The sequence below is a fragment of the Tenacibaculum agarivorans genome (assembly GCF_001936575.1).
In the GTDB taxonomy this organism is placed as follows: Bacteria; Bacteroidota; Bacteroidia; order Flavobacteriales; family Flavobacteriaceae; genus Polaribacter; species Polaribacter agarivorans.
This window is the reverse complement of record NZ_MSMP01000018.1, coordinates 1-57671: the sequence shown is the minus strand read 5'-3', so window position 1 is coordinate 57671 and position 57671 is coordinate 1. Positions and strand designations below refer to the sequence as shown.

Genomic DNA, 57671 nt, shown 5'->3' with positions numbered 1-57671 from the left:
TTTCTTCCTATAGTAGCCATAGAACCTTTATCATTATAAACAAATGGTTCAATATCTTTATTTTTCAATTCCGCTAGAATATTTTTTGCTACTAATCTTCCTTGCTGAATAGCAGGTTGTGCCATCATTGGATGTCCCCTAGGGTAATCTACAGTATTCATACAGGCTACATCTCCAATTGCAAAAACATTAGTATGTGCCACTACTCTATTAAACTCATCAACCTTATATCGTTCAGCTCTTTCAATTACACATTCTGCTTCTAATCCATCTACTGTTGCTCCTTTTACTCCTGCTGCCCAAATCACAGTACTTGACCTAAAATGATCTTCTCCATTAGTCTTTACTACATTTCCATCATAATCGAGTACTCGCAAATTTTTCCAGACATCAACCCCTAGTCGTATTAAAAAATCCTCTGCTTTTTCAGAAGCTTGCGTGCTCATTCCTTTTAAAATACACTCTGAACTTTGAATAAGATTTATTTTCATTAACCTTATATCCAAATCAGGATAATCTTTAGGTAAAATTTCTTTTTTCATTTCCGCAAGAGCTCCTGCTAATTCAACTCCAGTAGGCCCTCCTCCAACAATAACAAAGTTCATTAACTTTTTTCTTTCTTCTAAATCAGAAGTTAATAATGCCTCTTCAAAATTTTCAAGAATTAAGCTTCTGATATTGAGCGACTGTGGAATGGATTTCATTTCCATTGTAAACTTCTCAATATTAGTATTTCCAAAGAAATTTGTAGTAGAACCTGTAGCTATCACCAGGTAATCATAATCCAACTTTCCTATAGAAGTATTAATCTCCTTATTTTCAGTATTGATTTGAACTACTTCTGCCAACCTGAAATAAAAGTTTTCAACATTATTAAATCGTTTTCGAAGTGGAAATGCAATACTATCTGGCTCTAGACCTCCAGTTGCAACTTGGTACAATAAAGGCTGAAAAGTGTGATAATTATGTTTATCGATAAGTACTACTTGAAGTTCTTGATTTTCTAATCCTCTAGCAGCAGCTAAACCCGCAAAACCCCCACCAATAATGACTACTCGTGGAAAACTGGTTTGAGGTATATTCATATGTTATATATTTTTAAGCAATAAATTAATTATGGAAAGCAAATTTAATTAAAACTTCCTTGGTTTTAAATAATTACGATTTCTTATTATTTTTCATTTTTTTTAACAACCTCTCAAAAATACTTAGATATTCGAAAAAAGAAATTTTTAATGTTTTTATTTGAAACAATATTTTATAGATTTGTTATAGTAACATTAATTACACCTCTTTTATATGTTTACTATTTTCAAAAAAAAGAAACAGAAACATTTCATCATTAACTGTAACACAGACAGCATTTTAGTAAATGGAACTGCGCTTACTTTCCCTACTCAATACCAAAATTTAGTTGAAGTTTTTGGTGAGCCAACTAGAACTATTAACTCAAGTAGTGAATATATTATTTGGGACGATTTTGGTATTTCTTGTAGCTTAAAAAGTGACGATCATATCGTATCTATTAATGTATATCAAAGTTCAAATACAAGTGAATATGTTCCTAAAAAACCATATACAGGAACTCTATTTTTTGAAGAAGAAGATATTACATTTAATGAATTTAGTAAAATAGGATTAGGTAAAGTTGCTATCCATAGATTAGGAAGCGAAAATGAAACTCGATTTGGTTTTAGTATTGGAATTAATAATGATTATAAAATCTAACCTTTATTCTTAAGCTTCAATAATTCTCTTTCTAAAAATAAAAGTTTGTTTTCTACTTCATCACCTACTTCAGGTAAACGTTTTATGAAAGCAAATTTTGCTAACCATAGCTCTTTTATAGATGTTTGAGGAAAAATTTTCTCTTCGATATTTTTATGTGCTGCTTTAAAAATCACTTTATCAGCGATAAAGTAAACCTTCCTTACTACAATTTCTTCTTTCAATACAGCTACAACAATTTCTCCATTCCCAAAATTCATCATTTCTTCTTTTGGGATAAATTGGCCAATAATTATATCTTTAGGATACAAACCTTTATCATGATCTGTCATTTCTAAATTAGTAACAGTAAACGCTCTTAATTGCTCATCAGTATCAATTGGTAAACTAATTATTGGTAAATCATTTATAAAAGACACGTTATCAAAATATTCACAATACCCCTTTATATTCTTTTCTGACACATAAGGGATGGATAATAAACTTTCTTTTTCATATTCATTGTCATCTAGAATTAAATCTTCTTTAAAACGTAACAATTCATTAACTGTTAAATCTGACGTTAGCAAACTATCTATGGTTATGCTAAAATAATTAGCAATCTTAATAATTGTCTCTATTTTAGGCTCGCTTCTTCCCTCTTCATAAGCCCCTAAAGTAGCTCTCTTTAAGTCAAATATTTCAGCAAATGATTTTTGACTCAAACCTTTAACTCCTCTTATTTTTTTAATGTTTCTACCAAAAAAAGACATGCTTTGCTAATTTTATTTGCAATTACTAAAATAATTCGTATCTTTACACTAACAATATTAGCTAATAAAAACGAATATTGCTAATTTTTCTAGAAAAAACTATATTAAACTATTAACTATTTTATTATGATTCTATTAACTTTACAACTCGTAACAGTATTAATTTCAAAAATACTAGGCTAACTAAAATCAACTATAAAACCAGAACTAATTGCTAATGAACATTCACTTTAACAAAACCAAAGATTTTTTATTACAACTTAACTTTACAATTCGTAAAGAGATTGAAACTGATGGGATTTTTGTTATTGAAAAAGAAAATTTTGGAATTAAAAATTTAATTATTGGCGTTGCTTATCCTATACTAGTTATGGAACAATTTATTTTTAAAGCAACCCAACCTAATGAAGCTATGTTTAAAGCATTACTTCAAAAAAATAGAGATATCATTCATGGGGCTTTTGTGCTTGATGAAACTGGTGAACGTGTCATTTTCAGAGACACATTACAATTGGAAAATTTAGATATTAATGAATTAGAAGCTAGTTTAAACTCTCTAAGCCTATTACTTAGTGAATACTCTGAGCAAATCATTAATTTCTCAAAATATTAGAAATTATGAACTTTTTTAAACGACTTTTTAAAATCGGTCAAGCAGAAGCAAATGCTGCCATAGATAATATGGAAGACCCGATTAAAATGACAGAACAAGGCATTCGTGATTTACGAATAGATCTTGAAAAATCATTAGAATCTTTAGCACAAGTTAAAGCTTTAGCTATTAGAGCTAAAAATGATATTGATGAATTCACAACCAAAGCTAATGACTATGAGCAAAAAGCAATGTTAGTACTCACTAAAGCCAAAAATGGTGAACTGGAATTTAATGAAGCTGATGAATTAGCTAAACAAGCTCTAATTAAAAAAGAAGAAATACATTTGCAAATACAACAGGCAAAAAATGAAGCAGATAATTTTGATAATTCTGTTGCCCAATTAGAAGGAAATGTTCAAGAAATTAAAAGCACAATTAATAAGTGGGAAAATGAATTAAAAACGTTAAAAGCCCGTGTGAAAGTTTCTAAAGCAACAAAAAACTTAAATAAACAAATGGCTGAAATGGATAGCTTAGGAACTGTTGCTATGTTAGAACGCATGAAAGAAAAAGTGCAACAAGAAGAAGCTCTAGCTGAAGCTTATGGAGATGTATCAAAATCATCTAAAACCATAGATCAGAAATTAAATGAAATTACAGATACCAAAAATAAAACGGCTGAAGATAATTTAGCACAACTAAAGAAACAATTAGGATTTGAAGACAAATAACAACAAGTACCTATTATGAGTTATGAATTACGATTTGTCTTTTTAATTTTTACTATTATTCAATCGTAATTCATAATTTAAAATTAATATAACAACTAGCTATGACACTAACCGATTTAGTTTTTTCATCAATAAATGCACCGCTCACAGTATTACTTATAGTATTAGCTGTATATAGAGTAGTAACGATGCTATTTGGGATGGATTTTGACTTTGATCTAGATTTTGATATCGATGTTGATGTAGACATGGACGTAGATGCTGATTTTGATGTTGATGGAGATTCTTCATTTGATGCCACAGGAATAGATGTTGAAGATATTTCTAATGTTGAATTGAAAAACGAAACTATAGTTGGTAAAAAAAAGAAAACATTGAAATGGTGGCAGGTATTTTTAATTTATTTCAATTTTTCTGAATTACCTTTCTTATTTACATTTACAGCTTGGATATTTTTCTGGTGGGCTATAACAGTAATAGGAACATTTTATACTCATAGCTATGAAAACTCATTCGGGTTACTAATTTTCTTTGCAGCTATTATACCGTCATTATTTATTAATAAAATATTTACAACACCATTTAAAGCTATATTTAAAAAACTAAATCGAAAAGGAGAAAGTGCTTTAGACTTAATCGGAAGAACAGGCACTTCTTTATCTAACATTTCAGGAGACAAACTAGGAAGTGTAAAATTATTTGTAGAAAATGATCCTATAAATATTTATGCAAAATCTTTGAATGGAGATCCAATTGCCTCAGGAAATGAAATACTAATCATTAAAGAATCAAAAGATAAAAAATTTTATTACATCAAAAATTATTAAATAAAAATCAACTATGAACACAAGCCTATTATTTTTTTCACAAATTGACGTTTCAAATATTGTATGGACAGTAGTCGGAGGAATAGTTTCTCTAATACTATTATTTGTCATATTTATTGCTCTATTTTATCGAAAAATTCCTCAAGGAGAAGCTTTAGTTAAAACCGGATTTGGAGGTACTGCTGTTGCTTTTGATAAGGGAATGTATGTTATTCCTGTTCTACATAAAGTAGAAATTATGGATATTTCTGTAAAGAAAATTGAAATCCAACGTTTACAAACTGATGGTTTAATCTGTAAAGATAATATGCGTGCGGATATTAAAGTTGCCTTCTTCGTACGTGTTAACAAATCTAAAGAAGCTATTATAGAAGTAGCACAAACCATTGGATGTGAAAGAGCTTCATATATTGAAACTTTAGAAGAATTATTTGAAGCAAAATTTTCTGAAGCTCTAAAAACAGTAGGAAAGAAATTCGATTTTGTTCAATTGTATGAATCTCGCAGTGAATTCAGAGATGAAATTATTAATGAAATCGGTAGAGACTTAAATGGATATACTTTAGAAGATTGTGCAATTGACTACTTAGAACAAACTTCAGTTCAACATCTAAAAGCAGATAATATTCTAGATGCAGAAGGTATTAAGAAAATTACTGAATTAACAGCTACGCAAAACATCAAATCTAATTTAATTAAGAGAGATGAAGAAAAAGTAATTCGTAAACAAGATGTTGAAGCTCGTGAAGCTATTTTAGAATTAGACAAACAATTAGCTGAAAAAGAAGAACAACAAAAACGTGAAATTGCAAATATTAAAGCTCGTGAGGAAGCAGAAACGTTAAAAGTTGCAGAAGAAGAGCGTTTAAAATCTGAAAGTGCAAGAATTGCAACCGAAGAGAAATTACAAGTAGCTGAAGAAAACAAACAACGTCAGGTTATTGTTGCTGAAAAGAATAAATTACGTACAGATGCTGTAGAAGCGGAAAGAGTAGAAAAAGACAGAATGTTAGAAGCTACAGAAAGAGAGCGTATTGTAACTTTAGCACAAATTGAAAAAGAGAAAGTTGTTGAAGTAGAAAAGAAAAACATTCAAGATGTGATTCGTGATCGCGTAATGTTAGAGAAAGGTGTGGTTGAAGAGCAAGAAAATATGAAAGATATTGAAGCTTTCAAAACTGCAGATCGTGAGAAACAAGTTAAAATTACAATTGCGGAAGCTGAAGCAGAAGAATCTTTAATCAAGAGAATTAAGCAAGCAGAAGCTGAGAAAGAAGCTGCTAAACAAAAAGCAGAAGAAATTAACATTGAAGCACAAGCTCAAAAAGAAGCTAGTGAAAAAGAAGCAGAAGCTCGTAAAACATTAGCAGAAGCAAAAGCGAAAGAAGAAGCTACAATTGGTATGTCTGAAGCACAAGTGATGCATGCTAAAGCAGATGCTAATGAGCGTCAAGGTTTAGTAGAAGCTAACATTATTGAAAAGAAAGCTAAAGCAGAAGCTTCTGGTATTTTAGCAAAAGCTGAGGCTATTAAAGAAGAAGGTTTAGCTGAAGCACAAGTAATTAAAGAAAAAGCAATTGCAGATGCTGCTGGGATCGAAGAAAAAGCTGAAGCAATGAAGAAATTAGATGGGGTTGGAAAAGAGCATGAAGAGTTCAAGTTACGTTTAGAGAAAGAATTACAAGTAGACTTAGCTCAAATTCAAATCCAAAAAGATATCGCAGATGCGCAAGCTCAAGTTATTGGTGATGCATTAAGAGCTGCAAATATTGATATTGTTGGTGGAGAAACGATGTTCTTCGATCAAATTATCGGACAGATTACTAAAGCTAAAGGAATCGATAGATTAGTGCAACACAGTGATAATATTCAAGATGTAAAAGATGCTATTTTAGGTAGCGATGATGTTAAAGGAAACTTACTAGAAAAAGTAAAGGATTTTGCTAATAAATATGGAATCTCTTCTGAAGACATCAAAAACTTAACTGTAGCTAATCTTTTACTAGATTTAAAAGACAGAGCTAACACATCAGATGAAGAAGGATTATTCAGTAATCTTTTCAACCTAGCTAAAGGATTAGGTTTATCAGATAAGAAATTGTCTTAATTTCAATGTATCAATTTGAAAATTTGATAATATAACAATAACTAATATGTCAGTTCGAGTGATTTTATAGAGTGATAACGAGATAAAATTGTATCGAGAACAATTCCGATAACGAAAACTTCTCGAAAAACTATCCTTTATTCCATTCAAATAATTTCGCTCGAAGTGACAATAAAGTTCAAAAAGTTATGAAAGTGTATTATGTTTATATTTTACAATGTTCTGATAAAACATACTATACTGGAATAACTTCAAATTTAGACAAAAGACTTTTAGAACATTCCAAAGGGTTGCATAAAGGTAGTTATACATATTTTAGAAGACCTATAGCGTTAGTTTTTTATTGTGAATTCACGAATATTGAAATAGCAATAGAAAAAGAAAAACAAATTAAAAAATGGTCAAAAGCTAAAAAAGAAGCTTTGATAAATAATCAATATGAATTACTTCCTAATTTAGCTAAGAAGAAATTTGATTAAAGTCTTAATGTCAGTTCGAGTGATTTTTTATGAAGTGATAACGGAGTAAAAATCGTATCGAGAATAATTCCTAAATAAAAACTTCTCGATACTAAATTATTCTCCTTTTCATTCGAATAATTTCACTCGAAGTGACAATAAAGTTCAAAATAAGAATGTCAGTTCAAGTGATTTTGCGAAGAGCGACGGAGTAAAAATCGTATCGAGAACAGTTTCAACAACAATAACTTCTCGATACAAAATTATGTTCCATTGCATTTCACGTAATTTCACTCGAAGAGACAACTAAGAATTGACACAAAAAAATACATGGAAAACCAAAACAATCAACAACTAGACGGAGGAACATATGAAATTATTCAAGGTAGATTGCAAAAACAAAAGCAAGAGCTACAAGAACGATTACATAAGCTAAATGATGCAAGGAAACATGTTTTTGGAAACATAGAAACCAAATTAATTGCTAACGATAGAATAAACACTGAAAATAATTGTATTGCCAGAGATATTGTTTCTTTTGGAAACACATCAATCTTTGGATATAACGTACATTTTGGACTACGTACAGATATCAAACTTTCAGATGTATTTAGTATTTACGAGTTTAAGGAAAATCATTTCCATATTCAATCTTTAGATTTAATCAATGATGATATTTTCATCAACGATTTTACTAACTTGTATAAATACTATAGAAATACGATTTTCTCAAAATTCGCTGTGATTGGAAACTACCTCCATATGGTTTTCCAATTAAGCGAAAATACAAGTGATATTAAAACCTTTAAATGGTTAATCAACGAGAATCAACTTCAGTACGTAGATAATCGTAGCGAACATGAATATAAATTCCCTAGGCAGCACGAATTTAAATGGCAAGAAGTAACTCGTGATATGCACCGATACGGAACGCATTCACATATTTCTATTCTTGACAAGGTTTTTGTAGAAACCATTGGGGGTGATTTAACTATAAAAATTGAAGACAATACAGACGACGGAAAAGGAATTCTTTCTGAGCCTGTTGAACATATAGATCAAACCTTGGACGATGGTCAATTTCGTTATGGTGATTTAGGAAACTTAATCACTTTAGAAATCAAACCTTTTCAGGAAGATCCGCGTTACTTCGTATATAATCATAAACTACAAGAAGTACAACGTATCGAAAGCATTAAAGATACAGCTGTTCAATTACCAGACGGACATGGTATTATTTTCCCTAACGGATATTATTTACAAACTGGAGAATATAAAATATTCGAAAGTGATGTAAAAGAGGTAAAATTTCAAAAGAAAGTAAGTTCACCAAACGGTGAAGATTTCTTGTATGTTTTTTACGCAACAATCCGTGGATTATACGTATTGATGTCGTATAACATTATTGAGCAAGAAGTTAAAACTCCAATTATTTGTAACGGATTTACCTTACTTGAAAACGGTGAATTATGTTATTTTAAAACTGAAAATGAACAAACCAAACATCATGTAGTTCAAATTTGGCAAACTCCGTATTTAAAAGGAGATTTTATGCCTTCGCAACATACAGATAGTTTACTGTTCAAAATTGGAAATAAAGATATTGTTCGTGCCATGGCTGAATGCCACGAATTAATCAACCTGTTAAATAAAGAAGATAATTATACTGGTTTATATAATGATATCGCTAAAATATCAAAAGATATTAACGATACGTATTATTGGTTACCAGAAGCAGATACCCATCAATTAAACGAGCCTATTCTTCAAATCAATGAAGCTGCAAATGCTGCCATTGAAGAATTTGAAAAAGTAGTTCAATTAAAAAAGCAAGCTGAAAAAGCTACTGCAGCAATCAATACAAAATCAGATGAACTTTTTAGTAAAATAAAGAGTACTTCATTTAAATCTATTGATGATTTTGTTGGATTGCTAAGTCAATTACGGACATTACGCGGTGAGGTTATTAGCTTACATGATGTTCGTTATATCCAAAAGGAAAATTTAGATGCTTTAGAAACACAAGTTGCTGAGCAAAACACCTTAATTTCTAAACGTTGTGTACAATTTTTATTGAACGATAAAGCATTAGCTCCGTATCATAAACGTGTAGCTAAAAAAGAAACTTCGTTACCCGAAATTAAGAAAGTAGTTGAAGCGAAAGCTTTAGAAAAAGAAGTCAATCAAATTACTGCTGATTTAGAAATGCTGATTGATATTGTTTCTAATCTTGAAATAGAAGATACTTCGCAATCCACAAAAATTATAGATAATATCTCTTTAATTTTTGCGACTCTTAATCAGTTAAAAGCAGGAATTAAAAACAGTATCAAAAGCTTAGGAAGTTCTGAAGCTAAAGCTGATTTTGTTGCACAGTTAAAATTAATTGATCAAAGTATTATCAATTATATAGACATGGCAACTACGCCAGAAAAATGTGATGAGTTTTTAACAAAAACTGCCATTCAGCTTGAAGAATTAGAAGGTAAGTTTGCCGATTTTGAAGAGTTTATTACACAGATTATAGAAAAACGTGAAGAAATTCATGCCGCTTTCGATACGCGTAAAAACAACCTTATTGAAAAACGTAACAAGAAAGCTGTGGCGTTACAAACTGCTTCTGAACGTATTTTAAAAGGTGTTGAGAAAAAAGCGCAAAGCTTCGATACCATTGAAGATATCAATGGATATTTTGCTGCAGATTTAATGATTAATAAAGTTAGAGACATTATTAATCAGCTACGTGAGTTAGACGACGCCGGAAAAGCAGAAGCTATCGAAACGAAATTAAAAGTTGCAAAAGAAGATGCACTTCGTAAACTTAAAGACAAACAAGAGTTATACGAAGATGGTGAAAACATCATCAAACTTGGTAAACATAAATTCGGAGTTAACAAACAAGTTTTAGATTTAACGATTGTATATAAAAACGAAGAATTATATTATCACTTAACAGGTACTGATTTTTACGATACTATTGAAAACGATATTTTAGTACAATCTAAAAAATATTGGAATCAAGAATTAGTTTCTGAAAACAACGAAATATATCGTGCCGCTTATTTAGCGTACAAGATTTTCAAAAACATTCCAGAAACTGAATTAATTACTAAAACACAAGAAGAATTATTAACTGTTGTTCAACAAGAAAGTAGTAATTTATATTCTGAAGGTTATGTAAAAGGAGTTCATGATACCGATGCTAGTCAAATTTTACACACATTAGTTCATAAACATCATGAATTAGGACTACTCACTTATTCTCCCAATACCAGAGCTTACGCACAATACTTTTGGAATTCTCTTTCTGAGGAAGCTCAGACTTTATTAAACACTAATATTAAAGCTTCTGGTGAAGTACTAAGTGTTTTTCCAAACAGTGACTCATTTGCTTTTATCATTGAAAATTTAAGTACTAAAATTACTGAATTTGCTCAGCAAAGTAAATTGTTTTCTGAATCAGAAAGTGAACCAATTGCTAATTATCTTTTTGAGGAATTGAAACAAAATAATTCGTTCCAAATCAGTACAGATGCGTTTGGTTTAAAAGATGAGTTTGTAAAAACCTTAAAGAAACAAGATGCTTATCATAAATTCAGAAACGGAATTGATAAATCAAATGAATACACCGATAAAATTCATTTAACAAAACAATGGGTAAGTTCGTTCTTGTCTTCAGCAGAAAGTTCGAAACAAAACTATATCAATGAAATTGTTGCTATTCTACTGTTTGAACACGAATCAACTTCTGAAGTTAAAGCAGTTCACCCGATAGAAGAAATAAAAGGTTTAAGAGGAGATCACAGTACAATTACTGAAGGAACTTTTGTTTTTAATTATCATGATTTCATTTCAAAATTAGCGCAATTTACTACTAAAGAAGTTCCGAATTTTATCAGATATAAAGAAGCCAAACAAGAAGTTACTGAGCAATTAAAAGAAGATTTAAAGTTAGAAGAATTTAAGCCAAGAGTATTATCATCTTTTGTAAGAAATAAATTAATTGATCAAGTATACTTCCCTTTAATTGGAGATAACTTAGCGAAACAATTAGGAACAGTTGGCGACAATAAACGTACCGATAGAATGGGTATGTTATTATTAATTTCTCCTCCTGGTTATGGTAAAACTACGTTAATGGAATACATATCGAATCGTTTAGGTTTAGTATTTATGAAAATTAACGGTCCAGCTATTGGACATGAGGTAACTTCTGTTGATCCAATGTCTGCTAACAATTCTGCATCTAGAGAAGAGTTAAAAAAATTGAATTTAGCTTTTGAAATGGGTGATAATGTGATGTTATATTTAGACGATATCCAACACTGTAATCCTGAGTTTTTACAGAAGTTTATTTCACTTTCTGATGGTACACGTAAAATTGAAGGAGTTTTTAACGGAAAATCAAAAACGTATGATTTACGTGGAAAGAAATTCTGTGTAATTATGGCTGGTAACCCATATACAGAAAGTGGAGATCGTTTTCAAATTCCTGATATGCTAGCCAACCGTGCTGATATTTACAATTTAGGAGATATTATTGGAGACACAGCGCATTTATTCAAACTGAGTTTAATAGAAAACTCATTAACATCAAATCCTGTTTTACACCAATTGAGTAGTAAATATTTCGAAGATGTGTATGCTTTGATTGATAAAGTGGAAAATAATACCGCTGATGTTGATTTAAAAGGAAATCATACCAAACAAGAAATTCAGGATTACACTTCTGTTTTAGAAAAAGTAATTACAGTTAGAGACACCATTTTAAAGGTGAATCAGGCATATATTCAATCGGCTGCCATGGAAGATCAGTACAGAACAGAACCTTCTTTTAAATTACAAGGTTCGTATCGTGATATGAACAAGTTGGTTGCCAAAGTAGTTCCAATTATGAACGATAGTGAGTTACAACGTTTGCTATTATCACATTATGAAAGTGAGTCACAAACCCTTACCTCTGCTGCAGAAGGAAACCTTTTAAAGTATAAAGAGTTGATTGATCAACTTTCTAATGAAGAATTAACAAGATGGACAAGCATTAAAGAAATCTTCTTAAAAAACAATAAGCTAAAAGGTTTCGGTGATAAAAATGAAATGGCTCAAATTTTAAGTCAGATGATGGCTTTCTCTGAGAATTTAGAGGGAATTAAGGAGGCTTTGCAGAAAGGATTAGAAAATAAATTATGATCATAGAAGATCCTAAAAAGCAATTGAAAATCAATTGCTTTTTTATACTTATTGCTCTAACAATAATTTATGATTATTCGGTAAAAGGAAAAACTTACTATGATAATGTTATAAGTAAGAAAATAGAAAAAGATATTGAGAATCCTTATGACAGGACTTACAACTCTAAAAATAATTCGAGATATTCTTATCAAATTATTATGAATAAATACTCGTTTTATTGCTCGAGAGGTTTCCTATATTCAATTAAAGAAGGAGGCCAAATAGCGTATATATTATCTCCGATTTTTAATGAAATCAATAATTACAAAGCTGTCAAAACTCAAAAAACAGAAAACAATACTTTTAGAAAACTATACGGTTTTAACATTCCTTTTATAATTTTAACAGTATTTATTCTAAGTTTTTGGTTTGAAAATTATATTTATGTATTAACGTTTATAGGAAGAGTTTTTATTCTTGTCGATCTGATTTATGTATTATTTTAAAAAAGTTTTACAAAAAGGATTTGCTAAAAATTAAAAACTGTTTAAAATAAAAAATTCTTTACATGTTGACAGGACAAAACATTTTTCGAAAACCAAATGAGATTGAACAAAAGGTTATTGATATTTGTAAAAAAAATACACGTTATTTTTATCGAGAAATATTCTTCATTTTTTTGATTTTAACCATCATTATTTGGTTTTTAACCGTATTGGCATTTTCCAAACAACTACTTCCTGGCTTTATCTTTATGGTTATAGCTTTCATGCTAACGTTTCTTGTAAAACGAATTCTAAAAGCTGTAAAACAGTGTAATGTAAATTGTTCTCACTTAATTTATTCAGATGAAGATGAATGGAAAATAGAACTCAAAAACAGTTCCTCAAGACATCCTCAATACATTTCTAAAGTAGGCGACAAACTAATTATTATGATTGTTCCAGGTATGTTTGATCCTCCAAATAATGGCTCATCTAAATATATTGCATTTGAATATGTACAATTATTTGATAGCCCTCCAGTTTTTGGTAATAATTTTATATTTACTTCTATAGAAGGAAACAACTTAAATCATAAAGATCTGTACTACATGGAAAACATTACACCTCCTAGTATCACTTCGATTTTTATTGTTTGTATTTTTGCTGTGCTACTTCTTATTTATTTTATCTCTGGCTTCACATTTACTTTTTGTGCTTATGTTTGCCTAGCTTTATTATATCCAGTTGTACGAATTATAAAGGCTTGGCTGAAAAACAAGAAACTAAGAAAAGATGTATTAAATAGAAATGTCATTGCGAAAAAGTACAATGAATGAAGCAATCTTTGTCTTAAAAACGAGATTTTCCTTTATTAGATTGACAGATTACTTCTTCAAATGACGTGATTAAAAATATATTCTTAAATAGAGTCAATTAACTTCCAAAAAGCGTCAATACCAATTTTCGACGCCCTCCATAATTTCTATGTTCACCTAAATAGATTCCTTGCCAAGTTCCTAAGTTTAATTTTCCATTGGTTATAGGAATTTGAACTTGACAACCTAACATCGAGCTTTTAATATGTGCGGGCATATCGTCTGCTCCCTCATCATCATGTTTATAATAAGGCATGTTTTCAGGAATCATTTTGTTAATATGTGTTTCGAAATCCATACGCACAGTTGGATCAGCATTTTCATTGATAGTTAAACTTGCCGAAGTATGCTTAATAAATACCTGTAACTGCCCTACTCTAACCTGTCTTAATTCAGGAATTTCTTCAACAATCATATCTGTTATTAAATGATAACCTCTCTCGAAAGCAGGTAAACTAATTTCTTTTTGGTAAAATTTCATCTTTAATCACTTCTTGACATCAATTATAATCAAAAAAAGAAGCTTTTAAAAATCTTAATAGATATGTTATTGTCATTCTATTTTGAAAATACTCCAAGAAACAATAATCACTTAAAATTTCATTCTATTGCACCCTAAAATCAAGGGTGCAAAACTTTATCATTTTTTATTTTGAGAGTAAGCTTTTTACTCTCAAAAAAAGTGAGAGTAAAAAAAAGTTTTAATTCTTAATATAGCTGAACTTTTAGCACTTCAACTTTCATAAAAAAAAGAACTTTACCTACTAATTTCAACCAAAATTTATGAAAAAACTAATTTTAAGCGTCACCATCGCGCTTGGACTACTAAAAAGTTATGGACAGGAATTACCACAGATAATTTCTCAAACACCAGAAGCTGCTACTTTAGGGAAATATGGAAATACCCCTGTAAGTAAATACACAGGAGTACCTAATATTTCAATCCCTTTATATACTATTAAGGAAGGAGATATAGAAGTACCAATTACTTTAAATTACCATGCTGGTGGTTTTAAAGTACAGGAAGACGCAACTTGGGTTGGTTTAGGCTGGTCACTAACCCCTGGGGGTATGATTTCTAGAGACCCTAGGGGAAATGCTGATCAGTTTAGCAACTTAACCTATTTTGAAATTTGGGGAGACAATAATAAGCTTCCAAATGATTTCATTTCTTCCAGTCCTAGTGCTGTATTTGAAAAATACGGAATTTCTCATGTTTTTAGACAAGGAAGTCATTATCCAATTCAAGATATGGAGCCTTATTTTCTTAAAGAATATCCTGTTAATGGGATACATCATAAAGATCTTTTTCAGGCTGATCATTTTAATTACAGCTTTCCAGGAGGGGCTGGTGAATTATACAATAGAAATAATAAAGAACTTGTTGATAGATCCATTAATCTTTTAAAAATCGAAAGAGTTGATAACAATGATGCCATTTTTAAAATTACAAATACAGATGGTGCAATTTATAATTACGGTAAAAATTCTGGAGTTTTAGCACATCAAGGTATAGATTTAAGCTCTTTTTATACTTATGCGGGAGGTGCCCCTTCTAGTAGTATTGTTGAAATGAATTATTATTTGACAAATATTACATCTCCTACAGGAAGGAAGGTAGATTTTTATTATGAAAACACAAATAATGGAGATCACATTATTTCTACAACTTCAGTAAAACAGATTGCCAGATACATTCCCGGAAATCCCTCTAACATTTTACCTCAAGATAGTAAATCAATACAAACGATAGAAACAAGCTCTTTAACTAGAAAATCAGTTTTAAGTAAAATTGAATTCTCACAAGGTTATGTTCTATTTCATGTCAATGACAACTTAAACCCTAGAGAAGATATTAAAGGTTCTGGAGCTAAAAAACTAGAAGCCATTGAAATTTATCAATATACCTCTGCATCAGACGCTAATTCTAATAGAAGCTCAAAACTAATTAAACGATTTGAATTCGAGTATTCCTATTTCACGGCATCTTCTAGTATAGGATACACACCTTCCCACCCTCTTTTTGATCAAACATTCAATACAAAAAGATTGCGATTAGATCGCATCAAAGAACTTGGTAATACTATAAATACAACTCCTAAAGTTCATGAGTTTGCTTATAATAATACCATGCTACCTCCTAAAACGTCATATAGCGTGGATAAATATGGTTATTATAATGGTAAAAGAAACTTCACATTTATTCCTCAACTTTTAATAACAGATAATAATGTAACCATTGATGATATTTTAAATAATAGAGATATATCTCCAAAAGATGTACTATATAACGGCGCAAATGTTACCCCTAACCCAAATGTTGTTAACGCATGCTTACTAGAAAAAATAACCTATCCCACAAAAGGGAGTACCAGTTTTCAATACGAGGCTAATGAGTATTTTGTTCCTTATACCTATAAAAGATTTGAAGAAAAAGTTGCTTCTAATTATAGTGGAGGCTATGAAAATTTAAAAATCGACCCAAAAAATATAACATTTACAATTGAAGAAGAAACTACTGTTATTATTGATTGGACGTTACTTAGTAGAAATAGTTCTTTTGGTCCTAATGATCTTTACGTAAAAATTACTGGAGATAATATTCATGGAGGTTATTTTAAGAAGTGGGATTTCTCAACAGGAGATGCATCAGGCAGCGATATTTGTGAGGTTATTATGCATAACGGACAAGTACAAGCTGAGCAACTCTGCACAAGAAATGTTAGTATCATACTACCTCCTGGTACTTACACTGTAGACACACATAATGATATAGAAAACATAGACGTACCCACTTCTGATGGAAATGTACTCAGTATAGCTGAGGCTGATATTTTATTCTATTATAAGGATTATACAGATACTTCAGAATATGGTCCAGGAGTCAGAATAGCAGAAATAACCGATAGAGATACTAATAATACTGTTATCTCTAAAAAACGATATGACTATACAAAGTTAAACAGTGAAGGAAAAATACAAACAAGTGGAAAACTATTACATAAACCCGTTTTTCATTATAAGGCAATAGAACTAGAAAACACCACACAAAATGATATTCCAATAATAAGAAGAAATGATTTTTTCTATAGGACTAATACTCCTAAAAGATCTTTTTCTACTTCTGCCAACGGAAAAATGTTAGGATATGATAAAGTGACAGAAATACAGATAGGAACACATGATAACATTAACGGAAAAATAGAATGCGAGTATCACAATATTATAGATGATATTCATATTGGAACTCCTGACTACGATGTGGAAAATTTTCCTAGTCTAAGTTCCCCTTTAAATGGAAAGCTAAAAAAAGAAGAAGTTTTTAAATCCAACGGGGATAACTTCAGCATTGTAAAAAGTACTGATTTTAGATATAAAATTCTTGATTCTGAAGTTTTATGGTATGGTATACCTATATCCTATGTAAATAAAACTCTTCCTGTTGGACCTTTACAAATTCAATATACATTATTAGGACATCATCTTTTTCCACAATGCTTATATCCTGAAATATCAACTTTTGTTACACTGGAAAACAAAATAGAGAAAATATTCAACAGTAATGATGAAAACCCAATAACATCAACTTCAAACTATGCATATGAAAACACACAATTGAGCACTGAAACTACTTCACATTCTAATGGAGATGTTCGAATTCAACACTATTTTTATCCGCTATCATTTTTTAAACCAAATTGGATACAATATGTAGATGAAATGGTCGATAAAAACATGGTAGCTAACCCTATAGCATCAACATCTGTATTAAATGGAAAACCAGTTGGTACGCAAACAACAGATTATAAAGTGTGGCATCAAGGAAGTTCTTCCAATAATAACACAATCATCATAGCACCAGAAAAAGTAAAAATAGACAAAGGAGCTCATCGCATAGATATAGAAACACGAGTTATATACCACAAATATGATCTAAACGGTAATCCTTTAGAAGTTTCTAAGCATGATGGAATGCATATTAGTTATATCTGGGGCTATAATCAACAATATCCTGTAGCAAAAATTGAAAATGCTACCAGAGCAGAAATAGAAGCATTATCAGGATTTGGAGCTGATTTTCATACAGGAGCATTTGCTCTTACAGAAACTCAAGAGCAAACATTGCGCACCAACTTACCTAACGCAATGATTACTACATTCACTTATGATCCTTTAATAGGAATTACCAGTATTACAGATCCAAGAGAATATACCACATACTATCAGTACGATGAATTTAATCGACTACAATCTATTAAAGATGCAAATGGAAATATTACGGAAGAATACAAATACAACTATAAAAACTAATACTGCTATGAAAAATTATATATTTTATATGTTAAGTATACTATTATTCTTAGTGTGTAATAGTACTTTTTCTCAAACAAAATCAATCATAGAAATTGAGAAAACAAAGGATAATACAATACAAATATCAGGTTCGAATGAGGTAGTTATTAATGAAAAAAACACATATGAGGTAATTAATATCCCTAAAGACAAAGAACTATTTATTCAATCTGCTGAATGGTTTGTTTCCAATGCCACAATAATAAGTCAAACTACAAAAAGCGTACAAATTAAATGGAATTCTATTGGCAAACAGACTATTCGATATGTTATCAATCATAGAAGTCAGGTATTTGAAATCACTTACGATGTATATGTTAGTACTCCAATTGCACCTCCCCCTTCTACTCCGAAAATCCCCTATATTTTAAGTCAAGACTGTAAAAGTACTACGTTAACAAAATCCCTCTCTCCTTTCAATACTACATGGTATTGGCAAGGAACTAATCCTAATGGCACTAGTACCTCTAATCAAAGCTTTAACTACAGAGTTACTCGTTCAGGCAGGTATTATCTTAGAGCTCAAAATGCAAGTGGTATATGGAGTAAAAATTCAAGCTATATTGATGTTACCATAGGTGCCAATAGAACTTGGTTTGCAGATATAGATGGAGACGGTTTAGGTGATCCAAATAATACGAAAATACATTGCGAACAACCTCTAGGTTATGTTGCTAACAATAGAGATCAGTGCCCTAATGAACATGGCAACGGATCTTCAACAGGATGTCCATGTGTAGAGTTAACTTGGTACGCAGATACTGATGGTGATGGCTTAGGCGATCCAAATAACACCAAACAAGCATGTAATCAACCATACAACTATGTAAGCAATAGTGATGACCAATGTCCTGATCAAAACGGTGATGGATCATTAACTGGATGTCCTTGTACCAAAAAAATCTGGTATGCTGATACTGATGATGATACTTTAGGAGATCCTAACAACACCAAAGAAGCATGTGAACAACCTTTAGGATATGTAGATAATGGCAACGATCAATGTCCTACAACTCACGGAGGAGTTTCAGCAACTGGTTGTCCTATACCTTTAGCATTAAGTAATGAAAATTATGTGTATACGATTACACCTCAAATTTCAACTTCAAGTATAACCAATCAAACAAAAGATAAAGATATCATTAGATCAATTACTTATTTTGATGGTTTAGGAAGAGCAAAACAAAACGTTGGTATTAAACAAAGCCCAACTGGAGACGATATCGTAACTCATACTGAATATGATGAGTTTGGAAGACAAACAAAAGAATATTTACCATACACTGCTATTGGAAATGCTTCTTTAAAATCAAATCCTGTTACAAACACGAATAATCATTATATCAATAATTATCAAACTGATATCAATATTAATTCACCTAATCCATATTCAGAAAAACATTTCGAAAACTCACCTTTAAACAGAGTGTTACAACAAGCAGCACCTGGACAAGATTGGCGCTTAGGTAGTGGACATGAAATCGAATTTGAATATCAAACAAATACAGCATCCGAAGTAAAACTATACCGTGTTACTACTCCCTTAAATGAAAGGGTTTATCAACCAACATTAGTAGACGCAGGAACATATCCAGCTGGAGAATTGTCTAAAACTATCACAAAGGATGAAAATCATGACGGTTCTAACACAAAATTACACACTACAGAAGAATTCAAAAATAAACAAGGGCAAGTGGTACTAAAACGTACTTATGCCTCAATAAACTCGGCAACAAGTGGTGTGAGTTCTGTCGAACCCCATGATACCTATTATGTTTATGATGATTTCGGAAATCTTACTTATGTATTACCTCCTAAAGTAGTTACTACCGATGGAATATCTAACAGTGAACTGAATGAGTTATGCTATCAGTATATATATGATTACAGAAACAGATTGGCTCGAAAGAAAATACCCGGTAAGGATTGGGAATATATTATTTACAATCGTTTAGATCAACCTATTATTACTCAAGATGGAAATTTAAGAGCAAATACCAGATGGTTATTTACCAAATATGATGATTTTGGACGAGTTATTTATACTGGAGAATGGTCTAATACGCAAAGTGTTACTGCAATTCAAGGTCATGCTAACAATCCTTTTTATAAGAATACTGAAGAAAGGTCAACAGCAAATACAATAGCTAATACACAACTGTATTATACGAATGTAGCCTTGCCACTTTCTGCAATTGAGCAAATTTTCACGATCAATTATTACGATACTTATGTGGATTTACCAGCTGACTTACAACCAACAGTAACAACAAGCTATGGACTACAATCTACAACAAAAACCAAAGGCTTAGCTACAGTATCTAAAACTAGAGTTTTAGAAACAGATGACTGGATTACTACTGTTACATATTATGATGAGAAAGGGCGCCCAATTTATATATATTCTAAAAATGAGTATTTAAACACTACAGATATTATTGAACATAAATTAGATTTTGTTGGGAAAATATTGGAAAAGAAAACAACACATCAAAAAGATGGACAAGCTGAAATTGTAACCCTTGATTTATTTACATATGATCATATAGGCAGACTATTAACGCAAAAACAACAGATCAATAATCAATCAGAAGAAACTATTGTAAGTAATGAGTATGATGACCTAGGACTATTAAAAAGTAAAAAAGTTGGGGGTAATCTTCAACAAGTAGATTATACATACAACATTAGAGGTTGGTTAACTAATATTAATGAAGATGCAGTAGATGACAACGATTTGTTCAACTTTAAGATTAGATATAACAACCCTACTACTGGGAAAGCTTTATATAATGGAAATATTTCTCAAACTAGCTGGAACACCGCTAGTATAAATACCACGAATAATCCTGTATTAAGTGAATACACATATACCTATGATGCACTCAATAGAATTACAGGAGCTACAGGTAAAGAAACTACTAATTATAACATACAGGGTATTACTTATGATAAGAATGGAAACATTTTAACACTTCAAAGAAATGGACATCTAAATAGTGATTCTAGTACTTTTGGTGTTATGGACAATCTAGTATACCATTATGATACAGGAAATAAACTAACCAAAGTTTTAGATCATGGAAATGATGATTTTGGGTTTAAGGACGGTATCAATAGCAACGAAGAATACACCTACGATGTAAACGGTAATATGAAAACCGACGGCAATAAAAATATCTCAAACATCATCTATAATCATTTGAATCTCCCCAAACAAGTGACTATTGGAGGTAAAAATATAGTGTATACTTATGATGCTTTAGGTGTAAAACAACGAAAAGAAGTAAACGGTGTTGTAACTGATTATGCAGGAAATTATATCTATGAAAATGAAAAATTACAATTCTTCAACCATGAAGAAGGGTATATAAAACCCAATGTTACATCAAACGGAGTTGAAATGGATTACATCTACCAATATAAAGATCATTTAGGGAATGTTCGTTTATCCTATACAGATCGTGATGGAGATTATCAAAATATAGTATCCTCTAGTTTTTCTAATCATATGGAAGGATGGTTAAAAGGAAATGTAGAAACTGAAATTAATAATGGAAGAGTTAAAGTTACTGTAAATAGACAATGGGAAGGCATACGTCATAACTTATCTGATATTGCCGTACAACCTGGAGACAAATTTACAGTTAGATGTACTTTTGACAAAGGAAATACAAATGCAAAAGTTCGATTCTATGTTAGAGAACGAGATAGCAATGGCAATCACATTTTATATACTGGATTAGATTATGATTTACAAACTGGATCGTATACTTTTCCATATACAGTACAAGCAGGACATAAAATTTCATTGCATATAGATAAAGACAATACCTATACAAATGAAACTACCCATTTTTATGTAGATGAAGTTACTTTTTCTAAAGGAAAGCTAACTATAATTGAAGAAAGTAATTATTATCCATTTGGTTTGAAACATAAAGGATATCATACGCTAGTATCACCTGCAGGAAATTCACTAGCTCAAAAGTTTGGATATAATGGAAAAGAATTAAACGAAGAGTTAGGAATTGAATGGCATGATTTCGGTGCTAGAAATTATGACGCTAGTTTAGGTAGATGGATGAATTTGGATCCATTAGCAGAAGAAATGACTACACATTCTCCATATAATTACGTTTTTAATAATCCTATGTATTTTATCGACCCAGATGGAATGGCCCCATGGGTACCAACTGTGAATGAAGATAGTTCAGTAACTTATACCGCTGAAGAAGGAGATAGTGCAAAAACCCTTGCCTCTCAATATGGATTAGAAATTGAAGATGCTGAAGCTATAACAGGAACTCGAAGTGACACGGAAATAAAATCAGGAACAAAAATATCTGGAGAAAAAGTAAAAAATGTTACAGGAAATGAAGTTTTAAAACTAGATTTAAACTCTAAAGAAGGTAAAAATTCTCAAAAAAGATTTGATCAATATTTATTTGCAAGAGATTATTCAAACTCAGAAGGAGCTTCTTCCTTCCTTTCTACAGATTATTTTTCAAATACTAAATATAAAAGTATAATTACTGGTAGAGCTATAATGGATATTGATGGAGAAAGCGTTGGAGTTCTATATAACATACCTTTATATAGGGCAGCAACTTTTGATGGTTCTAGTACTGCTACAATATTATCAAATTCCCCTATTAGAACCAAACCTACTTCTGGCATTTCATTCTCAAATCAAGCCAATGTAGAATTACCTTTATACCATCCTAATACAAGAGCACAAATGGGCAGTTATACTATTTTTATAAATGGAAAAAACTCAGATAAAGTAATGAAACGTTTGAATAAAAAGTTACCCCGTAGGTTAAAGAGAAAAGATTGACCTATTTAATTAACAGATCAACCATACAACACTGATTTACAAATAGTCTAAAGTTAAAACAAACAAAACTTAAGAAACCGCATTATTTTTAGAATAGTGTGGTTTTTTAATAACATCTTGTTAATTATTTCTAAAACTTTAAGCACTTATTAGTATAAGTAGCATTAATCAATATCTTCGTTACAAAACATTGCGGGGTGAATCTTAATTTTTTTAATGTACTTATCTTTTCAGGAATAGTTCAAGGAATTACTTTTGGATATCCTATTCTAACAGCATCCATTTACAAGAACGTTGCTAATAAATTTTTGGCATTAGCGGTTATAGCATTATCCTTAGGCAACTTGAATTTTTGGTTTTTAGATACTGGACTACTCAAAAAATATCCTGTCATAGATTGGTTTCTTGTAAAATGGCACCTTGTTTTCCCTGTATTCTTTTACTTCTATATTATCAGAAGTTTAGGTTTGAAAAATAATAAACTTATCTTGTTTTTCATTCCAAGTTTTATTTCTCTGGTAACACGATGTGTTAGCAAAACCTATTATTATATTTATGAACAATACTTATTTGATACTTCTATTTTTTATCTTTTAGAAGAATATATAGCACTTTTCTTCACGTTATTTTTAGGTATTAAAGCATATTCACATTTCAAAAAACTTAAAAAGGATACACAAGCAATGAATATAGAATGGTTCAGAGACCTATTTAAAGTGTCTTTAGGATTATATATGCTATGGTTCTTCTCTTTTACTCTTATGGTATTTGCTGGCACCGATGCAACATACTTATTTTACCCTCTATTATTACTAATTACACTCTTATTTTTTTGGATTGATTACAAAGGGCTTCATCTATTAAATATAGTTTCCGAAAAAGAAATATCAATACGAACCGATATTACTAAAGAAAAGATTTTCAATACAACTCCCAAAAACAAAACAGTATCAGAAAACAACCCAACTTACACTAAGTTAAAATCATTGGTAGAAACCAAAGAAGTATATAAAGACTCTAATATTAGTCTAGATAGTATTGCACTACTATTGGAAGTCTCTCCTAATTATTTATCGCAAGTAGTTAATAAAGTTACAGGACAAAACTTTTCTAGCTATATCAATACCTATCGTGTAGAAGAAATAAAAAAAACACTTGTAAACCCTGAATTTGATAAGTATAGTATACTTTCTATTGGTTTAGAAGTAGGCTTCAATTCTAAATCTGCATTTTACACTACGTTTAAAAAACAAACAGGAATGACTCCTAAGCAGTATAAAGATCAATATAGCACTAAAATTATCTCTGGTTAAGCGCTAACTTAATTTCTTTTAGTGTTGCATCCGAGTTTATCAATTCTGTTATAATCTCTTTTTGTAGTACTTCTACTTCTTCATCATAATATTGCATCCATTTGGTATTCTTAAACACCTCTTCTACCTCTTTTTTCTTTTTAAAAATAACAGTTACACTGAATAAAGGAATGGCTTCGTTTTCATCAGGTTGATACACTTCTACCCTTTTTGTTGAAAAATCGACTTTTAAACTAAATAATTTCTCATTTGAAGTCAAGCTATAAAAATCTGACCAATTTGCATAACCTACATAATAATTTTGATTTCTATACTTATCTATTCCGTTCAATTTCCATCTACAATTTGCTACTCTACCCCAATGATTTGAATATCGATACACTCCTTTCTCTGTATACACATAAGAACTTCCTGATTTGCTTTTAAAATGTACATCTTTCTCTTGTAAAACTTCAGGATCTTGATATTCAAATACGCAATATGTATGTTTAAAAAAATTGGTTTTATTGTATCGAAAGTTTTCCATCAACTAATATTTTCATTGAAATAACAAACCTAAAATATTTATTATTGTTAACGTGAATCTTACTTAAAGAAACTCCTGTCCCTTCGAGTAAAATTATTTATAATACAATGGAAAATAATTTTGTGCTTCGACTAAAGTTTATATTGAGCGATAGTCGAAATATTCAGTAGAGCTATCGAGAAGTATTTCACTAGTTCTCGATAAAATTTTACACCGTTAGCACTTTGTAAAATCACTCGAACTGACAAAAAAGTTTATCCAAGATTCACGTTATTGTTATAAAAAATCCGAAAAGACTTAACTCTTTCCGGACTTTGATATATTTTAAGATATTATATTAATTAAAATCCTATATACCTAACAGCATTAAACCCTGTTATATGTCTGTATTCATAAGTAAGATCTACAGAAGATAACTTTCCTGTATTAACATCTATCAACCCATAACCTAAACCTAACCCAACCATAATTTGATTAGAATTTGAGAAAAAAGTTAATTCCTTAAAATCAAATAACGACTGTGAAAATGTGTAAATATCTTTCACTTCTTCTCCTGTACTCAAGCTTACTTCAACTATTTTAGAAATCATCTTATTAGTTGCAGCGTCTAACTCTCTTTTAAGAGCAAAAAGTCTACCGTTATTTCCTAAAATGATTGACTCGTAATCTCCCGTATTAATTGTTCTTTTATCTTTTGTTACAATGTTATAAATGAATAATTTGTTAGGATCTCCTGAATAGAACGAAGTTCTTCTTCTAATCACCAATAATTTTTTATCATCAGAAAAAGTCAAGTTCTCTAACCCCGTTTTATTAAGATCTGGTGCACCAGGTACCTCTTTAAAGTTTTCTATGACTGACAAAACGTTACCTGATTTATCTATTTCAACTAAATCCGCAGAATTAATATTATTACGCATTCCGTATAACCTGCCATCAACAACCGTTAAATTATGTATACTTCCATTAAAATCACTTATTGTGGTTTCGTTATTATCTAAATTGAAGGTAATGACTTCCCCTGTACTTCGTTTTGTTAAGATCTCATTATTTAAATACACGATATCATAGTAAATTCTCGCCTGAATCTTTTCATAACCTCCTAATTCTCTTCCTATTTCACCAGTTTTAGGATTAGCTTCATATAACTTAGAGAAAATATTTGGAGAATTTGGATCTGTATTCCTTTTAAAAACAAGTAGTTTACCTTTAAGTTCATTTTTTGTTGAAATTGGATCACCTTCATTACTACAAGAAACTACTATAAAAGCTAATATTAGAATACTTATCTTTTTTATTGTTAAAATTTTATTTTTCATAATTTTTATAGAATTAAAAAAACGTAACCAAAAATATTTGGTTACGTTTTAAATTAAATTTGTTCAATGTTTTATTTAACTTCTTCGAAATCTACATCTTCAACATTATCACCGCTATCTGCTTGTGCATTTGCTCCAGCATCAGCTTGAGGTCCACCTGCACCACCAGCTTGTTGCTGTGCTGCATACATTTCCTCAGAAGCTACTTTCCACGCTTCATTAATTTTCTCCATTGCAGCATCTATTTGAGCTAAATCTTTACTCTCGTGAGCTTTCTTTAACTCCTCTAAAGCAGACTCAATTGGTGCTTTTTTATCAGCTGATAATTTATCACCAAATTCTTTTAATTGCTTTTCCGTTTGGAAAATCATAGAGTCAGCTCCATTGATTTTATCAATGCTTTCCTTAGCTTTTGCATCTGCTTCTGCGTTAGCTTCAGCATCCGCTTTCATCTTTTGGATTTCTTCTTCTGTTAATCCTGAAGAAGCTTCAATACGAATATCTTGTTTCTTACCAGTTGCTTTATCAGCAGCTGACACATTAATAATTCCGTTTGCATCAATATCAAATGTTACTTCGATTTGAGGTACACCTCTTGGCGCTGGAGGAATATCTGTTAATTGGAAACGTCCAATAGTTTTATTGTCAGCAGCCATAGCTCTCTCTCCTTGTAATACGTGAATATCTACAGAAGGTTGATTATCTGCAGCCGTAGAGAATACCTGTGACTTTTTAGTTGGAATAGTTGTATTCGCTTCGATTAACTTCGTGAATACATTACCCATAGTTTCAATTCCTAATGATAATGGAGTAACATCTAATAATAATACATCCTTTACATCTCCTGTTAATACTCCACCCTGGATAGCAGCTCCTAAAGAAACTACCTCATCAGGATTTACTCCTTTACTTGGTGCTTTTCCGAAGAATTTTTCAACCGCTTCTTGAATTGCAGGAATACGAGTAGAACCTCCTACTAAAATTACTTCGTCAATATCAGAAGTTGATAAATCAGCATTCTTTAATGCAGTTTGACATGGCTCTATAGTTCTCTTTACTAAATCATCAATTAACTGCTCAAACTTAGCTCTACTTAATGTACGCACTAAGTGTTTTGGTCCACTAGCCGTAGCTGTAATATAAGGTAAGTTAATTTCTGTAGAAGTAGTACTAGATAATTCTATTTTAGCTTTTTCAGAAGCTTCTTTTAAACGTTGTAAAGCCATTGGATCTTGACGTAAATCCATGTTTTCTTCTGCTTTAAACTCTTCTGCTAACCAATTAATGATTTTTTCATCTACATCATCTCCTCCTAAGTGTGTATCTCCATCAGTAGCTAACACTTCAAATACACCATCTCCTAATTCTAGAATAGAAACATCATGTGTACCTCCACCAAAGTCAAATACTACAATTTTCTTATCTGAATCTGCCTTATCTAATCCATAAGCTAAAGCTGCTGCAGTTGGTTCGTTAATGATACGACGAACTTTTAATCCTGCAATTTCTCCTGCTTCTTTAGTAGCTTGACGCTGAGCATCGTTAAAATATGCTGGCACAGTAATAACAGCTTCAGCAACATCTTGTCCTAAATAATCTTCAGCTGTTTTCTTCATTTTTTGTAACACCATTGCAGAAATTTCTTGTGGTGTATACAAACGATCATCAATTTTTACTCTAGGCGTATCGTTATCACCTTTCACTACTTCGTAAGGTACTCTGTCTGCTTCTCTTGAACTTTCAGAATATTTATTTCCCATGAAACGTTTGATAGAGTATACAGTTTTAGTTGGATTGGTAACTGCCTGACGTTTTGCAGGATCACCAACCTTGCGCTCTCCTCCTTCTACAAAAGCAACTACTGAAGGTGTAGTTCTTTTTCCTTCTGAATTAGGAATTACAACTGGCTCATTTCCTTCCATCACAGAAACACATGAGTTAGTAGTACCTAAATCTATTCCTATAATTTTACTCATAACTTTATTATCGATTTATTTTATTCAAAAATTTTACGTCTAGAAAATGTCAAAGGTTATGCCAACGAAAAATTTCTATTCTTTTGACAGAAAAAAAGAAAAAACAATGACAGTGTGACAGTAATTATGATGCTAAAGCCTGATAAGTCTGATAAACAGTCTTAACATTGGCATATGTATTTTGAAGTGCTACCTCTGTTTCTTCTTGATTTTTAAAAACAACTTGTTTGATACCTTCTTCTAAAAGTGGGGTTAATTCTCCTGTAAAACTGGTTTTCATTAAAAACCAATAAATTTTCTTTAATCGTAATGTTCCTTTATCATAAAACATATGATACGTATTCAATAAAAAACGATCTATAGTTACTTGTGAAATTCCACATTCTTCTTGTACTTCTCTGATTGCAGTTTCTTCAATAGCTTCATTATTTGCCTTTCTTCCTTTAGGTAAATCCCATTTTCTGGCTCTGTAAATGAATAAAATTTCTTTTTTATCATTTAGTACTAATCCTCCACCCGCTTCTTTAATATTATAAGTACTGCAAAATAATCCCCAATCTTTTTCCAATTCTTCACAAAACAAATAAACGCCCTTTAAATTACCCGCTTTTACCTTATTTATAACATGAGGTATACTTATATCTTTGAAATTTAACATTGGAAAGTCTTCTTCAAGTATTAATGAAGAAGTAAATATAATAGGTCTATCATTCACAAAAACTTTATACATTTGCGCTATGATTTTAAACAAAGATACTGCAAAAAAAACTGCCGAACTTCTTTTACAAGTTAAAGCAATAAAATTAAGTCCTAACGATCCTTTTACTTGGGCTTCGGGATGGAAATCTCCAATATATTGTGATAACAGAGTTACGTTATCCTACCCTGCTGTTAGACTTTATTTAAAAGAGCAAATAGCAAAACTTGTTGAAGATAAATATGGAAAACCAGATGTTATTGCTGGAGTAGCTACTGGTGCAATTGCAATTGGCGTATTAGTTGCACAAGAATTAGGTGTTCCGTTCGTTTATGTTAGACCAGAGCCTAAAAAACATGGTAGAAAAAACCAAATTGAAGGTTTCTTAGAAAGTGGTCAAAATGTTGTAGTAATTGAAGATCTTATAAGTACTGGAAAAAGTAGTTTAAATGCTATTAAGGCACTAAAAGAAGCAAATGCTACTGTAAAAGGTATGGTGGCTATCTTTTCGTATGGTTTTGCTATTGCCAATGATACTTTTAATGATTATGGTTTAGATTTCACAACACTGAGTAATTATGAAGTTTTATTAGAGCAAGCTTTAGAAAGTAATTACATCACACAAAAAGAATTACAAACACTAGAAAGTTGGAGATTAAATCCAAGTGAGTGGAAACAATAAATATTGATCATTTAAATATTACATACTAATGAACATTGATGGAAACGTTGTTACAGTAAAAAAGTCTCAGAAAGATTTATTTGAGTTTTTAACACAATTAGAAAACTTTGAGCAACTGATGCCTGAATCTAAGGAAAAATTTGAAGTTGATGGAGAGTCTTTTGTTTTTGGATTAAAAGGTATGCCTGAGATTCGATTAATAATGAAAGAAAAAACTGAATTTTCTAATGTAACTTTAGGGGCAGCAAGCAGCAAATTACCTTTTACATTAGCTGCTGATATTGAAGCTATTTCTGATACTGAAAGCAAAGCACAATTAAAATTTGAAAGCAGTTTTAACCCAATGATGGCTATGATGGTGAAAAAGCCATTAACTAATTTTATTGAAGCTTTAACAGAAAACTTAGCTAAGTTATAAGATTACAAGAATGAAACTTCTTTGAGTCCAAACTCTTTAATAGTTTCATCAGCTAATTCAATACGGAGATTACCGTTTATGGTATTTACTCCAAGTATTTTACCCATAAAAAGAACGTTCTCGGTATCCTTAAACATACTTGGTACGTTTTTTTTATGTAATATACTTTCGTACTCTTTTTGCAAAAGAACATACTTTTTTGACTCTAATAGCGCTATTTTATTTTTCAATTGCGCAATGATATGTGCTAAAACTTCATCTATTTCTACTTCTTTTCCTACACAATTTTTAATGGAAGATGCATTGGGTAGGTCTTCTGGAAACTTTTCTTGATTAACATTTACTCCGATACCTACTATCGATGCCATTATTTTGTTTCCTTTTAAAATATTTTCTACAAGAATGCCACAAATTTTCTTTTTATCTGACAGAATGTCGTTTGGCCATTTGATTTCCAAATTTGGCAATTTCAACGTTAATAAAGCCTCGTGTATTGCTATTGCTATTGCAAAATTTAAATATACTTGTTGATGGATAGGAAAGTCATCAAAAGTAATGTATACACTACATAAGAGGTTTTTATTAGCTTCAGAAACCCAAGTAGTATTCATTTGACCACGACCTGAAGTTTGCTTATTAGCAACAACAACTGTGTAGCTAGAAATAGTAGAATTTACTGACAATTCTTTCAAAAAAGAGTTAGTAGATTCGGTGGCATCAAGTTTGATTATATTCATACACGATTAATAATAGTGAACTCGTTTCAATATTACACAAATTAGTCACAAAAAAGTAATAACTTTGCTAAAAACTAAAATTATTTAATGACAAAAACTCAAGCAAGTACAGACCAGTTAATTGCAACAATTATCCAAGGAATAGATGATGTTAAAGGTGAAGATATTCAATTATTAGACTTAAGAGAGATTGATAATACTGTATGTGATTATTTTGTAATTTGCACAGGAAGTTCAAACACACAAGTTAATGCTATATCAGGTTCGGTTCAAAAAATAGTTAGTAAAGAACTTAAAGATAAACCTTTTAATGTTGAAGGACAAGGAAACTCAGAATGGGTTTTAATGGATTATGTTAACGTAGTTGTACATATTTTCCAAAAACATGTTCGAGATTATTATGACATTGAGAGTCTTTGGGGTGATGCTAAAATCACTGAAATAAACCCTGCATAACTTCTCTAATATTTTCATGTATACTTATGAGCGAAAAGAAAAAAAACACATCAAATTTTAACCTAGGCTCTTACTGGATTTATATTGTTCTAGTATTATTTTTTATTGGAATGACTTTGTTCAGTAATTCGGGTTCTTTATTATCTAGAAAAATCTCAAACAATGAATTCTCCGAAATTCTTAAAGATAACGACATAGATAAAATATTGATTATCAACAATCAATTAAAAGCTGAAATTTACATTAAAGAGGAAGCTACTTCTAAAGAGCGTTATAAAGAAATCATCAAGAGCCCTTTGTATCGAAAAGACAGACCAATATATGAATACAATATTGGTAACGAAGAGCACTTCTTAAAAAAACTAGATGAAGCTAAAAAGGAATATAACCTATCTTTAGATTATAAAAATGATCCTAGAACTAGCTTTTTCGATACACTTTTTAACTTCTTACCTTTCATTTTACTAATTGCCATCTGGTTATTTTTTATGAGAAGAATGTCAGGTGCTGGTGGTGCCGGTGGCGCTGGCGGGCAAATTTTCAATATTGGTAAATCTAAAGCCAAACTTTTTGATGAAAATACTAAAGTAAAAACAACATTTAAAAATGTTGCTGGTTTAGAAGGTGCTAAAGAAGAGGTTCAAGAAATTGTTGATTTCTTAAAAAACCCTGAAAAATATACTAAGTTAGGTGGTAAGATTCCTAAAGGAGCTTTATTAGTAGGACCTCCAGGTACTGGTAAAACTTTATTAGCTAAAGCTGTTGCTGGTGAAGCTGGCGTACCTTTTTTCTCTCTTTCAGGATCTGATTTTGTTGAAATGTTTGTAGGTGTAGGTGCTTCTCGTGTACGTGATTTATTTAAACAAGCAAAACAAAAATCACCATCTATTATATTTATAGATGAAATTGACGCTATAGGTCGTGCTCGTGGTAAAAACAGTATTACAGGTAGTAATGATGAGCGTGAAAATACATTAAACCAGTTATTAACTGAAATGGATGGTTTTGGTACTGATACTAATGTGATTGTATTAGCTGCAACTAACCGTGCAGAAATTTTAGACAAAGCTTTAATGCGTGCGGGTCGTTTTGATCGTCAGATTTATGTAGACTTACCAGATTTACATGAGCGTAGAGAAATTTTTGAAGTGCACATTAAATCTTTAAAACTTGCAGATGATGTTAAATTAGACTTCTTAGCACAGCAAACACCAGGTTTTTCTGGGGCTGATATTGCTAACCTTTGTAATGAAGCTGCATTAATTGCTGCAAGAAATGATAAAACGGCTATTCATCACCAAGACTTTATGGATGCTGTTGATAGAATTGTTGGTGGTTTAGAAAAGAAAAATAAAGTAATTACGCCTAAAGAAAAGAAAGTGATTGCTTATCACGAAGCAGGACATGCCACTGTAAGTTGGATGTTAAAACATGCTGCTCCTTTAGTTAAAGTAACTATAGTACCTAGAGGACAATCATTAGGTGCTGCTTGGTATTTACCTGAGGAAAGAAAAATTGTTCAAACAGAACAAATGCTTGACGAAATGTGTGCTACCATGGGAGGTAGAGCGGCTGAAAAATTAATTTTTGATAAAATCTCAACTGGCGCTCTTAGTGACCTAGAAAAAGTTACTAAACAAGCTAGAGCTATGGTAACGGTATATGGTTTGAATGAAGAAGTAGGAAATGTAACTTATTATGATTCTTCAGGAAATGACTCATTTGTGAAACCATATAGCGAAGAGACTGCTAAAACTATCGATGAAGAAATTTCTAAAATTATTGAAGGGCAATACAAAAGAGCTATCGAAATTTTAGGTCAGCATAAAGACAAGTTAGATATTTTAGCCGAAAAACTTCTTGAAAAAGAGGTGATTTTCAAAGATGATTTAGTTGAAATTTTTGGTAAAAGACCATTTGAAACTAAAGACACAGAACAAGCTAATAGTGAGGTAGAAACCCCTGAATTATAAAATTACTTTATAACTTTTACATGAATTTTTTCCGAAAGTTATTTAAGAACTATCAAGAATCGTCTAATGATAAACAGGTTAAAAAACAACCCGTTCACTTGTCACTAGACGATTCTTTTGTTCATCATTTCATAAATCAAGGAGGAAAGTTTTTATATAGTACTAAAATTGAAGAAGTAGTTCTTAACCTGAGAAATATAATTTCTGAAAATAATTGGAAAGAAATTACTTGTAGTGATATTGATCTATTAAAACTTATTTCTAGTGTTGATGTAAAGGCACATCAAAAGTTTGATAATAACATCCCTTTTTTTACTTCTTGTGAACATTTAATTGCTAATACTGGTGAAATATTATTTTCATCTAACCAACTTGGTGTTCAAAAACTCTCACAAATTACTGATAACTTTATAGTATATGCTACTACAAGTCAATTGGTAAAAAATATAGGGGAAGGATTAACAGGAATAAAAACGAACTTCAAAGGAAATATACCAAGTAATATTAGTTCTATTAAAAATTATGCTATTTCCAACTCAAAAGATAATATTCTAGAATTTAATAGTAATTCAAAAAACTTATACTTACTATTGTTTGAAGATTTATAATTATGAATAATTTTTTTACTAGAATTATTTCAGCGATCATATATGCAGCGCTTTTTATATTTTCAATACTATTTTCTAAAGAAAGTTATGTTGGATTATTGACTGTGTTTAGTGGAATTTGTATTTGGGAATTTTCTAGGATTGTACAATCAAAAACCGTTTTATTACTAATTCCTGTGCTCATAAGCACTATATTTCTATTCTTTTTTAAAGTTATAGATACTGATGTATTGTTCTACTTTCTCGTTTTTTGTATACTTCATTCCCTATATTTAATTATTGATTTATATTCAAAAAACTATATCGTAAGAAATACTATAGTAAAATTTTTTACTTCTTTTAGCTACATACTTTTACCCTTTCTTTTTCTAATTTTCCTTCCTTTCATTAAAGGAATATATGAGCCTAATGTAATTATTTATGTTATACTAATTATTTGGACAAATGATAGTTTTGCATATCTGGTTGGTAAGAATTATGGAAAACATAAGCTTTTCGAACGAATTTCTCCTAAGAAAACAATTGAAGGTTTTATAGGAGGGTTATTATTTTCTATAATGGTTGGTTTGCTTATTGGAAAGTATTCTAAGTTATTTACCATGTTGGATTGGGCCATAATAGCTACTTTAGTTTCTATATTTGGAACTTTCGGAGACTTAGTGGAAAGTAAGTTTAAAAGACAAGCAAATGTAAAAGATAGTGGAAAGATTATGCCAGGTCATGGAGGCCTTTTAGATCGGTTAGACAGCTTGTTTTTCCTTGCTCCATTCGTATATTTGTATATACATTACTGTATCTAGGATGGTTTCAAAGTTAGACATACTATTTAAAGAAGCTTTTTTACGCGCTACAAAGACTAAGCAAAAATTTGCTCCAGACGTGCAATTGCGCTTGTATGCATACTATAAACAAGCTACAAAAGGAGATAACTTTGCACTTTCAGTTGATGATAATTTAAAAAATGCTTTTAAATTTAATGCTTGGGTACAGTTAAAAGGTATGGATGAAAATGAGGCCAAAAAAAATTACATAAAATTGGTTAATTCAATTTTAACATAGAGTATGATTATCAATAAAAGGAATTAAACCGCATAAATAACAGTAATTTAACTATTTCTAATCTAAAACAACATACAATGAACAAATTTATGACCTTAGTAGGTGTTTTTGCTATTGCATTTCAACTTACATCGTGTAAATCTGAAGCTAAAAAAGAAGAAACTAAAGAAACTACTACCACTACATCACCTGTAGAAAAAACTGCGCCATATTCAATAAAAACTTCAAATAACAGCATTAATTTCACTGCTTATAAGACTACAGAAAAAGTACCTGTAAAAGGTGTTTTTAAAGAAATTGAAGTAACTAGTGGTGGTGAAGGAGAATCTGTAAAAGAAGCTATTAATGGTGCTGAATTTAAAATTCCAATCAGCAGTTTAGAAACTAAAGATAATGGAAGAAATTTAAAAATTAGAAAATTCTTCTTTGGTGTTATGGAAAACACTGTAGATTTAACAGGTAAATTAACTATTGAAAATGATAGTACTGGTGTAGCAGAATTTACTATGAATAGTGTTACAGAGAAGTTACCGTTTACTTATACTATACAAGATAAAGTATTTTCTATGTCTACTACTATGGATATAGATAAATGGAATGCTAAGAGTGCTATCGCTTCTTTAAATGAAGTATGTAAAGATTTACATAAAGGTGCCGATGGTGTTTCTAAAACATGGAGTGAAGTGGCGATTAACGTACAGTCTACTTTTAAATAAAAAGTCCATATCAAAAACATAAAAAAAACCTCAGAAATTTCTGAGGTTTTTTTTATGCCAATATTTTAGTGACTAAGTCTTTCTTTTTTTCTTCATCGTTTCCAAACAGCCATTGTAATACATTACATTGCCACATTTGATCTCTTTCTTCTTCTGAAATAATCTCTCTGTCTATAGCCAAATCTAGAATTTTACCAGGATAAGATGACTGTTTATCACTTTCCATTTCTCCTAATGGATAAGGATCATCTAAACCTATTAGCACTTGCTCTACTCCTTGATTTTTAATCAGTAGATCTAAAGACCCTGTATCATGTACTAAAGTATCAAAGAAAATATTTTTATGTCCTACTGCTTTACGAGGATGCTGTTTCCCTTCAAATAAATCTGGTCTACCATCAAAACCTTGGATACGTCTCCCTAAATTCATCTGTGCTAATTGCCCTCCATGAGCAAAACAAATTCTCATATTAGGGTACTTTTCATAATAGCCATTTAAGGTTAAAAAATGATAGGCATCTGCACATTGTGCCAACATCCAAATGAGATGAAAGCGCCAACTAGTATTTTCTAATTTGATAAATTTTTCACCATCATAAGGATGAACCTCTACTGCTAAGTTATATTTATCTGCCAACTCAAAAATAGGCTCATTTTCTTCATCAAAAATACAGCGCCACGTCCCAATAGTATCCATATAATGCGTTGGTAAACACAACAAATTCATTCCTAATTGCTCAACACATCTCTCTATTTCCCAGCACGCTCCTCTAACAAAACCAGGATGTACTACAAATCCACATGTAAATTTACTAGGATGATCTTGTTGAATACGCGCATTAAAATCGTTTTGAAAACGCAATGCTTGCTTCATTTCTTCCAATCGTAATCCATTTCCATAGAGTTGCGATAAATTCAAAACTACAGCATGATCTATTTTAAAATGCTCCATCCATGCCAGCTTTTCATTCAAAAAGAAACTTGAATCTGTTACAGGTCTTTTCCAATTTTTTTGAAGCATGAATTTTTTGTCTTTATCCACCCAAAAAATACCTTTATCTTTCATAAATTGTGGTATTTCTTCTGGATAAGGAAGTAAATGGGAATGTCCGTTTATTCTTAGTTTTCGTTTAGCTAACATCGATTTGTTTTAAAGTTTTGATAGTTTTTCAATAGTTTTTAGAATTAGCTAATCTTTTTAGGTGGTTCCATTACAGTTCCACAATTAGTACAGGTACATTTTTCTTTATCTGAATAATACTTATCAAATATTTTAGGCATATCTGTTTCAATATTATCTAATGCAAATTCTTCTCTATATAAAGGTGTCCCACAATTTTCGCAATACCACTCTAAAGCATCTAGCATGCCTTCAGAACGAGGATATTCTATCACTAAACCAACTGTATTTTCTTTACGTTGTGGTGAATGAGGTACTTTTGCTGGTAATAGGTATATATCTCCTTCGTTAATTTCAACATCTACCATTTCTCCTTTATCATCTATAATTTTAAGTACCATATCTCCTTCAACCTGATAAAAGAATTCAGGAGTTTCGTTATAGTGATAATCTTTTCTACTATTCGGACCACCAACTACCATAACAATATATTCTCCATTATCCCAAACTTGCTTATTCCCCACTGGTGGTTTTAATAAGTGACGATGTTCGTCTATCCATTTTTTAAAATTTAGAGGCTGTACTAAATTCATAAGGTTTTCAATTCATGTGTTAGACTCTAAAATTAAAGAAAAAGAATCAGGTAAAAAACAATTCTCCTTAAACTGTTTCTTCTTATTTTTTTTATAAAAAAAGTTGACTTAAACTAGACACAAAAATCATAAGCAACTAAAAAACAAAACTTTAAAACACACTTTGTATAGTTTTCAAAATAATCTTGTAGAACAAATAGGATTAATCTTCGTTAAATAAATCAAATTAACAATCTAAAAACCCTAAAATGATTTCAAACAAATTAACCTTGTTACTTTGTGTTGCTTTATTATTAGCAACACTCACATTACCTCTACTAAAAGTATTCAAAAAAAAGTTAACACGTTGTTTTTTGGCTACTCATATTCTATCCGATTTGATACGTACTGAACATCAATTCATTTTATCCAAGTAAAAAATAGTGTAAAAGAGGATTTTTCTTTCTTTTCAAAAAAATTAATTTCTTTTTTTAGGGATTCACAACTTACAGTGAAACTATTCTAAAAAAAACAAATCCTACTATATCTCCTAATTAAAAACAATTTTTATTATGAAAAACTTTAAATTATTTATCTTATTTACTTTATACTTTAGTATAAACATAACAGCACAAAATGATTGGGATAATATACCAATATCTGCCAATGCGGGTTCTGGTAACTCATGGGAATTAGTTGAATCGATGTCTGATGATTTTAATTATTCTAACTCATTTACAGCTGGAGAATACGCTAATCGATCAAATTTTGGTTCTAAAAATCAGTGGTATAATTTTTATCATAATCAATGGGATGGTCCTGGATATACTTACTGGGATACTTCTAATGTATCTGTAGATGGTAATAACCTAGTTATTACAGTAGGTCAGACACCCGAAACTGCTAAGGGTGGAACTTACGGTGTTGCTTCAGGGTGTGTAACATCTAACAATAAGGTTACTTATCCTGTATATGTAGAATCTTCAATTAGTGTAGCAAATATTTCATTAGCTTCATGTTTTTGGCTATTAAGTCCTGATGATACAGAAGAAATTGACATTATTGAAAACTATGGTGGTGTAGATTTTTTTAAAAACTATACACACATTAGCCACCATTCATTTGTTAGACAACCTTTTACAGATTATCAACCAAGAGATTGGAATAGCTGGTATCCAATTGATGAAATTACTCAAGCTGGTGGATGGGGAGAATACTGTTGGAATGGAGGTAATAGACGCTACATGAGAATGGGAGTAAATTGGATAGGTCCAAAGCATTGGGAATACTATATTGATGGAAACTTAGTACGTGTGATGTACTACAATGCTATGGCTACCAAAATAGGCGAAAAATGGGAATACACATATTACAATGCTGTAACACAAAATGCTAATGGTTACTATTTCCCAACGAATAGAAGTGATGGATATTCTGATGTTACTATTCATACTACCACTAATGAGTATAGTTTAAGTACACTTCAAGCAACTAGTAATGCTTCTAAAGGTTTTAGTGTAATTGATCCAGGATGGTTTCAAGGTGGAGATGATAATGATGTTGATGGAAATGGAATTACTATAGAACCAATAGGATTTACTAAGGAATTAGACATCATAATTAATATGGAATCACAAAGTTGGTTATTAAATGCTACACCTTCATCTGCTGATTTAAATGATCCTACAAAAAATAAAATGTTAGTTGATTGGGTAAGAGTATATAAACCTGTATCAAGTTCAGGAAATAACTCAACTGTTAGCTGTGAAGATTTACCAAGTTCAATTACTCCTCAAACAAGCTATACATTTCAAATTCCTTATGAAACTAATGCTACTCAAGATATTGTTATTGAATTTTGGGAATCAGGTGTTTGGAAAAAGAATGGTGTAACTACTGTAAACGCTGGATCTGGTACTGCCACTGTAAAACTAGATTTAAATGAAGCACCAGAGGCTGATGCTACTATTTTATTAAAGACGAGTATTAGAGCTGTTGGAGGCAACTATACTACCAATATTGATAGTTGTGAGATAACGCCTACGTTAATAACAGCTAGTGATAATTTCTACATAATCAACAAACAAACAGGTGGTAAAATAAGTTCAAATGGCACTGCTCTTTTTGCTAGTTTACAAATGGCAAACGCAACTGAAACTTCAAATACTGCAAAATGGGAAATGATTGATGCTGGAAATGGATATTTCTTCCTAAAAAATGTAGAAACTAGCTTGTTTTTCCGTCCATTCAATACCTCAAATGGAAGTATGATTCAACAAGTTCCTAGTACATACAAAGGAAATTATACTCAATGGAAAAAAGTACCTACTTCTGATGGTTATTTTTATTTGAAAAATAGACAAACTGGAATGTATTTTCGTCCTGCTGTAAATACTCTTCCAAGTAATTTAGTACAACGTCCCACTAATTGGTCTGGTAATTATACACAGTGGATATTCAAAGATGTAAATACCGGTACTACTTTTAGAGAAATAGAAACACCAAAAGAGACACTTAAACAACAAAAAATCTCATTATATCCTAATCCTTCAAATGGAATATTCACAATATCAGGATTAGATGGTAAAGAACAAGTATTCTGGATTACTAATCTTTTAGGCGCAACCGTAAAAGAAATTACGGTTCAAGTTCAAAATGGAAAAGCTGTATTAGATTTAAATTCTGTAGAATCTGGAGTATATTTTATTTCAACGAAAGATCAAAAAATATCACAGCAAGTGATTATCAATACCAAATAAAGTAATTATTAGAATTAATGATAAAACACCAAGGAGGATAAGATTCCTCTTGGTGTTTTTTGTAAAAAATAGAATAATCTAAATTTTAAATTATTTCAAACTTATTTTTCTCTACTCATAGTTTTAATGATTGAAATAATAATTCAAGTAAAAATGAAAGAAAATATTCATGCAAGGATTAAAGTAATATATTTACAATACATAAAGAAATGTCCGTATTAGATTTAAAATAATTTTTCAAATAACAATAAATCATTAGTACCAACCTAAAATGACATTAACTGAATTCATAGGAACGTATCAAACTTTAACAAAGGAGGAAAAAGATTTAATCAATAAAAATATTACTTTTCGTAAATTCAATGCTAAAGAATACTTTTTAGAAAGTGGAAATAGAAGTAATGAAATTGGATTTATCTTATCTGGAATCTTCAGGTATTTTTTCTATGATTCTAATGGAAAAGAGATAACTGCTCATTTTATGATCGAAAAAGAATTTGTTGGGAGTGCGACAAGTTTTTTTGAATACATGCCTAGTTCTGGTAGTTTACAAGCAATTACCGATTGTGAGATTATCGTTATATCTAGACAATCTTGGGAATTATTTTGTAGGGATATTAAAAACTGGGAAAATTCATTTCAAAAAATTCTCAATGAAGTACTGATTAAAAAAACAAACTTTCAAAGAGGATTATTAAATACTGATGCTAAAACTGCATACTTAAAATTTCTGAATACTTACCCTAATGTTGCTCAGAAAGCACCATTAAACTACATAGCCTCTTTTCTTGGAATCACACCTTTTTCTCTAAGTAGAATTAGAAAAGCAATTGCTTCCTTGTAATTTTCTTGCCATTTGGCAAGTGAATTATAGTTTTCATAATAGACCTTTGTATCATCTATTTATAATATTCCAAAAAATAATTAATATTAATTGAGAGTTATTTATAAGGCTAAACTTATGTATATAAAACTCCTAAAAAAGCACTCAAAATGATTCAAAAACAAACAGAAAAAAAGGTAGAAAACGAAATTAAATCATTTGTATACGCTTGGTACAGTCGCTTTGACAAAGGCACAAGTATGGAAGAATTAAAACCATTTTTACCAGATGATACTGTAGAATTTGTATACCCTACAGCAACATTAAACAGCGTTGGTGAACTTGTAAAATATGCAGAACAAACATTCTCTTATATTAAGGAAAGTACACATATAATTAATGAAATTTCAGTATATAAAATTGATGAAAATAATTTTGAGGTAATTTGTCCTCATACTTATCATGCGTTACAAGCAGATGGTAATATTATTCAAATGAATTTTATAGGGAGAATGCGATTAACCACTAATTTAAAAACAAAAAAAGACCCTAGTGGTAATTTAATAAAGGTAGTTGCTTATAAAGTAGTACTTCAAGATGCTCCAAAACCAAGTTCTATAGAAAATATTAAAGAAACTAAACAAGAAAAATTCTCATATACAGATGCAAAAGCATTTGTTCATAATTGGTTTGCTTTAATAGATGCTGGAGATGCTATTAATTTAATGGAATTAACCAGTAACGAACCATTAAATGTTAATATTTTAGGAAATAAAATCCAAAGTAAAGAAGGATTAGAAGCATTTTTAATTGCTCAAAAGGAAAGTCAAAATTATTCTGTTCATAGTCCTACAAACATCGTTGTAAAAAAATATAAAGAAGGATTTAAAGTCACTTTTATCTTAAACTTTGAAGGAGACATTAAAGATATAGGAAAAATGACTTTGAGTAATATTACCAATTGGATCCTAATTACTGAAGATGATAGATTAAAATTAAGCGAATACACCTTAGAAATTTTATAAATATTCCCCCAATGATAGGATGTAAATATAGTAGCGGTATAAGTGTATAACTTAAACCGCTATTACATCCAAAGGCATAAGTAAAATTTATTATTTTTTCTCCTTAACACTATTCCAGATATCTAAGTACATCTTCCATTGGTCATCTACTTTTTTCCATACAATTACATATTTGCCTTTCCATGAAGAAATCCGTCCGTCTTTATGCTTTGTTTTTCCTTCATAATAACCATAATCATAAGCTGTTTCATCAACTATTGTAATTTCTTCTTGGGTTATTTTATGAAAAACAGTAGCAATTCCTTCTGGTAATGTCCAATAGTTAATAATATCGTTGCCTGATAAAATCTTTGTTCTATTAGGAAAAATTTTAGCATCTTTTGTATAGCTATCAGCAATTTTTTGATAATTAGATGCAACAACAAACGAAGAGAACTGCCTCGTATTTTTTAGTATTTCATCAATATCCGTTTTTTTACCATTAAAGGTTTGTGATTGGCAAAAATTGATACTTAAGACCAATACTATTGTGATTTTTACTACCTTATTCATTATATACAATTCTACTTTCTAAAAAATATTTTGCTGACCACTTTCCATTGATTATCTATTTTAATAAGGTTCATATAATCTATAAAACTAAAATTTTCATAATCTATCTGTAGTTTAGCACTTGCTACGTCTCCTGTAATATTTATATATACAATATGTGTTTTTCTATTTTGTTTAGGTCCTGGTTTTATCACTTTTTTAAAGAAATCTAGAGCATTTACTTCAACATACTCCCCTTTTCTATTAAATTTCATTGTTGCATTTTCATGAAATGCTTTTTTTAATGTCTCATAATCATTATTCGTACCACCATCTAAATAAAAAGATACTGTTTCTTCTACCAATTGGTAATCTGATTTTTGTGCAAAAATTACATTTGAAGTACTTAATAATACCGTAATAACTACAATTAGTTTTTTCATTGTTTTGGTTTTAATTATTATTTTCTTAAAGTTTTTTAACCACAGCCTCAGCGACTGCCTTTGTAGATGAAGGATCTTGCCCTGTTATAAAATTTCCACTTTCTATATAAAAACTATCATTTCTTTGAGTTGAATACACAAAATCACCTCCATTATTTTTGATTTTACGCTCTATTGAAAATGGAAAAGTCTGATAATATTTTGCTGATGTATTTTCAAATAGATCTGGATATCCACTTATCTTTTTTCCTGCATATAATATATTACCGTGATTATCCTTTAAAGATGAGATTCCTGCTGTACCATGGCAAACTGCAGAAATAACTCCTCCTCTATTATAAATCTGTTTGGCAATTTTCTGAATTTTTTCATGATCAGCAATTCCGAACATTGCTGCTCCACCACCAGGATAATAAATCGCTTTATATTTTGATGCGGTTACTTGATCAGGTGAAAATGTATTTTTTAAAAGATTCATAAAATCTTCGTTGTACACATATTTCTTTTGAATGCTATCTGAAGTTTTTATATCCCCTATGAGGATTGCTCCTCCTTTAGGACTTACAAAATCGACTTGATAACCTTTTTTGACAAATACATCGTATGCATAAACGATCTCTCCAAAATGATTAGCTGTATTTATAGTTGTTGTACCATAGCTGTGCTGATTAGAAGTTATAAAAAGAACTTTTTCCTTTTGATTACAACTTGATAATAAAAGAACAGTAAATATGAATACTACAGTTTTATACATTTTCGTTTTTTCTCACAAATATGCACAGTAATAGTATTTAATGGGTTTTATCTTATAAATTAGAAGTTCGATTTTATAATTCCGAACTTAAACTAAACTCCTTTTTTGATATTCAGATGGAGTTATCCCTGTTATTTTTTTAAATGTAGTATAGAATGTAGATTTTGAATTAAACCCGCTCTCATAACCTATATTTTCTATAGAATAACCTTTCTGCGAGCATAATAATGTCTTCGCTTTTTCAATACGCAACTCATTAATATATGAAGAAAATGATTTCCCTAGATTATTATTCATAAACTGCGATAGTACATGAGAAGAAATTTGAAATTCTTTTGCCAATTTCGAAATTGTAATATCTGCATTTAGATACAATTCTTGGTTTTTGAATTCCTCTAATCCAAGGGTAATTTTATCAATCATTTCTTTAGCAATCCCTTTATCTTTATACTTAACTTTATCTTCAAAAAAGTTTTGCTGTTTTTGAATTTTAAAAAAGAAAGTTAAAAGGATTAAGTAAAACACAAAAGAAAATGACAATGCGCCAACAATATAAGAAGTGTACGAACTTATAAAATGTGCAAACCAAATTAAAGCCACTCCACAAAAAATACTGAGTTTCCAAATTTCTATACGTTGTACTTTTTCCCTTTTATTGAATAGCTTTTTAAATATTGGAAGCATTAAGCGAAATGATAAAGCTATGTATACCAACCATTGTATATAAATCCCGCTTACTACTATCCTCCATAAAGGTCTGTTTTCAAAGTATGGATAGAAAGTTCCTACAATCGTGATTCCAACAAAAAAAGGAAAAATATGTAGCCACCATTGTTTTGTTTGTTCTTTTGAAACAGACCTTAAATATAAATACAAAAAAGGACCAATAAGTATACATGCTGAAAGTCCTATTTGGATGAAAACACCTGATAATTCTGGATTAAAATAGAAGAAAACCGATTTGATAATTCGAATACTTAGCACTAATAATAATGCCGATAAAAAGTAATTGGAAAACTTTTTCTTATTGGCAATAAGAGTAAAATAAAATGCTAGAATAAAGGCATTAAAAGCACCTAAAGCACTAAAAAAGAAAATAAGTTGCTTATTAAAATCCACTTTTAAATCTTACAATGATTTTGTTCTACCTCCATCTACAGGTACATTAATTCCGTTAATAAAACTTGCCCTTTCACTTGCTAGAAAAACCACTGCGTTAGCTACCTCTTCAGGTTTTGCAAAACGTTTTGCAGGCGCAGCGTTTTTCATAGTTTGAATAACCTCATCAACAGATTTACCTGTTTTTTTAGCCTTATTATTAATGATTTCGTTTAAACGCTCTGTTGCTGTTGCTCCAGGTAATACATTATTTACCGTAATCCCAAATTGCCCCAACTCATTCGCCATGGTTTTTGACCAGTTAGCTACTGCTCCACGTATTGTATTTGAAACTCCCAACCCATCTAAAGGTTGTTTTACAGAAGTAGAAATAATATTAATAACCCTTCCATACCTTTCTTTTTTCATAAAAGGTGCTAGTGCTTGTACTAAAATATGATTACACTTTAAATGCTGTGTAAAAGCGCTATCAAACTCTTCTATAGCTGCATTGAAAATAGGTCCCCCTGCAGGTCCGCCTGTATTATTGATTAAAATATGGAAGTTTAACTGTGATGCTTCTATTTTTTCTTTTAGCTCTTGAGGATTTGAAAAATCTGCAATAATGTAACTATGATGTTGATCTTGATTTGGTAACTCCGTTAAAACTGCTTTTAGTTTTTCTTCATTACGAGCCACTAATGTTACATTCGCTCCTTCTTCTGCTAAAGCAATTGCAGATGCTTTTCCAATACCTTGTGTACTACCACACACTAGAGCATTTTTATTTTCAATATATAAATTCATTTATTTAAGTTGAAAACTATTTAGAATGTTATTACCTGTGGTTTCAAATTGTAAAAAAGTTTCAGGTAATGTTGTTAAAGTTAATATATATGCTTTTTCGTCTTTAAAATAATAATACTGCTTGAATTTTAGTGCTTGTTGAATATCTCCAGACCAAATTACTTCTTGACGATTTTTTGCTGCATTAAAAGAATTCTCTATAACTTTTCCATTAGGTATCATTCTTTTGATTTGACTCAAAGATAGCTCCACAAAAGATTCCATAGTAAAATCCTTCCCTTTTAAATTTTGAATTGTCAAGTTTACATTCTCATTAAATTTATCATCAGCATCTAATCCTGAAAAAAGAATAAAACTAGAATCCATTTGTCCTGTAGTATCCAGTTGCCATGATTTAGGATAAGAAATCTCATAGTTATTCTTTTCATATTTAATAAAATCATCTTGAGCATAACAAACCATTGTTACAACAAATAATAGTAATGTGAATTTAAATTTCATTCTTATACGTTTTTAATATTTAATACATACATTTTTAGGTTCTGTAAAGAAACGTAAGGCCTCAAAACCTCCTTCTCTACCTACTCCACTTGCTTTCACTCCGCCAAAAGGAGTTCTCAAATCTCGTAATAACCATGTATTTACCCAAATAATTCCTGCATGAATTTGCTTTGTCATTTTCATGGTTCTATTCAAATTGTTTGTCCAAAGTGTAGCTGATAACCCATAAGAAACATCATTTGCTAAAGCTATTGCTTCTTCTTCGGTTTCAAAAGGCATGATAGTAACAACAGGACCAAATATTTCTTCTTGATTTAGCTTACAAGAATTATTTTGAACTTCAATTATTGTAGGTTCTAAGTAATATCCCTCTTCGGAACCTTCAACAGTAACTTTTTTTCCTCCAAATAAAATTGTTCCTCCTTCTTCTTCTGTAATATCTATATATGATTTTACTTTTTCTAAATGCGATTTTGAAACTAAGGCTCCAATATTGGTATCAGCATCAAAAGGATTACCTACTTTTAATTGACTTACTTTTTGAATAAAATCTTTCTTGAACTGTTCATAAATGGTTTTTTCAATAAAAATTCTACTTCCACATAAACATATTTGTCCTTGATTAGCAAAAGAAGATTTTACTGTAGTTTCTAACATCAATTCGTAATCACAATCTGCAAAAATGATATTCGGATTCTTTCCTCCTAATTCCAATGATAGCTTTTTAAACATTGGAGCTGCAGTTCTAGCAATATGTGCTCCTGTTTTAGTTCCTCCAGTAAAAGAAATTGCTTTAATATTCGGATGTTCTACAATAGCTTGACCTGTAGTGTTTCCCAAGCCATGTACAATGTTTAAAACTCCTTTAGGTAAACCTGCTTCATTACAAATTTCTCCTAATAAATATGCAGTCATCGGAGTAACTTCACTTGGTTTAGCTACTACACAATTTCCTGCTGCTATAGCAGGTGCTATTTTCCAAGTGAATAAGTACAAAGGTAAATTCCAAGGAGAAATGCAACCTACCACCCCAATTGGATGTCGCAATGTAAAATTCATCGCATTGACACCAACAGTTTCATGGGCTTCCGAAGAGAATTGAGTAATTGCATTGGCAAAAAACTGAAAGTTTGCTGAAGCCCTTGGTATATCTATTGTTTTAGCTAAACTTAATGGCTTTCCATTATCTTTAGTTTCTGCTTCTGCTAATACTTCTAACTTTTTTGTAATGAGTTGTGCTATTTTAGATAGAATAGCACTTCGTTCTTCTAAAGTAGTATTTGACCAACTTGGAAAAGTAGCTTTAGCCGCTTGATATGCTTGTGCTACATCTTCTTGAGTTGAATTGGGTATTTGCCCATATATTTCACCTATTGAAGGATTATAATTATCAATATAATTTCCTAATGTTGGTTCTAAAAATGATCCATTTATGTAGTTCTTAATAATCATAATTTTAAAATCTTTTTACTCTTATAAAAAAATTAAAATTCATTTTTCCACTTTCTTGCGTATTTTCCTAATGCAAATTCTGACATTATAATTTTATTATAATTCAATTTTACTTTTTTCAATACTTTGTTTCTTTTAGAATCAATAACAATTAATGTTTTATTTTTCAATTCTATTCTAGTTAAATTATCTGGTGAATTGAAAACAATAATCTCTTTTGAATGAATATTTTCTTCAGACTTAGACAATTGTAAATCTTGATACATCTTTTGGTTTTTAATAGGATTTCCTTCTGCTAAAAAACTTCTTGAAGAATTACCCCACAAGAATGTCAATGGAATTATTTGAATACCGTTTGTTCCAAAATTAATATCATAAAACACCTTATTATGATTATTAATAGTTCCAGCCCAAGGCAATCCTGTTTCAGCAGAAACCTCATCCCCAAAACCATATCCTTCTAAATTTGATACTGTTTCTATTACTACTTTATTTTTAACCTCATTACTTACATAATCTGTTAATTTATTAGATAGCGACCCTTTCCAATCTAAAGCATAAATATTGACTTTTTCAGTAGCATTAAACCAGGTAGCTCCACCATGTACAATGGATTCAAAACCCCTTGTAATATAAAACTTAGAGTTTACAAATGATATTTTTTCAAAATCTACTTGTATAGCTTGTTCAAAAGTTGGGTTGTGATTTTCTATGAAACTTTGTATACTTTTTTTACTCCTGAAAAACTTTGGTTTAGATACAGAGCTAAATAATTTATATTCATCTGTTATCATTTCACTCATCTCTTCAGATTCATCATCCTCTTTTACCTCTATAACTTCAGTTGTACCATATAGAAAACCTCTTTTGGTAGGAATTAATAAATAACTTATAGACTGTATAGAAACTGAATCTTTATTTCTATATATTCCTATTGTTTGATAAGGGGTATATTTTTTATGTGCTTTCTTTTTAGACTCAGAATCATACATTACTGTATAAGAACCTTCACTAAATTCACTATGATCTGATTCTATACCTATTAACTGAATAAACTCTTGTGCTACAAAAGTTTTTACCGAAAAAAATAGGATGATTGTTAAAATATATCTCATGAAACAATTTCTTTTCTTTCTAACCATTGCAATGGTATTTCTTTATTACAAAATTCTAAATGAATGACTCTTCGATTAAATGCTGATACAGATCTTTGTGATGCATGTAATAATAACGGTTTCATTAACATTACTCCTCCTCTATCAACAGTACACAATACTTCCTTTTCTAATTTATTTTTGTTAAAAGTTTCATCTACTCTTATAATTCCTTTAGTATGGCTTTTGGGAATTACATGTAACGCTCCGTTGGTTTCATCCGTTTTATCTAAATGAATTCGAAATGTAATTGTGCTTTTTAGAATCTGTTCTGGAGGAATCACACCCAATTGTCCATTTTTAGTTGTCCAATTGGTAAATCCTTTTGCTTCTTTCTTTTCTTTTACACTGATACTTAAATCTTGATGATAATTCACAAACCAATTCGACATTTTAGGTTTATTGAAAAAAATAGCCTTAGATAAAAAATAACTTTTATCACAAATACTAGTGTATAAAGATTTGAAATTACTGTTATTACATATCAATTCTTGTAATTCGGGTATTTTAATTAACAATTGGCGAATAGCAAAACTTGAATCTGATTGATCAATTACATCACATATTTCTTGCAATTCTTTATTTGAAAAAAGACTTTTAGTAATAGAAAAACCTTTTTCTTCTAATTCAGTTATATGTGATTTAACTCCGATCATCTATTGTTTTTTATACGCAGTTACTTTAATCTCAACTACTAAATCTGGGTGTGGTAATTGATGAACTGCTACTGTAGTTCTCGTTGGTCCAGTTTCTTTATCAAAAAACTCTGCATATGCTTTATTATAACCTGCAAAATCATTCATATTCACCAAAAAAGTGGTTACATCTACTACGTCTTGTAAACTTGCGCCTACTGTTTGTAAATTTCTATCGATATTTTTTAAAACTTCTCTAGTTTGTACTTCACTATCTAATTTTTTGGTATTCATTTCGTCGATGAGTTCCACACCAGCTATAGTGTTATCTGGTCTTCTAGAACTAGTTCCTGAAACAAAAATAAAATCTCCTACTACTTTTACATGTGGATATGCGCCTCTTGGTGTTACTTTTTTTTCCATTATTTAGTTTCTCTATTATGATATTCTGAAAAGAAGTTAAGAACGGTATTCTAATTAATTTCTTTGGCTAATGCTAATAATTTTAATGTGGTTTTTAAATTTCTGGTGGTTGCTGTTACATTCAGTTTCTTTTCAAACAAATTGTTCGTTAATTTTGTTTTTCCATAACCTCCAACAGCATTAACATATACTATATCATCAATTATTTGATAAGTGTCTGCTTTTGCATCGATATCAAAACTTTTGATTTCTGGTGTTTCTGATAAAAATGTAAAGTATTGTTGTTTTTCTTCTACTGTTGTATACGGATTGTTTGCTATTGCTTTTTCCCATGCTGTAATTGTTCTCACTAAAACAGAAACATCATATCCAAAAGTGTCTGCTATTCCGACTTTAATTGTTTTTTCAATTTCTGAAGCTTCTTCAGAAGATTTTAAAACAATATTCCCACTTTGAATGTATGTCTTTACTTCATAATAATTTAACTTCTCTAGCATAGTTCTTAACTCCTGCATAGGAAGCTTATTTTTTCCTGAAACGTTTATTCCTCTTAGTATGGCTATGTATGTTTTCATTCTATATAAAATACTTTCTCTAGACCTCACAGGTTTTAAAAACCTGTGAGGTCTTTTTTAACACTATTCCAATATTAATTCTTTTAACTTTTCGTCAAAATCTAGCTTCTTTTTACACAAATGAAATATAAAATTTTCTCTATCATCAAATAAAGTAACTACTTCTTTTCTTTCTAACAATGTTTTTTTACTTGAAACTAAAGCTAAAAACGAAGAATGTTTATATTCATTAAGATCATTAACAAACTTATGATATATTGGATTTAAATTAATATATACAATAAGTTTTCTTAGATATTTTTCATCTTTAACTTTTATACGCTTAAATCTATCTGTAAATAGACTTCCTGTTCTGCCATACTTTTTATTAATAGACTTTGAATAAGAATTAAAAAAGTTAGAAAAAGATTTTGAAATAATCTTTTCATCTTCAATATTTTTCATTCTAACTAATAGATGGAAATGATTTTTTAAAAGACAATATGAATAAATTTCTGCTACAGGAACTATATATTTTTTCATTAAATTTAAAAAATATGAGTAGTTCATTTCATCTATAAAAATATTCTCACCGTTATTTCCTTTATTGTAAATATGGTAATACGTTTCTTTTTCTATTTTTTCGTATTTCATTTCCTTTCTCTTTAATCATAGTATTTATATTTATTCTCAATATACTAGACCTCACAGGTTTTTAAAACCTGTGAGGTCTTTTTTATTTCAAACCCGCAATTTTATCTTCTTCTAGAATCTCTTTTGTTTCTTGATTGACTTTTTTCAATATGATTTCTAATTCTTCCTCTGACATATTTTCTGAAGTTGAAACTTCGTCATCCGCTATTAAATTTAATAAGGCCTTATCTTGAGCTCTTCCTTTTTTCATTGCTTCGTTATACCCCATGTCTTCGTTAAAGGTTACCATCGAATATTTCGAATAATAAGATTTAGGGAACTGCTCTTCTAAGTCCATTTCTAACTTACGCTTTTGTTTAAATAATGGATTAGCCACATGATCTCTCATTTCATAATAATTATCTACGGCCAAATCTGCTATTGCGTCAGTATCTTTCTTACGTTCTTTTTGGTAGGTTTTGAATATTTTCTCCCAGTCACCTTCAAATCGTTCTAAAACACGATCAAAAACAGCAACATCTTCAAAAGAAGCATTCATTCCTTGTCCGTAAAATGGTACAATTGCATGTGCTGCATCTCCTAGTAACAATGTTTTGTTTTTATACATCCACGGTGAGCATTTTACTGTTCCTAATGCTCCTGTTGGATTATTAAAAAATTCATCTTTTATATTCGGAATTAGTGCTAATGCATCAGGAAATTGAGTTTCAAAAAACTCAGTTACTTCTTCTTCTGTAGTTAAGTTCTCGAAATTAAACTTTCCTTCTTCATAACTTAAAAATAGGGTTACTGTAAAGCTTCCATCTAAGTTTGGTAATGCTATTAACATATATTCTCCTCTTGGCCATATATGTAAATGATCTTTACTAATCTGGTGATTTCCTGATGTATCGGCAGGAATTTCTAATTCTTTATAACCATGGGTAAGGTAATCTTGACTATAACTGAATAAGAATTTACGCTCTAAGTAATAGCTTTTTCTAAGTATTGACCCTGCACCATCTGCTCCAAAAATGATATCTGGGTTTACGGAAAATTCTTCATCAGTTTCATAACTTTTGAAATGAGCAATGGTATTTTCGATATCTATACCTGTACATTTACTGTTAAAGTGAATATTTACATTTTCATGTTTCTCCGCTTCATTTAGTAATAAAGCATTTAAATCTTGTCGTGATACTGAATTGATATACTCACCTTCTCTTCCTGAATAGTTAGATGCAAACGTATTTCCTTCTATATCATGAATTAATCGACCATACATTGGAATACATAATTCTTTAGCTTGTTTTTCAACACCTGCTAAACGTAATGACTTTAAACCTCTGTCTGATAATGCTAAGTTGATTGATCTTCCTGCTGAAATATCTACTTTACGTAAATCTGGTCTACTTTCGTATACTTCTATTTTATAACCTCGTTGCGCTAAACGTAATGCAAGTAAACTTCCACATAAACCAGCTCCAACGATTACTATTTTGTCTTGCTTATTCATTTTTTAATCTAAAAAACATTATATGTTCAACATCATATTTACTATAGCTTCTACATGTATTTCAGTAGTATCCATAATTTTAATATGCTCAAAATCATCTTGATTTAGAATTAAAGGAATTTCTGTTCCTCCTAAAATTAAACCCTCTATGTCATATTTTTCACACAAATCATCAACAATATTTATTAACTTTTTTTTAGTGGTCTGTTTTATATTTCTAAACAATAATTCTTTCATGTATTTGTCATGAATATATTCCATTTGGTCCTGAGAAGGTGTAATTATTTCTATTCCATATTTTTCTCCTTTTTTCTGATAAAATCCGCTAGTCATTGTAGACATAGTTCCAAATAACCCAACTTTCTTTAAGTTATTATCTTTGGTTTTTTTACATGTTTCTTCTACAATACTTATCATAGGTACAGAAACTTCTTTTATCAATTCGTCATAAACTACATGTGGTGTGTTTGAAGCCATCGCTGAAAAATCTACCTTAGCTTCTTCTAGTACATTTATTTTTTGTTTTAAAAAAGTAATTAAATCTTTATACTTTTTCTCAGCTGCATAAGCAAGAACCACATTAGTATCGATACTTTTTATTAAAAAATCAGGATTAGTACCTGTTATTTCTTTGGCTTTTTTTATGATTTGTAAATAGTACTCAACTGTCGACTCTGGGCCAATACCTCCTAGTAATCCAAATTTTTTCATATTTCTTGTGATACTTTACTAATTTTTACAACAATCCTTTCAATATAGAAACCATTCTAAATACATCTTCAAACTTATTATACATTGGAACTGGAGCACATCGAATAACATCTGGTTCTCTCCAATCTGTAATAATGTGATGTTTTGTTAGCTCTTCATGTAAACTTTTATCTGCATGTTGCACTTGTATAGATAATTGACATCCTCTTTCTTTAGGATTTGAAGGTGTAATAATTTGAATTCTATCCGTATCAATTTGATTGATCAAATACTCAAAATATCCCGTCAATTTTTCTGACTTTTCTCTTAATGCATCCATCCCAACACTATCAAACAAATCTAAAGAAGAACGAATTGCTGCCATAGATAATATTGGTGGATTCGATAATTGCCAGCCTTCGGCTCCTTCCATAACATCAAATGGTTGACGCATGTTAAAACGAGTTTCTTTATTATGATTCCACCAACCTGCAAAACGAGGTAAATCTTTATTTTGGGCATGTTTTTCATGAACAAATAATCCTGATAAACTTCCTGGTCCAGAGTTTAAATATTTATACGTACACCAAGCAGCAAAATCTACTCCGCTATCATGCAAATTAGGTTGTATATTCCCTGCTCCATGCGCTAGATCAATTCCTACAACACAATTTTTAGCATGTCCTATTTCAGCAATACGTTTAATATCTAAGTACTGTCCTGTGTAATAGTTTACACCACCTATGAGTAGCAAAGCAATTTCATCTCCTTGCTTATCTATAATTTGTTCTAAATCTTCAATTCGTAATAATTCTTCACCAGTTCTAGGTTTCCATTCGATTACATCTTCTTCTGGATTAAAACCATGAAATTGTAATTGAGACTGTACTGCGTAACGATCTGAAGGAAAAGCATCACTTTCAATAACTATTTTAAACTTTTGTTGTGTAGGTTGATAAAATGAAACCATTAACAAATGTAAATTGGTTGTTAAGGTATTCATTACCACAACTTCAATTGGTTTAGCTCCGACTATTTTTGCCATTTTATCAGTCAAAAACTCATGATATGGTAACCAAGGTGTTTCTCCTTCAAAATGTCCCTCTACACCATATTTCGCCCAATCGTCTAATTCTTGTTGAATGTATTGTTGGGTTTGCTTGGGTTGTAAGCCTAATGAATTTCCTGTAAAATACAACCAATCATTACCTTCTGTATCTTTAGGAATATGAAATTGATTTCGTAAGTATGCTAATGGATCGTTTTTATCTAGTTGTTTTGCGTAATTCAGTGAATTCTCGTAGTTCATCAAAGAATGATTTTTACCAAAGATAAAAAATCAAATACTCTTATAAAATTTAAAATACCGGTTCTAATATCACTTATAACCTAAAAATAGTCTTTAATGCTTTTTATAACTGCACTAAAGCATTTTTATCTTAAACTGAAATAATCCGTTTGTACTTTTATGAAATAACTAACAAAACTGAGTCATGAAATCAATAAAACTAATCACTCTAATAGTATTTTTAATTGCACTTATATCGTGTGATAATACTGCAAAAAAGGACGACAAATCATATGCTCACGTAATTGATTTACCTGTAAGCTATGCATATCCAGCTGATTCAATCACCATCAATAAATGGATAGCTGCTAATGATTTTAATGCTATGTATAAACATAGTTGGGAAGTTTGGAAACATTTAACTACACCTGTTGATGGTAAAGTATTACGATATCAAACTTGGTTAAGTCCAGCTCAGATTCTAGATAAAATGAATAATCCGAGTAAAAATAGTGTTAGTGAAATTGAATTTAATAAACCTAAACAATTTGGACATGCCAAGTTACGACAAGCTGATTTTGATGATACTAATATTGTAGAAGTGGTAGCTTATAATAAAGCTGCTGAGAATTTCGCAATTGACAATAAAATTTTCTATTTATCAACATTACAATCAATGCAAAAAGGTGAATATAGTCAAATACCAGATTTTCCTAATGACGCTATTACTATAAAACCTGTGTATAAGATTATTACAGCTAATAACACAAATGAAAATGGAATTTTTACCATGTCTGCTTGGCATGGACCTGAATATAAAAACAGTGGTTATCCTGAAAAAGAATGGAAATCTTGTATTCATATAGATACAAAGAAGTCGGGAAATAATGTTAACGGTCGTATTGATTATGACTGTAATACGATTACGAGTGATAATACATTCTACTTAAACGATTTTATCAATTTTAAAATATCTGCACATCAATCTAAAGAGTATAATGATGAAATTGCTGGCGGATTAAAATCTGATTTAAAAAACAAAATTATTACTAAAACAGACTACGAATACCAATTAAAGAATTTAAAAACTGCTGAAGGAGATACAGCTATTTTAGTGGGTATGCATGTGGGAACTAAAGAAATTAAGCGTTGGGTATGGCAAACATTCTGGTGGTCTCCAACTCCTTTAACTCCATCTATTCCAAGTTCTGACGATATTGCTTCTGCTAAAAATGGAATTGGTTTACAAGGTGCTGCCAGTCATTATGCTATGGATATTGCTTATTCTATGATAATTCCTGCGCAACCTTATATTGGTGGGAAAAATGAAGGTGAATTAGTTGTAGGATTTAATCCTTATTTAGAGTCTGGATTTGGAACTGACGTTTTTGATAGTAAAACGAGTTATGTTATGAATAGTGGTACAAAAATACAAACAGACTTAGGTACTATGTCCAACTGTATGAGTTGCCATATGTCTGCAGCAGTTAAAACTAGTGCAAAAGGACCTGGTTATGGCTCTCCTGATTACGTTGGTGATCGTTACTTAAGTTATAAAGATTCTATATTCAAAAATCGATTAATGTTAGATTTTGCATGGTCTATTCAATCAAATATCGATTCTTTAAAATAAAAAAGTTTAACCAAACTTTACGTTTAGATTACTACTAGAAAAGTCTTGTTTTTAACAAGGCTTTTCTTTGTTTAAAAGAAAGAATTTTTCATTTGTTAACTATTAATTTTCTTTTACTTTTGGCATCTCAAAAATTGTAATCGAAATTTAAATATATATAACCTATGAAAAAAATCAATCTTTTAATTCTAGTTACATTATTCTCTTTTTTGAGTTGTACTAATGAGGACAATCCTGAAACTTTGTCTAATCAAGAAGAAAGTATTGATGTTCAAGATTTACAATACTATAAAGGTATTCCTGTAGCGCATAGATTTGATGTTTCTGTTGAAGAATTAACAGGCGCAAATTTAAGTAAAGGGAATACTAGAAGTAAAAATCTAACAGTCAATCGCGTTAACTTCGATAATTATAGTTTAGAACAGATTGTGGCTGCCGTAGAAATGGAATTAGATAAATTCCCTTACATCAGAGAAGAGAGTTTACCTGAAGAAAAAATTCAACTTTTACAACGAGATTTCCCAACACTTTCTCAAAAAGAAATTCAGGAAAAAATGCCAATAATTGAAGAATACTATCATCAAAACTTAGATTATTTAGCATATGACAATTTGAAAAAAAACAAAGTATCTATTTTATCTAGAACTAATGATAGTTATACTGAGATTAGTTGTATAAAAAAAGCTTTTAAAAATTATGGTGGATCTTTTGGTTCTTATGCATTATCGGCATATGCTTTCTATAAAGCTTCTACTACAGCTAGAGATGCTGCTCCTATTGCTTTTCCAGGTGTTAGTACTGATACCAAACAAGATGCTTATCGACATATTCTTTGGAGCTCTTTATTATGTAGATATTATTACACAATTTCTTCTAAAGCTCCTAAATTAAGATTTGCTAAAGCTATTGGAGATGTTAACGAAGAGTGTGGAAATAATAATGCTGATGCTCGTGAAATGGATTATCATAATAATGCTATTGGTAGAAAAATTTATGACCAAAATGCTCCTTATAAAAAGTTTTTTGGCTTTACAGTGGGAGTCAGAACTCCTAGTGTTAGTAACTTAAAGAGTAAGGCCAAGACTGAAGTTGATAATGCTATTTTAATACAAGGAAATAGCATAAATGAAAAAGCGCAAACAATTAAAGCAGGTCAATTTAATTGTACTACCAGATACATTAGAAAAACTAGATTTATTTGTGAAGATACTTCAACTGGCGAATTGATAACGGATGCTCCTTCATTTGGTGTTGATCAAATAGATCAGATCGATTACAATCAAGAGGAATGTTGGGAAGTTTATTATGAAACATACAAGACTTGTAATGGAGATAAAGCAGTATATTTAAGATAAAATGTTTGTATATGAAACGCATTTATTTCTTGATTTTATCTATACTATTCACTAGTTGTATAGCTGATATAGATGAAGGTGAAAATGGTATATATCTAGATCTTTACAATTATACCAATGAAAGTTATGATGAAGTAGTTTTTCATATTGGAGCTATTGTAGATAACACTACTTTTATTACCACAGATTCTATTATAGGTAAGTTTCCTATAATCCCTTTTAAAGATGCTTTAGAAGAAAATATTAGAAAGGATCTGAATGGTGATTCGTATTCTATAACTCCAATTGATGAAAGTGAAGAATATTGGAGATTTGGATGGAATCCTGATTACGATAAAATACGAGAACTATCTAATGAATATACATTTAAAATAGTATTGTATAATAAGGGTATTATTGTTAGAGAAGCTACTTTTTTAAATCAGAGAAAAAGTTTCGATAATTTCATAATGGGAAGTACTCCTGAAATTTTAATCAAATCAGATTCTTTATTTTTTCAAGA

At 30.5% G+C, this 57671-nt stretch carries 51 protein-coding genes (1 of these 51 running past the window's edge); 26 read left to right on the top strand and 25 right to left on the bottom strand.

The annotated features are described in order from the left end of the window. Positions 1-1085, bottom strand: the 5' portion of a protein-coding gene (locus BVC87_RS14260) for an NAD(P)/FAD-dependent oxidoreductase (protein WP_075343069.1). Its footprint begins 217 nt before the window's first position; only the first 1085 of its 1302 coding nucleotides appear in the window; the start codon lies at positions 1083-1085; the stop codon falls past the left edge of the window. Between the two features lie 214 nt (positions 1086-1299). On the opposite strand from BVC87_RS14260, the gene BVC87_RS14255 reads away from it, so the two are divergent. Then, positions 1300-1728 carry a DUF7738 domain-containing protein gene (locus tag BVC87_RS14255; protein WP_075343068.1) on the top strand — a complete coding sequence of 143 codons (429 nt, stop codon included), beginning with the start codon at positions 1300-1302 and terminating at the stop codon, positions 1726-1728. Here BVC87_RS14255 and BVC87_RS14250 read toward each other — a convergent pair. Continuing rightward, positions 1725-2480, bottom strand: coding sequence for a helix-turn-helix domain-containing protein (locus BVC87_RS14250; protein WP_075343067.1), 756 nt, complete (start codon positions 2478-2480; stop codon positions 1725-1727). The genes BVC87_RS14255 and BVC87_RS14250 overlap by 4 nt on opposite strands. 217 nt (positions 2481-2697) lie before the next feature. Here BVC87_RS14250 and BVC87_RS14245 point away from each other — a divergent pair, with 217 nt between their 5' ends. The 8 genes from BVC87_RS14245 (at position 2698) to BVC87_RS14210 (ending at position 13691) form a co-directional block, all read left to right on the top strand. Further along, complete coding sequence (locus BVC87_RS14245; RefSeq protein WP_075343066.1) at positions 2698-3093, top strand: type III secretion system chaperone family protein; 396 nt, start codon at positions 2698-2700, stop codon at positions 3091-3093. Between the two features lie 5 nt (positions 3094-3098). Then, on the top strand, positions 3099-3806 hold the full coding sequence (locus BVC87_RS14240) for a PspA/IM30 family protein (RefSeq protein WP_075343065.1): 708 nt from the start codon (positions 3099-3101) through the stop codon (positions 3804-3806). A 101-nt stretch (positions 3807-3907) separates the two neighbouring features. Beyond that, a complete protein-coding gene (locus BVC87_RS14235) occupies positions 3908-4633 on the top strand; it encodes an OB-fold-containig protein (RefSeq protein WP_075343064.1) in 726 nt (241 codons plus the stop codon). Between the two features lie 13 nt (positions 4634-4646). Then, the gene (locus BVC87_RS14230; protein ID WP_075343063.1) at positions 4647-6740 is read left to right on the top strand and encodes a flotillin family protein; all 2094 of its coding nucleotides are present in this window, start codon (positions 4647-4649) and stop codon (positions 6738-6740) included. A 188-nt stretch (positions 6741-6928) separates the two neighbouring features. Further along, complete coding sequence (locus tag BVC87_RS14225) at positions 6929-7219, top strand: GIY-YIG nuclease family protein (RefSeq protein ID WP_075343062.1); 291 nt, start codon at positions 6929-6931, stop codon at positions 7217-7219. 309 nt (positions 7220-7528) lie between these two features. Continuing rightward, on the top strand, positions 7529-12388 hold the full coding sequence (locus tag BVC87_RS14220) for a DNA repair ATPase (RefSeq protein ID WP_075343061.1): 4860 nt from the start codon (positions 7529-7531) through the stop codon (positions 12386-12388). After that, positions 12385-12876: a hypothetical protein gene (locus tag BVC87_RS14215; RefSeq protein ID WP_075343060.1), complete on the top strand. Its 492-nt coding sequence runs from the start codon at positions 12385-12387 to the stop codon at positions 12874-12876. The genes BVC87_RS14220 and BVC87_RS14215 overlap by 4 nt, the downstream gene beginning before the upstream one ends. 62 nt (positions 12877-12938) lie before the next feature. Beyond that, positions 12939-13691 carry a hypothetical protein gene (locus tag BVC87_RS14210; RefSeq protein ID WP_075343059.1) on the top strand — a complete coding sequence of 251 codons (753 nt, stop codon included), beginning with the start codon at positions 12939-12941 and terminating at the stop codon, positions 13689-13691. A gap of 97 nt (positions 13692-13788) precedes the next feature. Here BVC87_RS14210 and BVC87_RS14205 read toward each other — a convergent pair whose 3' ends face one another. After that, complete coding sequence (locus BVC87_RS14205; RefSeq protein WP_075343058.1) at positions 13789-14211, bottom strand: secondary thiamine-phosphate synthase enzyme YjbQ; 423 nt, start codon at positions 14209-14211, stop codon at positions 13789-13791. A 302-nt stretch (positions 14212-14513) separates the two neighbouring features. Here BVC87_RS14205 and BVC87_RS14200 point away from each other — a divergent pair, with 302 nt between their 5' ends. The 3 genes from BVC87_RS14200 (at position 14514) to BVC87_RS14190 (ending at position 24236) form a co-directional block, all read left to right on the top strand. Further along, entirely contained in the window at positions 14514-18041 is a 3528-nt protein-coding gene (locus BVC87_RS14200) for an RHS repeat domain-containing protein (protein ID WP_075343057.1), read from the top strand. 7 nt (positions 18042-18048) lie between these two features. Continuing rightward, positions 18049-22923, top strand: coding sequence for a DUF6443 domain-containing protein (locus BVC87_RS23800; protein WP_234974672.1), 4875 nt, complete (start codon positions 18049-18051; stop codon positions 22921-22923). Positions 22924-23120: 197 nt separating this feature from the next. Next, positions 23121-24236, top strand: coding sequence for a helix-turn-helix domain-containing protein (locus tag BVC87_RS14190; protein ID WP_075343055.1), 1116 nt, complete (start codon positions 23121-23123; stop codon positions 24234-24236). On the opposite strand, the gene BVC87_RS14185 is transcribed toward BVC87_RS14190, so the two are convergent. From BVC87_RS14185 to BVC87_RS14170, 4 genes are all read right to left on the bottom strand, one after another. After that, the gene (locus BVC87_RS14185; protein ID WP_075343054.1) at positions 24223-24762 is read right to left on the bottom strand and encodes a hypothetical protein; all 540 of its coding nucleotides are present in this window, start codon (positions 24760-24762) and stop codon (positions 24223-24225) included. The two genes, BVC87_RS14190 and BVC87_RS14185, sit on opposite strands and share 14 nt — an antisense overlap. Before the next feature lie 341 nt (positions 24763-25103). Then, complete coding sequence (locus tag BVC87_RS14180; protein ID WP_075343053.1) at positions 25104-26081, bottom strand: hypothetical protein; 978 nt, start codon at positions 26079-26081, stop codon at positions 25104-25106. 71 nt (positions 26082-26152) lie between these two features. Then, positions 26153-28057, bottom strand: coding sequence for a molecular chaperone DnaK (gene dnaK, locus BVC87_RS14175; RefSeq protein WP_075343052.1), 1905 nt, complete (start codon positions 28055-28057; stop codon positions 26153-26155). A gap of 124 nt (positions 28058-28181) precedes the next feature. Then, the gene (locus tag BVC87_RS14170; protein WP_075343105.1) at positions 28182-28787 is read right to left on the bottom strand and encodes an NUDIX hydrolase; all 606 of its coding nucleotides are present in this window, start codon (positions 28785-28787) and stop codon (positions 28182-28184) included. A 7-nt stretch (positions 28788-28794) separates the two neighbouring features. Between BVC87_RS14170 and pyrE the strand changes: the two genes are divergently transcribed. Both pyrE and BVC87_RS14160 read left to right on the top strand, forming a co-directional pair. Further along, positions 28795-29436, top strand: a complete 642-nt coding sequence (pyrE, locus tag BVC87_RS14165; RefSeq protein WP_075343051.1) for an orotate phosphoribosyltransferase — start codon at positions 28795-28797, stop codon at positions 29434-29436. 28 nt (positions 29437-29464) lie between these two features. Further along, complete coding sequence (locus BVC87_RS14160; protein ID WP_075343050.1) at positions 29465-29854, top strand: orotate phosphoribosyltransferase; 390 nt, start codon at positions 29465-29467, stop codon at positions 29852-29854. Between the two features lie 2 nt (positions 29855-29856). On the opposite strand, the gene BVC87_RS14155 is transcribed toward BVC87_RS14160, so the two are convergent. Continuing rightward, on the bottom strand, positions 29857-30591 hold the full coding sequence (locus tag BVC87_RS14155) for a biotin--[acetyl-CoA-carboxylase] ligase (RefSeq protein ID WP_075343049.1): 735 nt from the start codon (positions 30589-30591) through the stop codon (positions 29857-29859). Between the two features lie 87 nt (positions 30592-30678). Here BVC87_RS14155 and rsfS point away from each other — a divergent pair, with 87 nt between their 5' ends. The 6 genes from rsfS (at position 30679) to BVC87_RS14125 (ending at position 35403) form a co-directional block, all read left to right on the top strand. Beyond that, positions 30679-31047: a ribosome silencing factor gene (gene rsfS / locus BVC87_RS14150; RefSeq protein ID WP_075343048.1), complete on the top strand. Its 369-nt coding sequence runs from the start codon at positions 30679-30681 to the stop codon at positions 31045-31047. 26 nt (positions 31048-31073) lie between these two features. After that, on the top strand, positions 31074-33020 hold the full coding sequence (gene ftsH / locus BVC87_RS14145) for an ATP-dependent zinc metalloprotease FtsH (protein ID WP_075343047.1): 1947 nt from the start codon (positions 31074-31076) through the stop codon (positions 33018-33020). A gap of 20 nt (positions 33021-33040) precedes the next feature. After that, on the top strand, positions 33041-33628 hold the full coding sequence (locus BVC87_RS14140; protein ID WP_075343046.1) for an LUD domain-containing protein: 588 nt from the start codon (positions 33041-33043) through the stop codon (positions 33626-33628). A gap of 2 nt (positions 33629-33630) precedes the next feature. Next, complete coding sequence (locus BVC87_RS14135; RefSeq protein ID WP_075343045.1) at positions 33631-34428, top strand: phosphatidate cytidylyltransferase; 798 nt, start codon at positions 33631-33633, stop codon at positions 34426-34428. A gap of 1 nt (position 34429) precedes the next feature. Continuing rightward, a complete protein-coding gene (locus tag BVC87_RS14130; protein WP_075343044.1) occupies positions 34430-34687 on the top strand; it encodes an acyl-CoA-binding protein in 258 nt (85 codons plus the stop codon). Between the two features lie 77 nt (positions 34688-34764). Beyond that, a complete protein-coding gene (locus BVC87_RS14125; RefSeq protein ID WP_075343043.1) occupies positions 34765-35403 on the top strand; it encodes a YceI family protein in 639 nt (212 codons plus the stop codon). A gap of 52 nt (positions 35404-35455) precedes the next feature. On the opposite strand, the gene BVC87_RS14120 is transcribed toward BVC87_RS14125, so the two are convergent. Together BVC87_RS14120 and BVC87_RS14115 are read right to left on the bottom strand one after the other, a co-directional pair. Continuing rightward, complete coding sequence (locus BVC87_RS14120) at positions 35456-36544, bottom strand: amidohydrolase family protein (RefSeq protein WP_075343042.1); 1089 nt, start codon at positions 36542-36544, stop codon at positions 35456-35458. A 44-nt stretch (positions 36545-36588) separates the two neighbouring features. After that, entirely contained in the window at positions 36589-37116 is a 528-nt protein-coding gene (locus BVC87_RS14115) for a 3-hydroxyanthranilate 3,4-dioxygenase (protein WP_075343041.1), read from the bottom strand. Between the two features lie 551 nt (positions 37117-37667). On the opposite strand from BVC87_RS14115, the gene BVC87_RS14110 reads away from it, so the two are divergent. The 3 genes from BVC87_RS14110 to BVC87_RS14100 all read left to right on the top strand — a co-directional run bounded on the left by BVC87_RS14110 (position 37668) and on the right by BVC87_RS14100 (position 41702). After that, positions 37668-39854, top strand: a complete 2187-nt coding sequence (locus tag BVC87_RS14110) for a T9SS type A sorting domain-containing protein (RefSeq protein WP_075343040.1) — start codon at positions 37668-37670, stop codon at positions 39852-39854. Between the two features lie 271 nt (positions 39855-40125). Then, positions 40126-40698: a Crp/Fnr family transcriptional regulator gene (locus BVC87_RS14105; RefSeq protein ID WP_075343039.1), complete on the top strand. Its 573-nt coding sequence runs from the start codon at positions 40126-40128 to the stop codon at positions 40696-40698. A 149-nt stretch (positions 40699-40847) separates the two neighbouring features. Continuing rightward, positions 40848-41702 (top strand): hypothetical protein, encoded by an 855-nt coding sequence (locus BVC87_RS14100; protein ID WP_075343038.1) that lies wholly within the window; start codon positions 40848-40850, stop codon positions 41700-41702. Between the two features lie 90 nt (positions 41703-41792). On the opposite strand, the gene BVC87_RS14095 is transcribed toward BVC87_RS14100, so the two are convergent. The 15 genes from BVC87_RS14095 to kynU form a co-directional block, all read right to left on the bottom strand. Next, complete coding sequence (locus BVC87_RS14095; protein WP_075343037.1) at positions 41793-42254, bottom strand: YybH family protein; 462 nt, start codon at positions 42252-42254, stop codon at positions 41793-41795. A gap of 11 nt (positions 42255-42265) precedes the next feature. After that, on the bottom strand, positions 42266-42676 hold the full coding sequence (locus BVC87_RS14090; protein WP_075343036.1) for a nuclear transport factor 2 family protein: 411 nt from the start codon (positions 42674-42676) through the stop codon (positions 42266-42268). A 25-nt stretch (positions 42677-42701) separates the two neighbouring features. Further along, positions 42702-43430: a type 1 glutamine amidotransferase domain-containing protein gene (locus BVC87_RS14085; protein WP_075343035.1), complete on the bottom strand. Its 729-nt coding sequence runs from the start codon at positions 43428-43430 to the stop codon at positions 42702-42704. A gap of 87 nt (positions 43431-43517) precedes the next feature. Next, on the bottom strand, positions 43518-44549 hold the full coding sequence (locus BVC87_RS14080) for a helix-turn-helix domain-containing protein (RefSeq protein ID WP_075343034.1): 1032 nt from the start codon (positions 44547-44549) through the stop codon (positions 43518-43520). Between the two features lie 9 nt (positions 44550-44558). After that, positions 44559-45335 carry an SDR family oxidoreductase gene (locus tag BVC87_RS14075; protein WP_075343033.1) on the bottom strand — a complete coding sequence of 259 codons (777 nt, stop codon included), beginning with the start codon at positions 45333-45335 and terminating at the stop codon, positions 44559-44561. Then, positions 45336-45836, bottom strand: a complete 501-nt coding sequence (locus tag BVC87_RS14070) for a hypothetical protein (RefSeq protein WP_143569788.1) — start codon at positions 45834-45836, stop codon at positions 45336-45338. Between the two features lie 12 nt (positions 45837-45848). Further along, complete coding sequence (locus BVC87_RS14065; RefSeq protein ID WP_075343031.1) at positions 45849-47288, bottom strand: aldehyde dehydrogenase; 1440 nt, start codon at positions 47286-47288, stop codon at positions 45849-45851. A 32-nt stretch (positions 47289-47320) separates the two neighbouring features. Then, positions 47321-48403 carry a hypothetical protein gene (locus BVC87_RS14060; protein ID WP_143569787.1) on the bottom strand — a complete coding sequence of 361 codons (1083 nt, stop codon included), beginning with the start codon at positions 48401-48403 and terminating at the stop codon, positions 47321-47323. After that, a complete protein-coding gene (locus tag BVC87_RS14055) occupies positions 48400-49098 on the bottom strand; it encodes a phytanoyl-CoA dioxygenase family protein (protein ID WP_075343029.1) in 699 nt (232 codons plus the stop codon). Before BVC87_RS14055 ends, BVC87_RS14060 begins: the two co-directional genes overlap by 4 nt. Then, positions 49099-49500 carry a RidA family protein gene (locus tag BVC87_RS14050; RefSeq protein ID WP_200799196.1) on the bottom strand — a complete coding sequence of 134 codons (402 nt, stop codon included), beginning with the start codon at positions 49498-49500 and terminating at the stop codon, positions 49099-49101. It abuts the gene before it with no gap. A gap of 50 nt (positions 49501-49550) precedes the next feature. Then, positions 49551-50075 carry a DUF1697 domain-containing protein gene (locus tag BVC87_RS14045; RefSeq protein WP_075343027.1) on the bottom strand — a complete coding sequence of 175 codons (525 nt, stop codon included), beginning with the start codon at positions 50073-50075 and terminating at the stop codon, positions 49551-49553. A 63-nt stretch (positions 50076-50138) separates the two neighbouring features. After that, a complete protein-coding gene (locus BVC87_RS14040; RefSeq protein ID WP_075343026.1) occupies positions 50139-50708 on the bottom strand; it encodes a transposase in 570 nt (189 codons plus the stop codon). Positions 50709-50790: 82 nt separating this feature from the next. Further along, a complete protein-coding gene (locus tag BVC87_RS14035) occupies positions 50791-52203 on the bottom strand; it encodes an FAD-dependent oxidoreductase (RefSeq protein WP_075343025.1) in 1413 nt (470 codons plus the stop codon). Between the two features lie 18 nt (positions 52204-52221). Continuing rightward, positions 52222-52914, bottom strand: a complete 693-nt coding sequence (locus tag BVC87_RS14030; protein WP_075343024.1) for an aspartate/glutamate racemase family protein — start codon at positions 52912-52914, stop codon at positions 52222-52224. Between the two features lie 25 nt (positions 52915-52939). After that, complete coding sequence (kynU, locus tag BVC87_RS14025) at positions 52940-54202, bottom strand: kynureninase (protein WP_075343023.1); 1263 nt, start codon at positions 54200-54202, stop codon at positions 52940-52942. A 184-nt stretch (positions 54203-54386) separates the two neighbouring features. On the opposite strand from kynU, the gene BVC87_RS14020 reads away from it, so the two are divergent. The 3 genes from BVC87_RS14020 to BVC87_RS14010 form a co-directional block, all read left to right on the top strand. Further along, positions 54387-55814 (top strand): hypothetical protein, encoded by a 1428-nt coding sequence (locus BVC87_RS14020; RefSeq protein ID WP_075343022.1) that lies wholly within the window; start codon positions 54387-54389, stop codon positions 55812-55814. 164 nt (positions 55815-55978) lie between these two features. Next, positions 55979-57169, top strand: a complete 1191-nt coding sequence (locus BVC87_RS14015) for a DUF6973 domain-containing protein (RefSeq protein ID WP_075343021.1) — start codon at positions 55979-55981, stop codon at positions 57167-57169. An 11-nt stretch (positions 57170-57180) separates the two neighbouring features. Next, the coding region (locus BVC87_RS14010; RefSeq protein WP_143569786.1) for a hypothetical protein at positions 57181-57671 on the top strand (491 nt) is incomplete at its 3' end.

What these genes read in the sequence shown, in the direction of transcription:
- BVC87_RS14255 (WP_075343068.1), top strand. Translation starts at nt 1,300, where the DNA reads ATGTTTACTATTTTCAAAAAAAAGAAACAGAAACATTTCATCATTAAC.
- BVC87_RS14250 (WP_075343067.1), bottom strand. Translation starts at nt 2,480, where the DNA reads ATGTCTTTTTTTGGTAGAAACATTAAAAAAATAAGAGGAGTTAAAGGT.
- BVC87_RS14245 (WP_075343066.1), top strand. Translation starts at nt 2,698, where the DNA reads ATGAACATTCACTTTAACAAAACCAAAGATTTTTTATTACAACTTAAC.
- BVC87_RS14240 (WP_075343065.1), top strand. Translation starts at nt 3,099, where the DNA reads ATGAACTTTTTTAAACGACTTTTTAAAATCGGTCAAGCAGAAGCAAAT.
- BVC87_RS14235 (WP_075343064.1), top strand. Translation starts at nt 3,908, where the DNA reads ATGACACTAACCGATTTAGTTTTTTCATCAATAAATGCACCGCTCACA.
- BVC87_RS14230 (WP_075343063.1), top strand. Translation starts at nt 4,647, where the DNA reads ATGAACACAAGCCTATTATTTTTTTCACAAATTGACGTTTCAAATATT.
- BVC87_RS14225 (WP_075343062.1), top strand. Translation starts at nt 6,929, where the DNA reads ATGAAAGTGTATTATGTTTATATTTTACAATGTTCTGATAAAACATAC.
- BVC87_RS14220 (WP_075343061.1), top strand. Translation starts at nt 7,529, where the DNA reads ATGGAAAACCAAAACAATCAACAACTAGACGGAGGAACATATGAAATT.
- BVC87_RS14215 (WP_075343060.1), top strand. Translation starts at nt 12,385, where the DNA reads ATGATCATAGAAGATCCTAAAAAGCAATTGAAAATCAATTGCTTTTTT.
- BVC87_RS14210 (WP_075343059.1), top strand. Translation starts at nt 12,939, where the DNA reads ATGTTGACAGGACAAAACATTTTTCGAAAACCAAATGAGATTGAACAA.
- BVC87_RS14205 (WP_075343058.1), bottom strand. Translation starts at nt 14,211, where the DNA reads ATGAAATTTTACCAAAAAGAAATTAGTTTACCTGCTTTCGAGAGAGGT.
- BVC87_RS14200 (WP_075343057.1), top strand. Translation starts at nt 14,514, where the DNA reads ATGAAAAAACTAATTTTAAGCGTCACCATCGCGCTTGGACTACTAAAA.
- BVC87_RS23800 (WP_234974672.1), top strand. Translation starts at nt 18,049, where the DNA reads ATGAAAAATTATATATTTTATATGTTAAGTATACTATTATTCTTAGTG.
- BVC87_RS14185 (WP_075343054.1), bottom strand. Translation starts at nt 24,762, where the DNA reads ATGGAAAACTTTCGATACAATAAAACCAATTTTTTTAAACATACATAT.
- BVC87_RS14180 (WP_075343053.1), bottom strand. Translation starts at nt 26,081, where the DNA reads ATGAAAAATAAAATTTTAACAATAAAAAAGATAAGTATTCTAATATTA.
- dnaK (WP_075343052.1), bottom strand. Translation starts at nt 28,057, where the DNA reads ATGAGTAAAATTATAGGAATAGATTTAGGTACTACTAACTCATGTGTT.
- BVC87_RS14170 (WP_075343105.1), bottom strand. Translation starts at nt 28,787, where the DNA reads ATGTATAAAGTTTTTGTGAATGATAGACCTATTATATTTACTTCTTCA.
- pyrE (WP_075343051.1), top strand. Translation starts at nt 28,795, where the DNA reads ATGATTTTAAACAAAGATACTGCAAAAAAAACTGCCGAACTTCTTTTA.
- BVC87_RS14160 (WP_075343050.1), top strand. Translation starts at nt 29,465, where the DNA reads ATGAACATTGATGGAAACGTTGTTACAGTAAAAAAGTCTCAGAAAGAT.
- BVC87_RS14155 (WP_075343049.1), bottom strand. Translation starts at nt 30,591, where the DNA reads ATGAATATAATCAAACTTGATGCCACCGAATCTACTAACTCTTTTTTG.
- rsfS (WP_075343048.1), top strand. Translation starts at nt 30,679, where the DNA reads ATGACAAAAACTCAAGCAAGTACAGACCAGTTAATTGCAACAATTATC.
- ftsH (WP_075343047.1), top strand. Translation starts at nt 31,074, where the DNA reads ATGAGCGAAAAGAAAAAAAACACATCAAATTTTAACCTAGGCTCTTAC.
- BVC87_RS14140 (WP_075343046.1), top strand. Translation starts at nt 33,041, where the DNA reads ATGAATTTTTTCCGAAAGTTATTTAAGAACTATCAAGAATCGTCTAAT.
- BVC87_RS14135 (WP_075343045.1), top strand. Translation starts at nt 33,631, where the DNA reads ATGAATAATTTTTTTACTAGAATTATTTCAGCGATCATATATGCAGCG.
- BVC87_RS14130 (WP_075343044.1), top strand. Translation starts at nt 34,430, where the DNA reads ATGGTTTCAAAGTTAGACATACTATTTAAAGAAGCTTTTTTACGCGCT.
- BVC87_RS14125 (WP_075343043.1), top strand. Translation starts at nt 34,765, where the DNA reads ATGAACAAATTTATGACCTTAGTAGGTGTTTTTGCTATTGCATTTCAA.
- BVC87_RS14120 (WP_075343042.1), bottom strand. Translation starts at nt 36,544, where the DNA reads ATGTTAGCTAAACGAAAACTAAGAATAAACGGACATTCCCATTTACTT.
- BVC87_RS14115 (WP_075343041.1), bottom strand. Translation starts at nt 37,116, where the DNA reads ATGAATTTAGTACAGCCTCTAAATTTTAAAAAATGGATAGACGAACAT.
- BVC87_RS14110 (WP_075343040.1), top strand. Translation starts at nt 37,668, where the DNA reads ATGAAAAACTTTAAATTATTTATCTTATTTACTTTATACTTTAGTATA.
- BVC87_RS14105 (WP_075343039.1), top strand. Translation starts at nt 40,126, where the DNA reads ATGACATTAACTGAATTCATAGGAACGTATCAAACTTTAACAAAGGAG.
- BVC87_RS14100 (WP_075343038.1), top strand. Translation starts at nt 40,848, where the DNA reads ATGATTCAAAAACAAACAGAAAAAAAGGTAGAAAACGAAATTAAATCA.
- BVC87_RS14095 (WP_075343037.1), bottom strand. Translation starts at nt 42,254, where the DNA reads ATGAATAAGGTAGTAAAAATCACAATAGTATTGGTCTTAAGTATCAAT.
- BVC87_RS14090 (WP_075343036.1), bottom strand. Translation starts at nt 42,676, where the DNA reads ATGAAAAAACTAATTGTAGTTATTACGGTATTATTAAGTACTTCAAAT.
- BVC87_RS14085 (WP_075343035.1), bottom strand. Translation starts at nt 43,430, where the DNA reads ATGTATAAAACTGTAGTATTCATATTTACTGTTCTTTTATTATCAAGT.
- BVC87_RS14075 (WP_075343033.1), bottom strand. Translation starts at nt 45,335, where the DNA reads ATGAATTTATATATTGAAAATAAAAATGCTCTAGTGTGTGGTAGTACA.
- BVC87_RS14070 (WP_143569788.1), bottom strand. Translation starts at nt 45,836, where the DNA reads ATGAAATTTAAATTCACATTACTATTATTTGTTGTAACAATGGTTTGT.
- BVC87_RS14065 (WP_075343031.1), bottom strand. Translation starts at nt 47,288, where the DNA reads ATGATTATTAAGAACTACATAAATGGATCATTTTTAGAACCAACATTA.
- BVC87_RS14060 (WP_143569787.1), bottom strand. Translation starts at nt 48,403, where the DNA reads ATGAGATATATTTTAACAATCATCCTATTTTTTTCGGTAAAAACTTTT.
- BVC87_RS14055 (WP_075343029.1), bottom strand. Translation starts at nt 49,098, where the DNA reads ATGATCGGAGTTAAATCACATATAACTGAATTAGAAGAAAAAGGTTTT.
- BVC87_RS14050 (WP_200799196.1), bottom strand. Translation starts at nt 49,500, where the DNA reads ATGGAAAAAAAAGTAACACCAAGAGGCGCATATCCACATGTAAAAGTA.
- BVC87_RS14045 (WP_075343027.1), bottom strand. Translation starts at nt 50,075, where the DNA reads ATGAAAACATACATAGCCATACTAAGAGGAATAAACGTTTCAGGAAAA.
- BVC87_RS14040 (WP_075343026.1), bottom strand. Translation starts at nt 50,708, where the DNA reads ATGAAATACGAAAAAATAGAAAAAGAAACGTATTACCATATTTACAAT.
- BVC87_RS14035 (WP_075343025.1), bottom strand. Translation starts at nt 52,203, where the DNA reads ATGAATAAGCAAGACAAAATAGTAATCGTTGGAGCTGGTTTATGTGGA.
- BVC87_RS14030 (WP_075343024.1), bottom strand. Translation starts at nt 52,914, where the DNA reads ATGAAAAAATTTGGATTACTAGGAGGTATTGGCCCAGAGTCGACAGTT.
- kynU (WP_075343023.1), bottom strand. Translation starts at nt 54,202, where the DNA reads ATGAACTACGAGAATTCACTGAATTACGCAAAACAACTAGATAAAAAC.
- BVC87_RS14020 (WP_075343022.1), top strand. Translation starts at nt 54,387, where the DNA reads ATGAAATCAATAAAACTAATCACTCTAATAGTATTTTTAATTGCACTT.
- BVC87_RS14015 (WP_075343021.1), top strand. Translation starts at nt 55,979, where the DNA reads ATGAAAAAAATCAATCTTTTAATTCTAGTTACATTATTCTCTTTTTTG.